The 57,671-nt window shown below is 45.4% G+C and carries 50 protein-coding genes and 1 tRNA gene (2 of these 51 running past the window's edge); 12 read left to right on the forward strand and 39 right to left on the reverse strand.

The genetic code is table 11. The features are described 5' to 3' along the window. The 9 genes from ACXAH6_RS05950 to ACXAH6_RS05990 form a co-directional block, all read right to left on the reverse strand. A protein-coding gene (locus tag ACXAH6_RS05950) for a 6-hydroxymethylpterin diphosphokinase MptE-like protein (RefSeq protein WP_474875725.1) crosses the window boundary here: on the reverse strand, positions 1–2,740 show its 5' portion. The gene continues 701 nt to the left of window position 1, outside the view; 2,740 of the gene's 3,441 nt are visible here — the first part of the coding sequence; its start codon is at positions 2,738–2,740; its stop codon lies off the left edge, out of view. Positions 2,741–2,742: 2 nt separating this feature from the next. Beyond that, positions 2,743–3,063 (reverse strand): hypothetical protein, encoded by a 321-nt coding sequence (locus ACXAH6_RS05955; protein ID WP_474875726.1) that lies wholly within the window; start codon positions 3,061–3,063, stop codon positions 2,743–2,745. After that, complete coding sequence (gene fliS / locus ACXAH6_RS05960; RefSeq protein WP_474875727.1) at positions 3,060–3,488, reverse strand: flagellar export chaperone FliS; 429 nt, start codon at positions 3,486–3,488, stop codon at positions 3,060–3,062. Before fliS ends, ACXAH6_RS05955 begins: the two co-directional genes overlap by 4 nt. A 25-nt stretch (positions 3,489–3,513) precedes the next feature. After that, entirely contained in the window at positions 3,514–4,968 is a 1,455-nt protein-coding gene (fliD, locus tag ACXAH6_RS05965; RefSeq protein ID WP_474875728.1) for a flagellar filament capping protein FliD, read from the reverse strand. 14 nt (positions 4,969–4,982) lie between these two features. Further along, the gene (locus ACXAH6_RS05970; RefSeq protein ID WP_474875729.1) at positions 4,983–5,429 is read right to left on the reverse strand and encodes a flagellar protein FlaG; all 447 of its coding nucleotides are present in this window, start codon (positions 5,427–5,429) and stop codon (positions 4,983–4,985) included. An 80-nt stretch (positions 5,430–5,509) separates the two neighbouring features. Beyond that, entirely contained in the window at positions 5,510–6,349 is an 840-nt protein-coding gene (locus ACXAH6_RS05975) for a flagellin N-terminal helical domain-containing protein (protein WP_474875730.1), read from the reverse strand. A 372-nt stretch (positions 6,350–6,721) separates the two neighbouring features. Beyond that, complete coding sequence (locus ACXAH6_RS05980) at positions 6,722–8,287, reverse strand: glycosyltransferase family protein (RefSeq protein ID WP_474875731.1); 1,566 nt, start codon at positions 8,285–8,287, stop codon at positions 6,722–6,724. Between the two features lie 503 nt (positions 8,288–8,790). Beyond that, positions 8,791–9,618: a flagellin N-terminal helical domain-containing protein gene (locus tag ACXAH6_RS05985; protein ID WP_474875732.1), complete on the reverse strand. Its 828-nt coding sequence runs from the start codon at positions 9,616–9,618 to the stop codon at positions 8,791–8,793. Between the two features lie 945 nt (positions 9,619–10,563). After that, positions 10,564–11,409, reverse strand: a complete 846-nt coding sequence (locus tag ACXAH6_RS05990; protein ID WP_474875733.1) for a flagellin N-terminal helical domain-containing protein — start codon at positions 11,407–11,409, stop codon at positions 10,564–10,566. Between the two features lie 231 nt (positions 11,410–11,640). Here ACXAH6_RS05990 and ACXAH6_RS05995 point away from each other — a divergent pair, with 231 nt between their 5' ends. Next, complete coding sequence (locus ACXAH6_RS05995; protein WP_474875734.1) at positions 11,641–12,597, forward strand: hypothetical protein; 957 nt, start codon at positions 11,641–11,643, stop codon at positions 12,595–12,597. Here the strand turns inward: ACXAH6_RS05995 and flgL are convergent. The 13 genes from flgL to ACXAH6_RS06060 all read right to left on the reverse strand — a co-directional run bounded on the left by flgL (position 12,594) and on the right by ACXAH6_RS06060 (position 25,222). Beyond that, positions 12,594–13,814: a flagellar hook-associated protein FlgL gene (gene flgL / locus ACXAH6_RS06000; RefSeq protein ID WP_474875735.1), complete on the reverse strand. Its 1,221-nt coding sequence runs from the start codon at positions 13,812–13,814 to the stop codon at positions 12,594–12,596. The two genes, ACXAH6_RS05995 and flgL, sit on opposite strands and share 4 nt — an antisense overlap. A gap of 6 nt (positions 13,815–13,820) precedes the next feature. Then, positions 13,821–15,941 carry a flagellar hook-associated protein FlgK gene (gene flgK, locus ACXAH6_RS06005; RefSeq protein ID WP_474875736.1) on the reverse strand — a complete coding sequence of 707 codons (2,121 nt, stop codon included), beginning with the start codon at positions 15,939–15,941 and terminating at the stop codon, positions 13,821–13,823. Further along, positions 15,938–16,879 carry a flagellar assembly peptidoglycan hydrolase FlgJ gene (gene flgJ, locus ACXAH6_RS06010; RefSeq protein ID WP_474875737.1) on the reverse strand — a complete coding sequence of 314 codons (942 nt, stop codon included), beginning with the start codon at positions 16,877–16,879 and terminating at the stop codon, positions 15,938–15,940. Before flgJ ends, flgK begins: the two co-directional genes overlap by 4 nt. After that, a complete protein-coding gene (locus ACXAH6_RS06015) occupies positions 16,879–17,988 on the reverse strand; it encodes a flagellar basal body P-ring protein FlgI (RefSeq protein WP_474875738.1) in 1,110 nt (369 codons plus the stop codon). Before ACXAH6_RS06015 ends, flgJ begins: the two co-directional genes overlap by 1 nt. A 9-nt stretch (positions 17,989–17,997) precedes the next feature. Next, on the reverse strand, positions 17,998–18,678 hold the full coding sequence (gene flgH, locus ACXAH6_RS06020; RefSeq protein ID WP_474875739.1) for a flagellar basal body L-ring protein FlgH: 681 nt from the start codon (positions 18,676–18,678) through the stop codon (positions 17,998–18,000). A gap of 11 nt (positions 18,679–18,689) precedes the next feature. Continuing rightward, a complete protein-coding gene (gene flgG / locus ACXAH6_RS06025; protein WP_474875740.1) occupies positions 18,690–19,478 on the reverse strand; it encodes a flagellar basal-body rod protein FlgG in 789 nt (262 codons plus the stop codon). Positions 19,479–19,518: 40 nt separating this feature from the next. Continuing rightward, the gene (gene flgF / locus ACXAH6_RS06030; RefSeq protein WP_474875741.1) at positions 19,519–20,265 is read right to left on the reverse strand and encodes a flagellar basal-body rod protein FlgF; all 747 of its coding nucleotides are present in this window, start codon (positions 20,263–20,265) and stop codon (positions 19,519–19,521) included. A 142-nt stretch (positions 20,266–20,407) separates the two neighbouring features. Further along, entirely contained in the window at positions 20,408–21,790 is a 1,383-nt protein-coding gene (gene flgE, locus ACXAH6_RS06035) for a flagellar hook protein FlgE (RefSeq protein WP_474875742.1), read from the reverse strand. A 14-nt stretch (positions 21,791–21,804) separates the two neighbouring features. Next, complete coding sequence (locus tag ACXAH6_RS06040; protein ID WP_474875743.1) at positions 21,805–22,500, reverse strand: flagellar hook assembly protein FlgD; 696 nt, start codon at positions 22,498–22,500, stop codon at positions 21,805–21,807. 28 nt (positions 22,501–22,528) lie between these two features. After that, a complete protein-coding gene (gene flgC / locus ACXAH6_RS06045) occupies positions 22,529–22,951 on the reverse strand; it encodes a flagellar basal body rod protein FlgC (RefSeq protein ID WP_474875744.1) in 423 nt (140 codons plus the stop codon). Beyond that, on the reverse strand, positions 22,948–23,352 hold the full coding sequence (gene flgB / locus ACXAH6_RS06050; RefSeq protein ID WP_474875745.1) for a flagellar basal body rod protein FlgB: 405 nt from the start codon (positions 23,350–23,352) through the stop codon (positions 22,948–22,950). Before flgB ends, flgC begins: the two co-directional genes overlap by 4 nt. Before the next feature lie 95 nt (positions 23,353–23,447). After that, positions 23,448–24,278 carry a CheR family methyltransferase gene (locus ACXAH6_RS06055; RefSeq protein WP_474875746.1) on the reverse strand — a complete coding sequence of 277 codons (831 nt, stop codon included), beginning with the start codon at positions 24,276–24,278 and terminating at the stop codon, positions 23,448–23,450. 17 nt (positions 24,279–24,295) lie between these two features. Then, entirely contained in the window at positions 24,296–25,222 is a 927-nt protein-coding gene (locus ACXAH6_RS06060; RefSeq protein ID WP_474875747.1) for a chemotaxis protein CheV, read from the reverse strand. 182 nt (positions 25,223–25,404) lie between these two features. Between ACXAH6_RS06060 and flgA the strand changes: the two genes are divergently transcribed. The 3 genes from flgA to flgN all read left to right on the forward strand — a co-directional run bounded on the left by flgA (position 25,405) and on the right by flgN (position 27,050). Then, the gene (gene flgA, locus ACXAH6_RS06065; RefSeq protein WP_474875748.1) at positions 25,405–26,097 is read left to right on the forward strand and encodes a flagellar basal body P-ring formation chaperone FlgA; all 693 of its coding nucleotides are present in this window, start codon (positions 25,405–25,407) and stop codon (positions 26,095–26,097) included. A 144-nt stretch (positions 26,098–26,241) separates the two neighbouring features. Next, complete coding sequence (flgM, locus tag ACXAH6_RS06070) at positions 26,242–26,589, forward strand: flagellar biosynthesis anti-sigma factor FlgM (RefSeq protein ID WP_474875749.1); 348 nt, start codon at positions 26,242–26,244, stop codon at positions 26,587–26,589. Positions 26,590–26,618: 29 nt separating this feature from the next. Then, entirely contained in the window at positions 26,619–27,050 is a 432-nt protein-coding gene (gene flgN, locus ACXAH6_RS06075) for a flagellar export chaperone FlgN (protein WP_474875817.1), read from the forward strand. A gap of 66 nt (positions 27,051–27,116) precedes the next feature. Here flgN and ACXAH6_RS06080 read toward each other — a convergent pair whose 3' ends face one another. Beyond that, positions 27,117–27,590, reverse strand: a complete 474-nt coding sequence (locus ACXAH6_RS06080) for an LPP20 family lipoprotein (RefSeq protein ID WP_474875818.1) — start codon at positions 27,588–27,590, stop codon at positions 27,117–27,119. Between the two features lie 409 nt (positions 27,591–27,999). Between ACXAH6_RS06080 and ACXAH6_RS06085 the strand changes: the two genes are divergently transcribed. After that, positions 28,000–29,109, forward strand: coding sequence for a flagellar assembly protein T N-terminal domain-containing protein (locus ACXAH6_RS06085; protein WP_474875750.1), 1,110 nt, complete (start codon positions 28,000–28,002; stop codon positions 29,107–29,109). Between the two features lie 40 nt (positions 29,110–29,149). Then, positions 29,150–29,224 (forward strand) — tRNA-Arg (locus ACXAH6_RS06090). A 45-nt stretch (positions 29,225–29,269) separates the two neighbouring features. Here ACXAH6_RS06090 and ACXAH6_RS06095 read toward each other — a convergent pair. The 7 genes from ACXAH6_RS06095 to ACXAH6_RS06125 all read right to left on the reverse strand — a co-directional run bounded on the left by ACXAH6_RS06095 (position 29,270) and on the right by ACXAH6_RS06125 (position 35,268). Then, positions 29,270–29,734, reverse strand: a complete 465-nt coding sequence (locus ACXAH6_RS06095) for a DUF6491 family protein (RefSeq protein ID WP_474875751.1) — start codon at positions 29,732–29,734, stop codon at positions 29,270–29,272. Between the two features lie 158 nt (positions 29,735–29,892). After that, positions 29,893–30,777: a heme o synthase gene (gene cyoE / locus ACXAH6_RS06100; RefSeq protein ID WP_474875819.1), complete on the reverse strand. Its 885-nt coding sequence runs from the start codon at positions 30,775–30,777 to the stop codon at positions 29,893–29,895. Positions 30,778–30,824: 47 nt separating this feature from the next. Further along, complete coding sequence (gene cyoD, locus ACXAH6_RS06105; RefSeq protein ID WP_474875752.1) at positions 30,825–31,154, reverse strand: cytochrome o ubiquinol oxidase subunit IV; 330 nt, start codon at positions 31,152–31,154, stop codon at positions 30,825–30,827. Next, complete coding sequence (gene cyoC / locus ACXAH6_RS06110) at positions 31,154–31,771, reverse strand: cytochrome o ubiquinol oxidase subunit III (protein ID WP_474875753.1); 618 nt, start codon at positions 31,769–31,771, stop codon at positions 31,154–31,156. Before cyoC ends, cyoD begins: the two co-directional genes overlap by 1 nt. Next, entirely contained in the window at positions 31,768–33,762 is a 1,995-nt protein-coding gene (gene cyoB, locus ACXAH6_RS06115) for a cytochrome o ubiquinol oxidase subunit I (RefSeq protein ID WP_474875754.1), read from the reverse strand. Before cyoB ends, cyoC begins: the two co-directional genes overlap by 4 nt. Positions 33,763–33,764: 2 nt before the next feature. Continuing rightward, positions 33,765–34,721, reverse strand: coding sequence for a ubiquinol oxidase subunit II (gene cyoA / locus ACXAH6_RS06120; RefSeq protein WP_474875755.1), 957 nt, complete (start codon positions 34,719–34,721; stop codon positions 33,765–33,767). Positions 34,722–34,905: 184 nt separating this feature from the next. After that, complete coding sequence (locus tag ACXAH6_RS06125; protein WP_474875756.1) at positions 34,906–35,268, reverse strand: hypothetical protein; 363 nt, start codon at positions 35,266–35,268, stop codon at positions 34,906–34,908. 684 nt (positions 35,269–35,952) lie between these two features. Between ACXAH6_RS06125 and smrA the strand changes: the two genes are divergently transcribed. Continuing rightward, entirely contained in the window at positions 35,953–36,567 is a 615-nt protein-coding gene (smrA, locus tag ACXAH6_RS06130; RefSeq protein WP_474875757.1) for a DNA endonuclease SmrA, read from the forward strand. Positions 36,568–36,605: 38 nt separating this feature from the next. Here the strand turns inward: smrA and ACXAH6_RS06135 are convergent, their stop codons facing one another. Both ACXAH6_RS06135 and purL read right to left on the reverse strand, forming a co-directional pair. Further along, the gene (locus ACXAH6_RS06135) at positions 36,606–36,743 is read right to left on the reverse strand and encodes a hypothetical protein (RefSeq protein ID WP_474875758.1); all 138 of its coding nucleotides are present in this window, start codon (positions 36,741–36,743) and stop codon (positions 36,606–36,608) included. Positions 36,744–36,921: 178 nt separating this feature from the next. Beyond that, positions 36,922–40,812, reverse strand: coding sequence for a phosphoribosylformylglycinamidine synthase (gene purL, locus ACXAH6_RS06140; RefSeq protein ID WP_474875759.1), 3,891 nt, complete (start codon positions 40,810–40,812; stop codon positions 36,922–36,924). 316 nt (positions 40,813–41,128) lie between these two features. Between purL and mltF the strand changes: the two genes are divergently transcribed. Beyond that, positions 41,129–42,526, forward strand: a complete 1,398-nt coding sequence (gene mltF, locus ACXAH6_RS06145) for a membrane-bound lytic murein transglycosylase MltF (RefSeq protein WP_474875760.1) — start codon at positions 41,129–41,131, stop codon at positions 42,524–42,526. A 338-nt stretch (positions 42,527–42,864) separates the two neighbouring features. On the opposite strand, the gene tadA is transcribed toward mltF, so the two are convergent. Beyond that, complete coding sequence (gene tadA, locus ACXAH6_RS06150; protein ID WP_474875761.1) at positions 42,865–43,374, reverse strand: tRNA adenosine(34) deaminase TadA; 510 nt, start codon at positions 43,372–43,374, stop codon at positions 42,865–42,867. A gap of 233 nt (positions 43,375–43,607) precedes the next feature. On the opposite strand from tadA, the gene ACXAH6_RS06155 reads away from it, so the two are divergent. The 3 genes from ACXAH6_RS06155 (at position 43,608) to ACXAH6_RS06165 (ending at position 47,310) form a co-directional block, all read left to right on the forward strand. Beyond that, positions 43,608–43,841, forward strand: a complete 234-nt coding sequence (locus ACXAH6_RS06155; protein ID WP_474875762.1) for a hypothetical protein — start codon at positions 43,608–43,610, stop codon at positions 43,839–43,841. 279 nt (positions 43,842–44,120) lie between these two features. Beyond that, the gene (locus tag ACXAH6_RS06160) at positions 44,121–45,596 is read left to right on the forward strand and encodes a bifunctional metallophosphatase/5'-nucleotidase (protein WP_474875763.1); all 1,476 of its coding nucleotides are present in this window, start codon (positions 44,121–44,123) and stop codon (positions 45,594–45,596) included. A 7-nt stretch (positions 45,597–45,603) separates the two neighbouring features. After that, on the forward strand, positions 45,604–47,310 hold the full coding sequence (locus ACXAH6_RS06165; protein ID WP_474875764.1) for a diguanylate cyclase domain-containing protein: 1,707 nt from the start codon (positions 45,604–45,606) through the stop codon (positions 47,308–47,310). Positions 47,311–47,353: 43 nt separating this feature from the next. Here the strand turns inward: ACXAH6_RS06165 and ACXAH6_RS06170 are convergent, their stop codons facing one another. Continuing rightward, positions 47,354–49,291: a monovalent cation:proton antiporter family protein gene (locus tag ACXAH6_RS06170; RefSeq protein ID WP_474875820.1), complete on the reverse strand. Its 1,938-nt coding sequence runs from the start codon at positions 49,289–49,291 to the stop codon at positions 47,354–47,356. Positions 49,292–49,473: 182 nt separating this feature from the next. Here ACXAH6_RS06170 and ACXAH6_RS06175 point away from each other — a divergent pair, with 182 nt between their 5' ends. Then, entirely contained in the window at positions 49,474–50,382 is a 909-nt protein-coding gene (locus ACXAH6_RS06175) for a GGDEF domain-containing protein (protein ID WP_474875765.1), read from the forward strand. A 73-nt stretch (positions 50,383–50,455) separates the two neighbouring features. Here the strand turns inward: ACXAH6_RS06175 and tilS are convergent, their stop codons facing one another. From tilS to lpxB, 5 genes are all read right to left on the reverse strand, one after another. Beyond that, complete coding sequence (tilS, locus tag ACXAH6_RS06180; RefSeq protein ID WP_474875766.1) at positions 50,456–51,775, reverse strand: tRNA lysidine(34) synthetase TilS; 1,320 nt, start codon at positions 51,773–51,775, stop codon at positions 50,456–50,458. Positions 51,776–51,838: 63 nt separating this feature from the next. After that, the gene (gene accA, locus ACXAH6_RS06185; RefSeq protein ID WP_474875767.1) at positions 51,839–52,795 is read right to left on the reverse strand and encodes an acetyl-CoA carboxylase carboxyl transferase subunit alpha; all 957 of its coding nucleotides are present in this window, start codon (positions 52,793–52,795) and stop codon (positions 51,839–51,841) included. Between the two features lie 43 nt (positions 52,796–52,838). Continuing rightward, on the reverse strand, positions 52,839–56,303 hold the full coding sequence (gene dnaE / locus ACXAH6_RS06190) for a DNA polymerase III subunit alpha (RefSeq protein WP_474875768.1): 3,465 nt from the start codon (positions 56,301–56,303) through the stop codon (positions 52,839–52,841). Positions 56,304–56,310: 7 nt separating this feature from the next. Beyond that, on the reverse strand, positions 56,311–56,895 hold the full coding sequence (gene rnhB, locus ACXAH6_RS06195) for a ribonuclease HII (RefSeq protein ID WP_474875769.1): 585 nt from the start codon (positions 56,893–56,895) through the stop codon (positions 56,311–56,313). Next, a protein-coding gene (gene lpxB, locus ACXAH6_RS06200; RefSeq protein ID WP_474875770.1) for a lipid-A-disaccharide synthase crosses the window boundary here: on the reverse strand, positions 56,888–57,671 show its 3' portion. Its footprint extends 368 nt past the window's final position; 784 of the gene's 1,152 nt are visible here — the last part of the coding sequence; the start codon falls outside the window, past its right edge; the stop codon is at positions 56,888–56,890. Before lpxB ends, rnhB begins: the two co-directional genes overlap by 8 nt.

The following is a 57,671-nucleotide window of genomic DNA, read 5'->3' on the forward strand; positions in this document are numbered from 1 at the left end:
CAAAAGCGAAGGGAATTTCCAATATTTCACGCTTAATCGTGGCAAAGCTGTGCTTCCATTCATCCAATATACGGTCAAAAATTTCCGGTACATCATTATTTGCAGAAAACCCAATAGCTTTCATTAATGCGCTGTTAATAAAATTTACGGTACCGTAAAAATAGAAGAAGAGTAGACTCTGCTGCCTTTGATACGAGGCGTACAGATAATCTCGCTGCCGGTCAACAAAGCTATATGCGTCATCGACAGACTCTACTGGTTTTGAAATGAAACTCTCAAATACATTTAGCTCTTTTTCCAACACATTAAAGTTGTACCGCTTATTGAAATCAATTTGGAATTGGGTGTCATCGATTTTACGAAAACAATTCGACTTTACATGAGAAAGACTGCGTAATTTGTCCTCAGCCGTACTTTGAATTAGTACATCATCGTAATGTAGCGGCAAAGCACCATAGACCTTGGCACCATCATTCAAGTTGTAACAATCGACCTTTCTCGTCGTTAGCGATTGCTCAACGATACTTTTCGCCACTTTAAATTCATATTTGGTATTCACCAATGGGCGCAGATTTCCCGGTACTCTGATAGCGGTATTATTGTCTTCGTTGTAATCATAAGTTTGATTACCCTGCTCATCATAGTAACCAGAATCTTTGGAATGATGATTGTTCACGTCAACAAAACCAAAGTCGGTACCGACTAAATAGAACACGTTAAAACGGAGTTCCATAAACAAATTTACGGCAAAATTTGTCACGGTGGGAAAAGCAAACTCTAATTTAGCGAAATCAGAAAACCCAGGTAATTCCATTAGTGAAACAGTGGAAGATTCGCCCTCTTTGAAGGCAAGAAAAGTACTTTGGTATAAAGCCGCAGTATCAGGATGCACACCGTTACAGGAAATTAAGGGGATGGTTTTAAGATAATCAAAATTACCAATTCTGGACGCCCAATCATAGGTTGACCGATTCTGCTCGATTTCAGCATGAAAATCAGGGGTTAGGCCATTCTTATACAAAACTTGTAACGCCGTACCACATGATACAATGATGGCTTGTTCTTTTATTTCATGCAGCGTCGAGATTAGGCCATCTAAAGACGGACCGTTCCCAACAATCACAACCGGCACATTCCGATCAGTTTCAGAGAGCGACTGTAGCTTTTCCTGCAACAAGAAATGGGTATTTTTAGACATGACACTGCGTGTATGGGCAATACCAAACTTGGCGTGATCGTAATAATCACCAATCGCGATCATAACTTGGAGTTGTTCACGTAATTGAACAATAGCGTCTAAAAGGGCTTCATTGTAATAGCCTTGATAGAAATAGGTATGCGAGAGTACATAAGGGCCGATAGTATAGAATTGTGATAACAAATCGTTAAATAGATTAGTCCCATCATCACCAATATTGATATACAGCCTAGCTCCCGCCTCATCAAAACTCGATAGAATATGTTGCCAATCTAACGTGTACAACGACGCATAAAAGTAATCTTTGTTCGGCTCACAAATAAACAGCTTTTCAACTTGATAGTTTTCCGTTAACTCTTCTAACTGATAACCAACGCCAAGACCAAACATGATCATGGAACGTATTTTGTCGGGTAACTGGGTTTGCGCCTCGCTCCCCTCAGAAAGCAATTTTTCTATTCGCTCAACCAGCTGATAATGATGATAATGGCGTAATTTCTTGCCGGTGTATCCCAGTATTAACCCGTCTTTCTTCGGGTTACTTGCATAACTATTTAAACTTTCAATCGCATCTTGTTTCGGTGATTCAGAATATAAGTTAACCCGTTTATTAATATGGAATACATTCACTCGACCATCGGCGTTAGCTTTTGGCTCCCACTTTTCCGGCGTATAGTTAACAAACTCATCGTGGATTTTAGGAAAATATTGCTTAAATGCCCGAAGATTGGCTTCATATTTATCTTTAGATAACCGATCACGATGCCATTCTGCTTGCGACAAAGGACTGTGCCACAACGGCACGACATCATTTGTTTTTTCCCTGCTAACATTGCCGAAATATCGACCATGTAAACCTTGCCATCCTTGCTCTCTCACCGCAAAATCAATGGCATCGAAAACAGGCTGGTTGTAATGCTTGTACAAGAAACAGGATTCAACGGGGACATTAGCTCGCAATTCGGTGAGGTCTTCAGCAATACTTGCCCCATTGTTACCAATCTGAAAGTACAGTGCTATCGACTTATTTTGAGCCGTTTGTAAAATACTCTTCCAATCACAGGCAGCAATACTGCATCGTAAATACTGTGGTTCAGGCTCATAAATAATAATGTGTTGAAACTGACAACGCTCAACCAGTTCGGCTATGTGATACCCTAAGCCGAGGCCCAACACGACCAACACTTCACCGTTTAATGGTAAAGGCTTCTCATCCGACATTTGAGCTGCAGAAAGAGAAAAAAACGGTGTTGCTACACACGCTTCCTCAACTTGCCTCAATATTTCTCGTTGTGGATGAAACCCATACATCACGCGTCCGGCGCCGTAATCGACAATATTCAACTCACCAAAACGATTGCACAGTAGAGAAATATTTTTTCCCTCGACACTTTGTATCGTTTGTACCAGTGCAGGTATGTAGCGCTGAAATGCACTTATGTTCTGAATTTGCAGTTTGGTTAGAGATTCTGCAGCATCAACCTCTAATTGATTTTGCTTGTCTACATCTCGATGGATGTGCAAGTGGATATTTTTGAGCATTGTTATTTATACTTTTTGACCGCTTTTTGACTGCGAACGAAACGTACCATGTCGTCTTTAGTTGAAGATAGCAAAGACTGCGCCACTTCGGAAAGCTTTTGATTTACTTTGTATTCTTCTTGTGCAAATTGCTTTCGATTTTCGTCATCTAGAGTAGACAACAGTTCTTTGACGATTGATTCTCGAAGCTGAGTTAATTCATTGATACGTTCGAAATGAGAAGGTTCTGTAGAGGAAGTGTCATTCAAAAGCTGAGCGAGTGACAAATTCACTCGCTCTAATTCAGGTGTTGTAAATGCGTGTTTTAAGTCGTCTGCGTTCAAATGGCTTGCTGTTTTTGACGCTGCATTTCATACGCTTCCTGTTTTGCTGCCTCAGGAATTTGTACCCACGCGTCACGAATTGGTGTTAACAGGCTAATGATTTCATCTAATAACTGCAAGTTATTACTCACGTGGGCCTCTGTTACGCGCTCGAGCATGTAGTTGTACAATGCAAAAAGGTTTTCTGCAATCTCACCACCTGCTTCCATATCTAAGGTGTCACGCAAGTTAATGAGGATCGCTGACACACGAGACAAATACTCACTTTTCGCCGCATATTCTTTGCGTTCCATTGCGCCTTTTGCATATGCCAACCGGTCAAGTGCTCCCTGCATTAACAGCAACGTAATCTTGTGCGGATCTGCGGTTGCAATATCCTGCTTCAAATTACCTTTTTTATAGGCATTAATACCGGTTAAAGCCATACCGATTCCTCTTTACTTATCTTTATTAACCTAGCGCTGCTAGCAACGCTGTACCTGTTGATTGCAAACCGGCAACCGTTTGGTCAAGGCTCGTGTATTTTGCTCGCAAAACTTCTTCATAATTCGACATACGAAGCTCTAAGCGCTCCCAGTCATCGTATATTTCATCTCGCTCTTCTTTGGCTGCCGTTTCACGCAACGCCAACATACCACCAGAACGTGAGTACGAATTCACAAAGTCATACAATACTGTCGCTATCCCTTCATCTTCATCAGTAAAGAGAGTTGCAATATCGTCAAAATAGTCGTCGAGTGCGTCTTCTAAACGCTCTTCACCACTGCCCAGTCCAATATCAGTTGAACCAATCTCTAACTTGCCATCACTGTCGATCTCAATACCGATTTGGAAAAGTCCACCTAACGCCGATGAACTTACATTACCACCCACCAGCGTTGCCATGCCGTTCTGGATTGAGCGAATCATTGAATCGCCGGCTAAGGCGCCGTCGTCTTCGAGTTCAGATTCACCGTAACGTGTCAGCGTATTGATCTCGTCGATAACACCGTTGTAGGTTTCAACAAATTTGCGGATTTTTTCTTCTAACCCTTCTTTGTCGTAACCAATATTCAGTGTCGATGCCAGAAAGTTTCCATCTGTATCGGTCGGAGAAAGTTTTTCTGCAGTAAAAGATACGTTTTGAATGGTATTTTCGAATTCGTTGCTCGAACTTTGTACTTCAATACCGTCAATAGTTGCTACCGCGTTGGTCGCGGCCGACGCCGACAAGTAACTCGACAAGCCATCAGAACTTACCGTTGAAAGACGATCAAGATCAGCAATATCGTTGTCGTTAACAATTTTTAGGTCGTTGCCCGAGCCTGCCACTTCAGAACTGAATACCAAAATAGCACCGCCATCAGCCGTGCCGGTATCAATGATATTGGCGGTTACGCCGAAGTTGTTGTCGTCGCTATTAATTTGCTCACGCAATTGGGCTAACGTTGTACCTTCAGCGATATTAATCGTGAAGGTGTCACCGGTGCCGTCTATTTGGAAAGTAAGTGACCCAGCCCCTGAGCCAGTATTCAATACCGCATCATCCGACGACGAAAAACCGCCATCTTCAGCGGTGGCAGTCTCGATGCGACTTCCTGTTGCCAAAGATGTCACTGCAATTTCATAGCTACCGCGCAACGCACTACTCGACGCATCAGCCGTTAAAATTTCTTCATCTTCATTGGGGTTGGATACCGTGGGTTCACGGCCATTGATGTCGACGTCACTGCGCAGGTCATCGAGTGCATCTTTAAAAGATGACAATGTGGATTTGATTTGCCCTAACGCCGAAATTTCAGCTTCATTCGCCTCTTCTCGCGCGGTCAGTGCTTCTTGTTTGGGGGTGCGCTCGGCATCAAGCAATTGCGTGACGAGATCATCAAGCGCAAGCCCTGAACCAACACCTAACGATTGAATAGTCATAAATGCTTACCTCACTACACTTGGTTATTTAACAGCACTCCCACGCTACTACCTACATCTTCCTGAAGCTCTTTGATGCGCTCTGCTAAGCGCAGTACTTCATCTGATGGAATCTGGCGAATAACATCACCTGACTCGGTGTCTTTCACTGTCACCACGGAACGTCGCGTATCTTCGTCGATAGAGAACGCCAAATTGCGATTTTGTACTTGCAGGAAGCTTTGTACTTCTTCTACCGCTTGTTCAACATCGCGTTCTTGCGAACCACCATTATTTTGGTTATCGGCCATTTCTTGCTCAACTTGAGCGGAGTTTTGTACTCTTTTCTCCGTTTCAACGACAGATAAACCCGGTTGATCACCATCAGTTTTTTCAGTATTGCGTTCGGTATTTTGTGGCGCGACGGCGCTGCCAGAATTACTAGCAAAACCTTGGCCAACTTGCGTACTTAAAATTTCCACAATAACCCCCTTTTACAAGCAACAAAACGGGCCTGCATACACAGCGCCCGTTTTACTCTACTTATAAGTGATAGTATAGACTATCCTAATAATGACAATGCAGTTTGTGGGCGCTGATTAGCCTGACTTAACACTGAAACCGACGCCTGTTGTACGATCTGGTTACGTGTCAATTCAGCCGTTTCTGCGGCAAAGTCAGTATCTTGAATTCGTGAACGTGCAGCTGACAAGTTTTCTGTCATGCTAGACAAGTTACGAATAGTTGACTGGAAGCGGTTTTGAAGCGCACCCAAGTCAGCGCGAATACCACCAATTGCAGAGATAGCCGTATCCAGCGTAGACAATGCAGATGATGCTTTTGTTGCTGATTTTACTGACAAATCTGTCAAGCTAAGACCCGCTGAGCTAAAGCTATCAACGCCGTTCAATTTAGCTGAAGACAAGTTAACTGAAATTGTTTGACCCGCATTAGCACCAACTAGGAACGCAGCTGAAAACTTCGCGTCAAGTAGTTTGACACCGTTAAACTCTGTGTCAGTTGCGATACGCGTAATTTCACTTTTCAGTGCTGATACTTCTTTCTGAAGCGCTAAGCGGTCAGATGAAGAGTTAATACCATTCTGCGATTGAACAGCAAGCTGACGAATACGTTGAAGCGCCGTTGTTGTTTCGTCCAAAGCACCTTCTGCTGTTTGCGCAAGAGAGATCGCGTCGTTCGCGTTACGAACAGCTTGGTTTAGACCTTGGATTTGAGATGTTACGCGGTCAGCAATCTGCAAACCTGCGGCATCATCTGCGGCACTGTTGATGCGAAAACCTGAAGATAGGCGTTCAAAAGAAGTACTCAACCGCTCACCAACATCGAACAATTGACGCTGTGCATTCAGGGCCGAGACGTTTGTATTTACATATAAACTCATTGTATACCTCCTGGGATCACGCCAACGTTATGCTATACTGCAACGTTGATGTAACCTTCCGTACCTGATTCAGCGGGTCACTACTCCTGCTAAACCACCTCAATTTGATAACCCTGAATTAGGAGTTATCGCCAGTAATTAAATTACCCCTCAACTATAGCTATCGGCGCTAACTTGATCTTCTTTAGCTTTTTTTATTAAAAAATTTAAATAAAACGGTAAGCCGCTGATTTTAAATAATTATTTTTTTGAATTTTTTTGAAAAAGAGGGGGGTAAAGCGCTAACGCGCGAGAATAAGTCGCGCGTTAAAAGAGAAAAACCGGAGAGATCAGCGTGTATTGGGAGAAAAAAAGTTAATGCAGAATGCAAAACTAACTTTTGTAATGTGACGATACCTCACAAAGCTTGTCGTACATTCTAGCAATCTGCCCTTTTGCATCCGAGTTTTCGGTATAATAAGTACGTTGACGCCCTTGCATGGCGTTTTTCACATCCGATCGCTCTCTTATCGCCATCGCGGCGGCTTGATAGTTGGCCCAATCTTGGTACCGATACTCACTCGGTAACACAACACTGATATGACCATAGTCGTGCGAGATTACCGGCAAGCCATTGATGATCGCAGTTTGAGCACTGGTCCCGCCCCCCAAGCGCTTGGGGTTTAAATAGGCGTCACACATAGCACACACGCCAGCAATATTCTGGTGGAAGCCAATATTTTGTACTTGCCCACGTGACACCACTTCCTCAGAAAAATGATTAGATAATTCTAGTTTTTCACTGCCGGCAAAAATTATCTTGCTGGTTGAGTCTTTCAGTAACGCCTCGCAAGTCGCAACAAAATCATCACACAATTCATATTCAAGGCGAGTACCGACAACCAGATATACAAAGTCATCCTGTTGAATGCCAAATGTAGCGCGTTCTTCCTGTTTTTCGGCAATGCCCTCAGGTGTCACCAGCATACTTTCTGACATAAAATTACTATGTCCATACTGTTCGGCCATTGCTTGAGTGCGCGCACTCATTAGGTCTGCGGGAACAAAATAAGCATCACAATGTTGATACGGCACAACGCTGCCTGTTGTGGCAAACAGAGAAGGCCTAGACCCATATAGTGCGTCCATCACTAATAAATTTTCACCATGAGATATGATTGCATCGATATCAAATTGGTTGAGACAATCCGCTATTTGCGCCACCTTTTGAGTATTCATTTCGCCCGCGGCAAAACTCATGATGTTAACCTTTGTATCAAAACCCATGTACTTCACGGCCAGTTTTTGAAACTGTTGAAAATCGGGATTGACCTGAAACTCACTGCTCGACGCTAAGCCTAACTGATTGATACCTTTAGCATTCATGCCATTCGTATTGAAAACAAAGCTCTCGCATTGGTGAAACTCTTGTAAATGAAGAGCAATATTAAACGCCTCTCTGGTTGGTGAGTGATGCATACCCAGCAATTGTGGGCTTAAAATAGCAATGCGTTTAATCTTGGACACTTTTCGCTTTTTCACTAACCCGCGGTGTTGAAGAAAGGCCTGGAGTGACGAAGACACTGCGGTAAATTGGGTTCGCAAATAATCAGCGATAACAGGGCTATTGGCTTTATTGGTAAATGTTCTCTGCGAAATATTCCAAAAAAACTCGTTAAATATTGTCGTGCGCGTGATATTTCCCTGCGCTTTGCATGCACATTCCAAAAAGCGTAAGTCAAAAAAACAGTCATATAAGAAGAAATGAAGCGCCACACCATTGTCACTCGGCAAAGGATGCGCCAATAAATCGTCAGCGAGTTGCCGCTTAACAGGCAAATCCATGCCGTGAATTTCTTGTTGAATCGCTTTCAATAGCGGGCGGTCTTTCTCATTAATAGCCCCTACACTAAATATTGCATCTAGCGCCGCTTTTATTTGCCCCGTCATTGTCGCCACATTTCTCTCCCTAACATACTGAGCAAGCGCCCTAGTTGTAGATACAAAGCAATACACACTTCACTTTGCACTGTCATTACCGGTTGTATTTATTGATCGTATTAATTAGATAACTGGCAATGCCTATGCCAAGTAACTTAGCTGTTATAAAATAGAGTGAGAATACGAAATATTAAGCGTCAAAAAAAACTTGGCACGGAGTTGGCATATAGAATTATGCAGTTGTCGGCATGGCTTGGAAAAACAATAAAAAAGGCCGAGCCAATAAATGACCCGGCCAACTTGCTCACGTTAGGAGATTGAGCAAATTCGGTTTCTGTCGACTGGCAGGATAGTAGATAAATACTGGCCTCTCAACCAAACTTCTACACTCTCAGTCCTGTTAGTCGGCGTTTTCTTCAATAGGTGGCCCTTAGGGCCGCCTTCCTTGGCTTGGGGTTGGCCTCTCAATTCCTACCCTCTATTTTAATTCTTTAAGGCCAACTCAGCGTAACCGCTTAGTCTTATTGTAGCAGACTCAATGCGGCCTGAGGACGCTGGTTCGCTTGTGAAAGTATTGTTGTACTCGCTTGCTGGATAATCTGCGTACGAGTTAATTCAGCCGTTTCTTTAGCAAAATCAGTATCTTTAATCCGTGATTTCGCTGCTGATACGTTTTCTGAAATATTGCTCAAGTTACGAATGGTAGATTGGAAACGGTTTTGAATAGCACCCAAATCTGCGCGTTTCGCACCGATAACAGAAATAGCCGTATCGAGTACACCCAGTGCTGCTGATGCGCCACCAGTCGTTTCTACTGACAATGCATTACCATTTGTTAATCCTGAGAAACCATAGCCACCAGAGCGAGAAATATTAACCTGAATGGTTTGTCCCGCATTCGCGCCAACCAAGAAGTTAGACGCATAGTCACCTTTCAAAATGTCTACACCCGCGAACTGTGTAGTAGCTGCAATACGAGAAATCTCTGTTTTTAATGCCGATACTTCTTTTTGCAGTGCCAAACGGTCTGAAGAAGAGTTGATACCATTCTGAGACTGAATTGCTAGTTGACGAATACGTTGTAGTGCTGTTGTTGTTTCAGCCAGTGCGCCCTCAGCAGTTTGAGCGAGAGAAATACCATCATTGGCGTTACGAACAGCTTGGTCTAAACCCATGACCTGAGTAGTCATACGGTCTGTGATTTGCAAACCTGCGGCATCGTCTGCAGCAGAGTTAATGCGGAAACCCGATGACAAACGCTCAAAGGCGGTATCTAGGGTGTTGCTAGAGTTGAATAATTGACGTTGTGCATTTAACGCCGAAACGTTGGTATTAACATATAGACTCATGGGTCTCTCCTAACTATTTAAACAAATGCGCTGTTTTTATTAATATTTTGCGCTGGTTACTTTTCAAAATTACGCATTGGCACAGGTTATGCTAGATATTAAACGTCAGTGTTAATTTACTGACGCTTTATCAGGCCTAGCCTGTAAAGCCGCTTGAGCCTCACTAGCCCGAGCGTCTTGCTGACGGACAGGTATGAAGTTTCAGACCTCATACCTCTCACTACCTCCTGGCTTCATTCCTGTCAGTCGGCAGCCTCAAATCCATCAACAAAATCCCTTCAATCCTTTGAAGTTCGCTTCCATCACGTAGTCTCTCAACTTAAAACTGTTTGCTTGCCGCTTATCACCACAAGCGCATATTCGGTTACCGTACTCAGTACGCTGAGACTTTTGATTACGTCATAAATCTTTAGGTAGAGACCATTTCATATAGTAAGTACTTACACACATTTTGAGCGCAAGAATCCACGTTCGTATTTTTCAATACGACATCATTCTCTCAAAGTGCGGAAGTAGACATCCAATTTGCGGTCGCAACTTGCATGTCAGAGGCACGTCATTGCCGCTGAGTGTTAACTCTGGCAACCACCTCTCAATGTGAATACAGTCATGAATTTCTCCTAACGATTTTTTATTAAAGACGTTGTCGTCTCTTATTATTGCCACGCTTATTATTGTTATTTGTTACGTTGGCTTTATGCAGTGTTTGATTATTTTTATTGGTTTGCACTGCCTTTGTAATAGTTATCGTGCAGGCAGGAGAAATCCTTTAGCATTTTTTTACTAAATTTATAAATTTATTTATAAACAATAGGTTACGAAAATGCCGGGTGAAACACCCGGCTAACTTTCGCTCTATGTTAGGAGAGTTTGAGCGGACTCCAATACATCGGGATAGACGAAGTGGTCACTACCTCCTGGCTTCATTCACCCGGACTTTGGATCTTATCCTAGTAGCTGTAGTGCAGCCTGAGGACGCTGATTAGCCTGAGACAATACTGTAGTACTTGCCTGCTGGATAATCTGGTTACGAGTCAGGTTCGCTGTTTCTGTAGCAAAATCGGTATCTTTGATACGAGATTTCGCAGCAGACACATTCTCAGCGATACTGCTCAAGTTACGAATAGTAGATTGGAAACGGTTTGATAATGCACCAAGGTCAGCACGCGCGCCACCAATGGCAGAGATCGCTGTGTCAACTTTAGAAAGCAAGCTAGACGCCTTAGCAGCAGTCGCTACTGACGCATCGTTATCTAGGCCCAAGCCTTTAGCGCTAAAGCCGTCTAAGCCGTTCAAGCGTTTGTTTGCAGACATATTCACAGAGATAGTCTGGCCCGCATTCGCACCGACTAGGAATACCGCAGAAAAACCACCTGTTAGAATGTCTACACCGTTAAACTGAGAATCAGTAGAAATACGTGTAATCTCAGTTTTAAGGGCTGACACTTCTTTTTGTAGCGCTAAGCGGTCAGAAGACGAGTTAATACCGTTTTGTGACTGGATAGCTAGCTGACGAATACGCTGCAACGCAGTAGTTGTCTCGTCTAGCGAGCCTTCAATGGTTTGAGTCAAAGAAATCGCATCATTAGCGTTTCTTACAGCTTGGTTCAAACCTTGGATTTGTGAAGTCATACGATCAGTGATCTGCAAACCGGCCGCATCGTCTGATGCACGGTTAATGCGGAAACCTGAAGATAAACGTTCAAAAGATGTGCTCAACGCATTGCCAGAATCAAAAAGCTGGCGTTGTGCATTTAATGAAGATACATTGGTATTGACGTACAAAGACATATTGTCTCTCCTACACTCTCAGTCCAGTTTTCACTGGCTGCCGATTTACCTACCGGCGATTACTAATAGTAGTCATCAACACCTGAGGGGTAATTGATGAACTGGCTCTCTCAGATTCTTTATCGACATTTCAAAAATTCCCTTTAATAAAATTTCAAAAAACTTTTTCTAACCGCGATCGGTAGGCATAATCGAGTCCTCCACCAGCAGAGCAAATCCAGGCCTTAATGTATGATCAAGCTCGATCTTTTATCATTAACCCGCGTAACACGATGCACACAGCACAGCGCATTTACCGACCTCATTCAATGGGAAAATAACACTTTGCTATGCGCGTTTCGCGAAGCTGAAAGCCATGTCAGCCCCGCAGGTAAAGTAATATTGCTACAACTTTCATTAGATGGCAGTGAATTGGCAAGAGTCGAACTGGCTTTGAATGGCTATGATCTGCGTGATCCCAAGTTGATGATCACGCCAGATAACGCGCTTTGTGTCACCGCGTATGCGAAATCCTACATTGACGGGGAAACCAACAGAATGTGTAGTTGGATTGGCGACCTTCACGCACTTCCGCCGCAGCCTAATCGCTTTGGTCAAGACTATTGGTGGTTATGGCACCCTGTATGGCATGGCGATCAAGCATTTGGTTTTGCTTATCGTCGAAGCGAAAATCGTCTTGCATTTTGGGGCTCAAATTTGCGAGATAAAATTAACGTCTATCAAAAAGACGCCCTTTCTCTGGAGACTCACGGCTTAGGCTATCCTAATGAGAGCGCAATATGGTTCGTCAACAATCAATGCTTTGCCATTGTTCGACGAGATGCTGACACTGGCTCTTCCCAGTTCGGTCATGCGTCTCCCCCCTATAAAAAATGGCAGTGGCAAGACATAAAAGAATACATTGGCGGGCCAGCCACTTGCCCACTTTCACATATCACAGAAGACTTTAATCAGTTGATATTGGTTGCTGGCAGAGCCAACGTCAATGATGAATACAACACCCATGTCTGGGCGTTTGATCTTGAAAAGACTAAGTTAATACCTTTACTTACCCTACCTAGCGAGGGGGATAATGGCTACCCAGGTATGGTATTGATGGATGATACGCTCTACTTGTCGTATTACTCTTCTCATCAAGAAGAGCAAACTGACGTATATTTGGCGAAAATAGCTGTGTGCGTAAATTAGCCGATATAATCGAATAAAGATAAGTTAGCCAACTTAGGAAACGTCGTCAGCGCGGCCGATAAGGCGGTTTCCTGTTTAGCAAATTCTGCTGACGCCTCTGCATAATCCACATCTTCAATCGATGAGCGAGCATCTTTAGCGGCAATTTCTAAATCGAGATTGGTTTCGTAAACCGATTCAGCAACATTAAGTCTGGCACCAATCGACGAGACTTCTTTTGATACACTGGCCATACTGTTATCAATACCAACCAGCGCGTCATTCAGTGTTTCTCTTAATTCTTCTTCGGTTAAATCGTCATTGCTAAGCGCGACAAAAGCACTGTGCAGCGTTTGGGCTAAGTTGTCTTTTTCCGTTGCATCAAATTGAAACTGCATCGTGTCGCCGACACTTCCCTCTACATCAAATTCGATCCCGCGATAGGTAAATGGAGTACCGCTGGTAAAATCGACGGTGGCCAAGACATTGGTGACCCCAGGCGAAATAATATCTGAAATCTGCATTTGTCCTGAGGGTAGAATCTCTAGCTCATAGGTACTCGATGTATTACCGTCATCATGAAAACGGTCAAAAGAACTTTGATCAGACACATAAGCATCATTCACCGTCATGCCGGTTGAGCCGGTTACAGTGAAGTTTTTACGCGCTTCAACATTTTCAAATACATCTAACCCAGATGCATTACTGCGCACCGACACACTGTCAGACAGTTTCACATTGCGCGTGCCGTTGTCGCCCTGAAAAGACACCTGATCACCTGTTGCGCCTTGATTAAACACAAATGGTTCGAGTTCTGACTGATAGCCGGCGAACATATAGTCGCCATTGGAGGTTTTGCTATTCATCAGATCAAGTACTTCATCACGGATCTGAGCAATTTCTTCTGCCAACGCTTGGCGATCAGCATCACTGTTAATACCAGAGCCAGCTTGCAATACTAAAACGCGAGCGCGATTAGCCGAATTCGTCACATTCGACAATACCGCTTCTTGCTGCTCTAAAGAGCCGGTCACTAAGTCGTTGTTGCGTTGATATTGAGTGATTTTATCCAACTCTTCAGTTAACCGAATAACTTCTGCAGCCCCAACGGGATCATCCGAAGGGCGATTCAGTTTCTTGCCCGACGACAATTGCTCTTGCACATTGGCCAACCCACTTTGGTTCTCCATGATGCCGCGGATATTTTGATCGTATAACTGATTCGTTGAAATTCTCATCTCTTACTACCTAGCTGCCGCCAATATAGTATCAAACAGTTCCTGAGCGGCAGATAATATCCGCGCTGAAGCAGCATAAGACTGTTGGAAGCGTACCAAATTTGCCGCTTCCTCATCTAAACTCACGCCTGAAACTGAATCAAACCATGTTTCTGATTGCTCTTGCATAGCTTGTGCCGCTTGTAACGCAATATCAGAATCATTGGTATCTTCCCCCACTCGGCTTACCATTGACGAATAAGCTTCATGAAAGGTACGCAATTGGGTACTGGAATTGTCACTAAGTTGAACTGTACCTGCGTCTTGAAGATCAGCCATAGCAACAGCGTTGGTGTTGTCGCTAACACCATTCGTATTATAAACCAAATTAAACGTGTCACCGGCAGCGGGAATACCTTCTAAACTGACATCATAACCAGGGTAATCCGTTGCCGTTGGCGCTGAAAAGTTAGCCGGCCAGCTTGGGTCCTGTTTCGCTTGTGCTATGAGGTTATTCAGGCTGGTTGCACCAGTTACTGACGCAATAGTGTTACCTGCTGCATCCTGTAATTCATAATCATTCGCTGAGGTAAACACCACCATTGCTGGCGCGCCAGTCGCAGGGCTATTTGGCGAATTAGTGTTATCGTGAATTCCTTGTGCGCCGTCAAAAGCAGAGCCATCTGCCCCGGTTGAAACCGTGGTATTACTCACACTTGTACCTGACACGTAGGCACTGCCATCATTACTCAACTCAGCTTCAGCCCGCACCGGAGAGGCAAAAGCGAGATCCTCAGCGCGATTCGTCGCCATAGTTATATCAGACGCAATCGACTTTAACGGCTGAAACAAGAAAGCATCGCCGACAGCATAAGCCACACTGGTATCAATATCGATATCTATACCGATATCGGTAGAGGTAAAGCCAGCACCGGGGGAATAAGCCATTGTTGTGGTTAAATCATTGCCATCAGGATCTTTGCGTATAGTGCCGTCTGAATTAACTTGAGAAACAGTCAAAGAAGTTGGCTGACCAGCGCCATTAATTGTAGCAACGGTAACCCGAATATCTGCGTCTGATAGCACGTCTCCATCACCGGCAGTGATTCGGCCCGTGACACCACCTGTTGCCGTATTGTCATTGTAATTCGCGGCTTCAAATTCGGGTAGGGTAAATATGTCACCTCCGATCTGGAAGTCGAGGTCCATACCTAAGCTGTTTTGTTCATTAACGGCATCGGCAAACGACACCGCTAACTGGCCAATGTCTCGTTGCGTTGGCCCTAATACATCATCTCGGAAACTGAACAAGCCACCTAACGCCCCCCCGACCCGCGCTTCATCAACGAAAATCTCTGTATCTTGTTTATTGCCATTAAAATTGGTTTTTAACGTCAATTGACGGTCGCTGGCGTCGGCTTCTCCAGTCATCGCCATTACATTGAATGAGCCATCGTCTAACACGAGTGCTTCACCGGTACTCAAACTCACCGTGACAGTGCCGGTTCCCGTGCTGCTTTCTCGAATATCAATTGCCATAAACTCAGCCAATTCGTTAATGGCCTTGTCACGTTCATTCAACAGTGTCGTGGGCTCTTCACCTTGCTGAGCAACCAAGATCGATTGATTCAATGTGCCAATGCTTTTGATCAGTTCATTGGCTTTATTCACCATCGAGTCAAATTCGCGATTGGTTTGTTCTTCTAAACTCTCTAAGTAGGTAGACATGGTATTCATTCGACGAAGAATGCCTTGCCCTTCACTTAAAACCAAATTCCTCGAGGCTAAATCGGTTGGATCATCAGCGGCGGTTTGTAGCGACGCAAAAAAGTCGCTTAACCCGGTTGATAGCGAGTTGGCTTCACTTGCCAGTAAATTGTCGATAGCTTGAGATTTTTCATAGTAGGTTTCCCACTCCCCCACTTGTGTAATATCTCGGCGCATTTGATTTTGCGCAAAGGTATTAATCACCCGCTCTGTAGTGGCTTCTCCTACGCCTCCTAACAGGCCGTTTGCGAGCGTAGTACGCTCGCGCACATAACCTTCGGTATTGACATTAGCGATGTTGTTACTGGTGGTCTGTAGTAGCTTATTACTCGCGTTGACACCAGAAGATGCAATAGTAAAAAGATCGACCGTTCTCATCATGGTAAATACCTACGCAGCATGTCGCCGTCTAATACAGATAACACCTTGTTCGCATATTGAGGGTCGGTTGCATAACCAGCGTCTTGCAATTCTCTGAAATACGCTTCGGTGTTCTGGCTGTTTTCGACCGCCTTTCCGTATCGCGGTTGTTCTTGAATAAACTTCACGTAGTCGTCTACTGCTTCGCCTATTGAGTCATATTTTCTAAACGCCGCTTTTTGTTTAGACGCCACGCTCCCATCAAACTCAATGGTATCAACTACAGCTTGCTGCCCTTCCCATGAGCTGTTGGCTTTTACACCAAAAAGGTTGTGACTGCTTTGTCCTTTACCATCATGAATCACATGCTTACCCCACCCCGTCTCCAACGCGGCTTGGGCGATAATCGCTTCTGGCTGTACCCCAAGTTTTTCGGCCGCTCGTTGAGCATGAGGATAAAGTGTTTTTACAAATGTTTCGGGAGAGTCAAAGGCAACGTCTTTGTAGGCAGAAGGCAAAACCGGTGTCGTGTTCAACACAGCCTGTTGAGATTGCTGCACAGCTTGACGTTCTGACATAGACAAATTCGCGTTATTGCGAAGCACCGATGCAGGTGTAAAGCTATCGTCGGTGCCAGGACCAAGCTGCTGCATAATAATATCAGCGAGACCCAAACCACCATTTGAAGATAAATCGGTCGCGAGTTGCTGGTCGTGCATATCGCGATAAAACTGCATTTGCTGCGAGTTAAATGGGCTATTTTCATCCGCGAGGGCGTCTTGCGCTTTGCGCATCGACTTCAACATCATTTGAACAAAAATCCCTTCAAATTGCTGAGCGGCTTCCTTTAATACCTCGGGATCACCTGAGGCCATTGCCTCACGCATCGAATTAATACTGCCCAAATCGTGTACGTTTCGGGCCATTTCCAATTGCGTTGCCGTCGATTCAGGAGTCATTAGATCACCACCAACTCGCCTTGCAACGCGCCTGCTTGGCGAAGCGCTTCAAGAATAGCCATCAAATCACCGGGGGCCGCGCCGACTTCATTTACCGCACGCACGAGCTGATCAAGCGTAACGCCGGGTTCAAATTTAAACATCCGACTATCTGCTAAATTCACATCAATGATAGATTGACTTGTCACAGCTGTATCGCCACCAGCCAATGCATTCGGCTGAGATACCTGCTGATTTTCGGAAATGGTTACCGTCAAACCGCCATGGGTAATGGCCGCCGGTAATAAACGCACATCTTTACCGATAACAATGGTCCCGGTACGGCTGTTCACAACAACACGCGCAGGCGCTTCTGCTGGTGTGAACTCAAAATTCTCTAGGGTCGCTAAAAATCCAACGCGCTGACCCGCATCACGTGGCGCAGACACCCTTACCGAAGCGGCATCAATCGGTGTCGCAATGACATAGCCTTTCTCTGGTTGAGCGCCTAGCTTGGAATTAATGACATCTGCCAAGGCTTTTGAGGTAGAAAAGTCAGGGTAATGAAGATTAAGCGTTAAGCTGTCACCATTTGCAAAACCGCTTGCCACTGCACGCTCAACCAATGCGCCATTAGCGATGCGCCCAACCGTTGGGGTATTGGCGATAATTCGCGAGCCGTCAGCACCTTGAGCGCCAAAACCGCTTACCACCAAACTGCCTTGAGCAACGGCATAAACGTTGCCATCAACACCTTTAAGAAAAGTTTGTAATAGCGTACCGCCTTGAAGGCTGCTCGCTTCACCAATTGATGACACGGTCACATCAATGGACTGCCCTGGCTTAACAAATGGCGGTAAATCAGCATGTACTGCTACCGCTGCAACGTTCTTAATTTTAGGTTTGGTGTTAGGGTCTAAACTAATGCCAAAATTGCTTAGCATGGTTCTAAAACTCTGCTCGGTGAACGGGCTTTGCTCACCCGTACCGGGTAAGCCCACAACTAAGCCATAACCGATCAACTGGTTACTACGTACCCCTTGAATAGACGCAACGTCTTTGATGCGTTGCGCTTGAGAAAGCGGACTAAGCGCTAATAAAACCAGTAAGGTAAATCTGAACAACTTCATCATGACTCCTTAGAACGGCCATATCTCTGACGAGAAAAAGCGATTCAACCACCCCTTTTCTTGCGCACGAGCAAAAGTGCCGGTGCCGCTGTATTGAATGCGTGCATTCGCAATTTTGGTAGATTCAATCTCATTCTCAGGGCTAATATCTTGAGGGCGAATAATACCCGTTAGGCGGATATACTCATCGCCATTGTTCAACGTAAGCCACTTCTCACCACGGATCACTAAGTTCTGGTTGGGAAGTACATTCACTACCGTCACAGAAATATTGCCTGACAAACTATTGCTTTGGTTAGACTGGGCATCACCGGTAAATGCGTTGCTTGAAGAAACCCCTAGCTGTACCGACTGGTTATTCACAGTCAGGTTATTTCCTCCCAAGCCCACAATAGGTTGCATATCTAATGCCGTGTCTTTCGACGTTGAAGTACCAGCAGATTTTGACGCATTGGTATTTTCGCTCAAATTCACCGTGATCAAATCGCCTACGCGGCGCGCTGTCACATCTGAATACAAACTATTTGCCATAAAGGGGCGAAATAACCCGCCGTCCTCAACGATCTTTTCACGAGGCATGTCGGGAATGACAGGCGCGAATAAAGGGTCGTCGGCTTGAGCACGCTCTGGTGGCGTACTCATACAACCCGATAAAATAGCTGTCGCGATGAAAAGGCTAAATACACGCATCACATTACTCACTAAAGTTGTTGAATAACTTGTCCAAGCATTTGGTCAACTGCAGAAATGACTTTTGAGTTCATTTCGTACAAGCGTTGACTCTCTATCAAGTTAACCAATTCTTCCGTTACGTTAACGTTTGAAGTTTCTAGTGCACCTTGCACAATTGAGCCTAAACCTTCTAACCCAGGTACGCCCTGTAGAGGGTCACCGCTCACCGCACTTTCCACATACAAATTCTGACCAATAGGTTGTAAGCCTGCAGGGTTAATAAAGTTAGAAATGTTCAGCTGCCCTACCACCTGTGCATCTGCTTGACCTGCAATTGTAACTGACACTTCGCCATCTTGTGACACGGTCACTTGTTGGGCATCATTGGGAATGGTGATTTCAGGTTGCAGCAAAAAGCCCGCACCCGGCGTTACTATTTGGCCCTGATCGTTAAGGGTAAACTGACCATTTCGCGTGTATGCGATGGTGCCATCTGGCCGCAAAATTTCAAAAAAGCCGTCACCCTGAATCATCATATCTAGTGCGTTATCAGTGGTGAGCATGTTCCCTTGGGTATGCGCTTTTTGCGTAGCGACGACCTTAGAGCCTGCACCTAACATCAAACCAGACGGTAACTCAGTATCAGCCGAAGAACGGCCACCGGGTTGGTTGATATTTTGATACAGCAAATCTTCGAAGATGGCCCGATCTTTCTTAAAGCCAACTGTCGATGCGTTGGCTAGGTTGTTCGATACCACAGACACATCGGTTTGTGCCGCATCTAAACCTGTTTTACTGATCCACAATGCTGGATGCATGGTTACCTCCTCTGTCAGCCTTACGCTGACCACTTTTAAATTAGATAATACGCAACAAGGTATTGGCGCGAGTATCAAGCTCTTCAGCCTGCTTCATCATTTTGACTTGCAGTTCATAGTGCCGTTGTAAATTCATCATATTGACCATTTCATCTACCGCGTTCACATTCGAGCCTTCCAACATGCCGGTTGCCACTCGCACGGTTTCATCTTCAGCAGCATTGGTGCCGTCATTCATGCGAAATAAACCGTCGCGTCCCCGTGCCATATCTGCATATTCAGGCTTAACTAGTTTAATCCGGCCGATTTCTTCCAAAATGGTTTCTGGTGCACCTTGTGGGCGAACCGACACTGTACCGTCAGCCGCGATGTTTAAATTTTCGAGTGGTAGAGGCAGATACAAAGGACCACCGCCATCGCCGATCACCGGATTGCCATGAGAGTCTTCTAGTACCCCATCGGCACTGATTTGAAAGCTGCCATTGCGGGAATAGGCTTCACCGCCTTGTGCGTCCTGAACGGCAAACCAGCCATCGCCTTGAATCGCAACGTCAAGATCTCGTCCTGTTTGGATCATAGCCCCACCTTCATAGTTGTTGGTTGGGCTCTCTGTCATCGCAAATACGCGAGTCGGCAAGCCTTCGCCGTATGCCGGCATGGCGCGTGCCTGTTCAAGCTGAGCTTTAAAGCCTGTGGTTTGTGCGTTGGCTAAATTGTTAGCTCGCAACGCAGTGCCCAATAGGTCTTGCTTGGCGCCACTTGTCGCGATGTAGAGTAATTTGTCCATGACGATCTTTTGACGATAAATGAATACTTAACGTTCAAGACTGCAAGGGTAATGCCAAGATAGACAGAGAGAGGAAAGTAAACCTTGTTTATAAATAAAACAAAGGCCGCAGAAGCGGCCTCTAATTGGGGAATGGCACTATTTATCGGATATTCAAAATAGTCTGATTGAGCTGGTTGTTCACTTCCAATGCTCGCGAGTTCGCCTGGAAGTTACGTTGAGCGATAATCATGTCGATCAACTCGGTGGTCAAGTTAACGTTGGCTTGTTCAAGTGCCGACGAGTTGATTTCGCCAAAAGTACCGGTCGTTGCCTCACCCGCTAGTGCTTCGCCTGACAAAATACTCTCTTTCCAGCGAGTATTGCTTTCCTGAGTCAAACCTTGTTCATTAGAGAATCGCGCCAATGCCACACGAACGATAGGCTCAGATGTACCGTTAGAAAAGGTCGCTCTTACCAAACCGTCTGCACCAATTTCAATTCCCGTTAATCGACCTACAGGCAAACCATCTTGCTCCAAGGAAGTCACTTCGAAGTCAGCTGCATATTGCGTTGGCTCTGTTGTTGCCGCTTCAGTGGTATTTAAATTGAAGTCAATCGCGATCTGCTGAGTCGAATCAGAGCCGTTTGTCAAAATACCCGCACCCAATTCTTCGGTAGTCAATTTCGAGTCGGTCTGTGCAGCGCCATCTGGAGATTCGATACCAACGAAATCACCCGATGCATCAAAAATCAGTTTTGACGCGGTAACATCGTTCCCTGTATTTGCACCCGCGGTATAAATACCCGTGTCGCCTGGAGTGGTAGGGTTACCAGTGGAATCCGTTTGATCAACCAATTGGTCGTCCACGGCAGTCATCACGTACCATTCGTTATCTACTGCATCATCTTTAACAAAGTAATACGTCATGATATGGCTATCGCCCAACGAGTCATAAATGGTGACCGACGTTGCTGCGTTATAGGTTGACGCGTCATCAGGGTCGAAGTCAGCCACATCCAGAGCAGTATCATTCGCAGGTAAGTTCATGCGAAGGTCAACTTCGGACGTAGCTTGAGGCTCACCCGAAGAGTCAGGAATTCGCACTGGTTCAGTGGTACTTAACGCTACCGATGAACTCGTACCATCAGGGTTTACCGGGAAGCCCATTAGGTGAGCACCTGTACTGTCGACAACATAGTTGTCAGAGTCCAGTTTAAATTGGCCGGAACGCGTATAAGAAAAATCACGAGAGCTCAATTCAGGTACCGTAGCAAAGAAGCCGTTACCAGTAATCGCTAAATCAAGCGCTGTGTTAGTAAACTGCAAGCTACCTTGAGTAAACTGCTGAGCAACGGTTTGTGTTAATACCCCGTCACCTACTTTTGTCGCCCCACCGGCTAACAAAGATGCAGCATATACATCACCAAATTCTGCCCGAGACTCTTTAAAGCCTACGGTATTGACGTTTGCAATGTTGTTAGCGGTAACGTCGAGATCTTTTTGTGCGGCGGATACACCACTGAGCGCAATATTAAAAGACATATTAAATTCTCCTGTTATCCACCAATTTGAATGACATCGGTGAGATTAATGTTGGCATCACCATCTAGGTTCAAAATAATGCCATCTGAACTATTACTATTTGCCAAACTTACACTACCCACATGGCGGTAAATGGCAGTCGGAACGGCAACCCCTTCGCCGTTTGCTTGGGCAGAGGCAGAAATCACATAGTCTCCAGCCGGCATAGGATTGCCGCTACTGTCGTTTCCGTCCCAACTAAATTCGATATTGCCAGCGCCTTGTGTGCCAGCATCAATCACTTTAACAACCGCTCCCGTACCATCACTGATGGTAATTTGCATATTTTCGACGGTTTGGTCATTGACGATCACGCCCTTCACGCCATCGCCTTCGGCGGCCATATGACCAACGTTGCTTTCAACCAGTACGTCTCGGCCAATTAAACTCGAGGCTTGCAGAGCTTGATTAGACGTCATTGAGCTAGCAAAGCTTTCAAATTGGGCATTCAGATCTGAAATCCCTTCAGCCATACTGAACTGAGTCATCTGCGCGACCATTTGGTCGTTGTCTACCGGCTTAGTGGGGTCTTGGTTTGATAACTGTTCAGTTAGCAAAGAGAAAAAATCTTCCTGCGATAATTTCTGCTCAGACCCATCTGCGACGGCAACGGTCTCTTCTTGCCAGTACAAGTCGTTATTGAGTCCGGTATTGGTATTGATGGTACTCACGATAAAATCCTCAACTTGTTATACTTGCTTACTGGCCTTGACCAAGGGTCAATACACGTCGGAAAATCCGTTTAGTTGTGTCGGCCACCTGAACATTAGTCTCGTAAGCTTTTGAAGCCGACATCATATCTGCCATTTCTTCGACGATATTCACGTTAGGCTTGTAGATATAGCCGTTTTCATCGGCCATCGGGTTATTCGGGGCATATTCAATTTGCAGTGGGGCCTGGCTTTCAACAATACCTTTAACTTGCACGCCCACGGCGCCAGATTGTTGACTAGCAGCATCTTGCAGCGCAGTGGAGAACACTGCATGACGAGCACGGTAGGTTTCGCCGTAACTACTGCTCACACTGTTCGCGTTTGCAATGTTACTCGCGGTAGTATTCAAGCGAACACTTTCCGCTTCCATACCCGTACTAGAAATTGCCATGACATTAAATAAACTCATGCGCCCTGACCTCCGCTAATTGCTTTTTTCATGCCTTTAATTTTGCCATTTAAAAACTCAACACCAGCTTGATAACGCATGCCATTTTCAAGGAAGGCATTTCGCTCTGCTTGTACTTCAACCGTGTTACCGTCACCAGTATCTGGTTGGGTTGGCATACGAAACCCTATATCAGCACTGCTTTTTATACCGCCGCCAATGTGTTTTTCATTCGTTCGAGTGAGGTTTGCGCCTTCAGTAACGCGTGCTTTTTGCATCGCTTTCTGAAAGTCTATGGCTCGCGCCTTATATCCAGGTGTGTTGGCGTTAGCTAAATTGCCAGAAATCACTTCCATGGTTTGAGTGCGGATCTGCAATGCTTTGTGGTGAAAACCCGTCAGCTTGTCGAGATTAATAGCCATATTGAAACTCCTCGTTTGATAACCGAAGAATGCAATACTGATGCCATTTGTTTTAACAGGGTGGGAATATTTGAAATGTAGCGGCAATCATGCCGCTACTTCTTTTGATAATAAAGGCCTGGGCTACATTTAACCATATTGAATAAATCAGCGGCACTACTCACTGATTCTGATGCACCAAGGAACAAAATGCCGTCAGGCTGCAATTGCCCGGCAATTTGTTGCAGGATCTTCTGCTTGATCTCAGGCGCGAAGTAAATGAGAACATTGCGACAGAACACAATGTCGAAGCGGCCTAGGCTGGCGTAGCTATGCAGAAGGTTTAGACTGCGAAAAGACACCATACTTTTCACCTCAGGCTTGAGTATTTTAAGCCCGTTGCTGTGAGGCGTGAAGTATTTATCCTGACGTTCTTTTGACAGTCCACGAGAAAGTGAAATTTCATCGTAGACGCCTTCTGCGCACTTCGACAACATGTTACTGGATAAATCGGTGGCGATTATCTCAGCGCCAAACCGCAATGCTGACGGGTTAGCTCGCTGATATTCAAGCACACTCATTGCTATGGAGTAAGGCTCTTGACCAGAAGAGCAAGCGGCACTCCATATCCTTACCTTTTGCCGTGCGGTGGCAAACTTTGGTAATAAGTCTTTAACCAATAGCTCAAACGGATAACCATCGCGAAACCACAGGGTTTCGTTTGTTGTCATCGCGTCGATAACTTGTTGCAATAATTGCCTGTTACCACCAGAAATTGCGGAGTGAATAAGCGCATCTATGCCATCAAAATCATATTGATACAATAATGCGCCGAGTCGGCTACGCACCAAATACTGTTTGTTGTCGCCCAGTACTATTCCACATTGTTGTTCCAGATATTGACCAAACTTTCGATAGGCATCTGGAGACACTTCTTTGTTTTTCAACGACTATCACTCCGTTGCTATTCAGTCGGCTTTAGCCATTTTTGTACAGCGGTTGCCAGTTCGTCTGGGTGGAACTTGGCAATAAAGTCATCAGCACCTACCTTCTTAACCATCGCTTGGTTAAACACACCACTCAAAGAGGTATGCAGAACAACATGAAGTTTTTGTAACTCAGGGGTATTCTTAATCTCTGCCGTTAACGTGTAGCCGTCCATTTCAGGCATCTCGATATCAGAGACCAATACACCGACTTTATCCGTGACATCGCCAGTCTCTTCGGCTATTTGCTTCAGGCGGTTCAACGCCTCAAGACCGTTTTTAGCCATTTCAATTTCAAGACCTATCGTAGTTAATGCTTTCTTAACCTGATTACGTGCCACGGCAGAATCGTCAGCGATAAAGATAATTTTACCTTCACTGCCTTCCGTACTCAGAGTAGAGGCAACTTCGTCACTTACATCGGTATTCAATGGTGAAATTTCGTTGAGGATTTTCTCTACATCCAGAATTTCAACTAACTCATTTTCAACTTCGGTAACAGCGGTAAGGTAGCTAGCACGCCCGGTTCCCTGAGGGGGAGGCATGATGGTATCCCAGTTGGTGTTGATAATGCGCTCTACAGCGCCAACCAAAAAGCCTTGTACCGAGCGATTGTACTCGGCTATAACAATGAACGCCGTCGACAGGTCTTCAATACGGCGACCGCCGGTGGCCATGCTCAAGTCAATAACGGATATGGTTTGGCCGCGAATATGAGCCACACCTCTTACTAACGGGTTCAATCTCGGCATTGCGGTCAGTGGCGGGCACTGTAACACTTCCCGAACTTTAAACACGTTGATCCCGAAACGTTGACGGCCATTAAGCCTAAAAAGCAACAACTCAAGTCGGTTTTGGCCAACAAGTTGGGTTCGCTGGTTAACCGAATCAAGAATTCCAGACATATTTCACCTCTATTCAATATTCCGGGCATGAACATTGCGTTACCAATACTATTCAACTGAACTGTCAATAATCCGACAGTCTGGCGGCGCGAAAAAAGCCTGCCCAATCAAGATACTTTTAATCATAGTCAAAATGATAACAAGTGAACATGAAAAAATTTAATCTCTTAAAAAGAAATACTATGAAAGCGTTTTATTGGCTTGTCGTTTTTAACATGATTCACAGTGTCAGTTTCGCTCAAGCTGATGCTTCGGATCCCCGTGAGCCTATCTATCAAGGCGTCCATGACTATCTTCAACAGGAAGTACAAGGCGTTCATGACGATGTAAATATTGTAGTCGATGTTAATCAGATTGATAGTCGAATTGTTATTCCCGAATGTACGGGTGGATATAGCTTCCACAGTGCACCGGAATCTCTGGCTTCGTCGTATTTAACCGTGCGAGTAAGTTGTAATAGTAACGATTGGTTTTTGTTTGCGTCTGCTAAAGTCACAAAAACACAAACTATCGTAGTGACCAGCTCGACAATTAGTCCCGATACGGTTTTGAGCGCCCAAAACCTGTCGCTGGCAGAAGTTGACGTTAACCGCTTACGCCACACTCCGTACACTACCATTGAGTCGTTAGTCGGCGCGAGATTAAAATATCGCGTTCGGCCTGGCCAGCCCGTACAAGCAAATATGTTGTGCTTTGTTTGTAAAGGCGACAGAATCACAATTAGCGCTGTGGCTGGGACTATGCGTGTGAAAACTTCCGGCATAGCAGAACAAGACGGTGTCATTGGCGATACCATTAAGGTGACCAATACTAACTCTCAAAAAGGCATTATTGCGCAAGTAGCAAGTACAGAGGAAGTTATCGTAAATTTATGATAAACTTAGTGTTACGCTTTGGGGGTTAACACAACACCCTTGGCTGTCGTGATAGCAGATAAAAAATGTGCAATTACGACTAAAGTTATGCGCAGATTTGCCGATATAATGATCGAGGTAAATTAAAGGTAGTGGAATCCAATCATGGCAATTAATAATGTGAATAACGGTGTGCCAAAACCACCGTTAGATAACACAAAGCTGAATAACCAGCAGAACCAAAATCAAACTGTGAATCAACAGGGTGATGCGGCGAAGCAAGCAGCAGCTACGGCGAGCGTTCCTCGCAGTGACTCTGTGTCATTAACTCAGTCTGCGCAGCAACTTAATCAAGTACAAAAGAAAAGTGCTGATGCTCCTGTTAATCAAGAAAAAGTCGATAAACTTAAAAAAGCCATTCAGTCTGGCGAATATAAGGTCGACGCTCAGTCTCTAGCGAAGAAAATTGCTCGTCTGGAGTCTGAAATTTTTGGAGCGAAGTCCGGCGCTTAACCTAAGGTAAGGCGCAGATAATGGCAATTATGCAAGTATTGACTAAGGATATTTCAGATCAAATAGCACTTCTAGAGAAGTTAAAGGTTCAGCTCGAACAAGAGTTGCACCTTATTAGCTCTCGCGACGCTGAAGCGTTAATGAAGTTACTCGATGAAAAGAAAGACACCCTTAGCGAGATTGAGCGACTCGACGATGTAATTGCTCGAAGTTATAAAAAGGCGACTGAGGGCGGCGAAGCACTACCTCAAGAGACTCAGGATAAAATTGAATTGGCAAAAGTGTTATTGGAGCAATGCCAATTCAGAACTGAGATTAATCAAAAAGCCGTTGAACAGGGCCAATTGAAACTTCAGCACCTTCGCAACCTTTTGGTTGAGTTGAGAGCAAAAGAATCGCTCACTTATGATAAGTCAGGTAAAACGCGAGGCGGGTTACTTGGCAAAGGTATCAGCGCTTAATAACGCGTGGCAGAATAATAAAAACGGCGTCATTGAAGTGACGCCGTTTTTTCAATTGAGATACCGTTAATAGTACTGCACGTTCTTCACTCGCTTAGGGCGAGTACTGGTCAAGTAAATATCGTAAACCTTTTGCATATCCAGTTCTAGCTCAGTAGCGTATGTGTCCTCGCCAACAGGATAAGACTTTATCACTCTAGCACCGCGGATCACCCCTTCTACTGACGATTGCAACTGCGCGTTGTCCATCACCAGATTAGCCAACGACTGGTTACCATTAAGTCGCTGCCCATAAACTTGCTCTGCGAGTTCTCGATACGCGTCCAACTTTGACGCTCGCATAGCCATTAATGTTTTGGCTGTATCATTGTCACCTTTTTGTGCTTCAATCGGGGCGTAGCCGACTGCACGGAGTACAGGGTAAGTTTCTGGCTCAACGGTTTCCCATTCAACGTGTTTATCAAACAAGCTCGTACACCCCGACAGAAATAACACTGTCAAGACTACGACACCCATTGCCATGCGTTGGCGAATATTCATCATTTAAGGCTAACCTCTTACCCGTTAATAGTGCTCTATTTGAATCTAGTATGGCACACAAGCGCGACCTATATAGGTATCTATTTAACTAACGGTGCGTTTTGGCATATACCCGTCATCAAATATACTTAGAACCATCTTTTTTGTATTGGCATAGTACCGTCAGCAAGAAACGCGCCAGCAACACACCACCCTTACGCTTCTTTTACACTTGCATGTATTTGTGGAACAAAAAATGCAGTTCCCACACCATGCTCAACGATATTGTCAGACTGCTGACACTCAGTGAATTCATCAACATTAGGTAGAGATTGTAATGGTGTGGTTTAAGGCTAGTTCACAAGTTGCTAAACGCTCAAAGTTGTTGTCTAGCACTGTTGTAAAAACGGTGTGCTGTTGCCTTTCCCTTATGATCAGTTGGCAGAGTCATGCCGCCTGGTTTGAAACTCAAGGGCAAGCTGAAATCCGCAACGGCAATAAGATGCAAGCCAAGCAACAAGCCACCGAAGCAGCCATTAAGCAAGCCCTCATTTTCGCCGGTGCCTCCATACGCAGTGTGCAGTCTTTAACAAATGGCTTGTTAGATAAAGACGGCTTGGAAATTACGAGTTCAGGTGAGGTAAACCAGCTAGAGCTAATTGCAGAACGGTGGCATGACGACTACGTTACCGTAAGTATTCGCGCCGATATTTTTCCGAAAACCCAGCAGTGTTCTCAAGCGGGTAACCTGCGTACCCTCGCTACCACTTACTTCCCTATCGAACACTTTGTACAAGCCAAAGAAGGCAGTTTAGAGGCTATAGGTGAAGCTAGTGTTCAGCACTTACGCCAATTATTTCAGCAACACGCGCAATACAGCGCGATTAGTGCCATCGCCCCTTATGCTGCGCAATGGCAAAGTTACACGGTGCAAAATCAGGCGCCGGCGCTTGCGACTCAATATCAAACTCAATACGTACTAACGGGTATTATCAATGACTTAAGTATTCATCGCCCAGAAAGTGCCTCATTGGCGTTTTGGAAAGACGACATGCCCATGCGTACGTTTAGTTTAAGCATTAGCCTTATTGATGGCGCAAATGGCGCTCGGGTATTTGATAAAACTTACGATATTGAAGCGCCTTGGGATTACGACCGCTTTGTTAAGCTGGACCCATTTAGCCGACAATTTTGGCGAACTGATTACGGACAAGCCGTCAGTAAAGAACTGGCTACGCTCGTGGATGAAGTAGACAACACGCTCGCCTGTCAGCCCGTGACGGGCCGTGTACTTGCGGTCAGCAATAACCAGCTAAATGTGTCTTTAGGGCGTATGCATGGAATTTCTCCTGGAGATACGCTGTCACTCTACCAAGTAGAAGAATTCTTCGATAACTTAGACCGAAAACACATGCAATACCGATTGTTTCCAGTGAAAGTTAAAGTTGTTGAGGCATTTGTAGATAACGCCACCGTTGAAAGTGTCGACGGCAGTTACTTGGCGAATATTCAAGCAAATGATTTTGTTGCTAAGCGATAGGGCTTTTCCTTTCCGATGAAGTACTTATAATGGATTCTTCGTCCCTATAGTTTAATGGATAAAACAAGGCCCTCCTAAGGCTTAGATCTAGGTTCGACTCCTGGTGGGGACGCCAGATACAAAAAGGGACGATTAGCCCCTTCCGTTATCAGACAATGCTTTAATCCGCTGCTTCTGCTTCTTCAGCTTCATTCACGGCCTTCTGTTCTACCGCATTAAACTCTTTGAGTAGAGTTTGGTGTTGTTCTCGACTGATTGGATAGATAGTTTTGATATTGCATCTAAAATCAGCGTATTGAGGCGAGAATAAATAATCGGTACCCGCTGATAACTGATTCGACCTGAATTGACGGATACCCACTAAAAAAGAGTAATCCAGAGAGTCGCAACGAGATTGGAGCTGCACGAGATATTGCCGCATTGGGCTTGAGCGAATCACAACATAATAATCAGAAAGTACCGACCAGCTGTCTAATCGAAATGCGTTGACTGACCTTTTACTTTCTAGTTCATTAGTTTCGATAAAGTCACCAATAACCGCAGCCCGAGCTTGTTCAGTCGGCCCTTTTGACGCACACCCACTGAGTAACACAACGCAGGCTAGACACCCCAATAATAATTTCATATAAAATCCCTCTAAATGAATAAGCCAATGAAAACTAATTCATCTTATCTGAACTGAGGCTGAATAAACAATTTAAAAGAGATGAAAATCAGAAGAGTAAGAAAATAATGCGCGTAGAGTACAAATGAAAAACCCGCCAAGAGTGGCGGGTTTTCGTTTTAGTTTGCGAAGGCAAATAATGCGGGAGTACTGTGATAATCAAACGCCATCGTAATACTCAGCACGGTAATATTCAGAATCGAAAATCCAAACACTTGTCGCGCCCAGCCTGTTACATCAATGTCTTTGCGGTAACCTTTTAATGCCATCATTAGCCACCAAAAGCTGGTTGTACAGGCCACTGCCATAAAAGCCAGGCCGGTGTAACCGCCAAGAGGTAACAATAATGTCACCAACGCATAAACGCCGATGTACAGTACGATATGACGTTTCGCTTTCTCAATACCCTCTGCAACAGGAAGAACAGGAATATTCGCTGCGGCGTAATCGTCGTAGCGGAAAATCGCGATAGCATAAGAGTGCGGCATCTGCCACAAACTAAACATCACAAGTAAAATTGCTGCGGCACCATCAAAATGGCCGGTCACAGCGCAGTAACCCACAACAGGGGGAACCGCACCCGATAAACTGCCCACTAAGGTTCCATATACTGAGTTACGCTTCATATACAGGCTGTAAACGCCTACATAAACCACGTAGCCCAATGCAGCAAAGCTCACCGCTACGGCATTAGTGTACGTCGCTAGCAATGCAAAGCCTACTACGCCGAGTAAGATGCCGTGAGCAAGTGCAGCTTTTAGCGACATTTCACCAGTTACCGTGACACGATTTCGCGTCCGTTGCATTCTGGCGTCAATATCCCTATCGATGCAGTTATTCACAGCACAGCCTGATGCCACAACCAAGGACAACCCCACGATTGTTGCGGCCATAAGAAACCAATCTATCTCACCACGAGAGGCCATTAAAAAGCCACCCGCAACAGAAATAAGGTTTCCCATAATAATGCCGGGCTTGGTGACTTGTAAGTAGCGACGAAACACCACGTCTATTACTCCTAAATTTGCCTAAAACAATGTACTAGCTTGCGCTAGTACATCATCATTGCGTTGGATTCGTAAATAATCCATACCGATAGACCTACCACCAGTACGATAATGACCGCACTGAAGATAAATGAAAGCGTGCTTGCTTTGCCGTCTTCGGTTACAAAGTTCAAGTGCAAGAAGTACTTCAAGTGCACCCAAATTTGCGCTACTGCCATAATGGTAATGGTCCAGAAAGTCGTTGGCTTAGAGAAGCCCCCTTCCATAACCATCCAAAATGGGATCGCAGTTAAGATTACTGATAATACGAAACCAATAACGTAAGATTTTACGTCGCCGTGATCGGCATGGTTGTCTGTATGACTATGACTCATTACATGGCTCCCATCAGGTAAACAACGGTGAATACACAGATCCAAACGATGTCTAGGAAGTGCCAGAACAAGCTCAAGCAGCTAAGACGCGTTACAGTGCGATCACCCAAACCACGCTTGCTAACTTCGATGATCATTACTGTCATCCAAATCAAACCCGCTGTAACGTGACAGCCGTGCAAGCCTACCAATGAGAAGAACGCTGTTAAAAACGCACTCTCTTGTGGACCATTGCCATGAACAATCAAGTGATGGAATTCGTAGATTTCCATACCGATAAACACTGCACCAAAAGCGAAGGTCACGAGCAACCAAGCTAGTGTCGCGCCTTTTTTCTTAGCGTGAGCGCTAATCATGGCAAAGCCAAAGGTAATACTACTAAGTAGTAGCGCAGCAGTTTCTACCGCTACGAAGTCAAGTTCGAAGATATCTTTACCCGATACTCCGCCCGCAGTGTTCATAAACAACACTGCGTAAGTTGCAAAGAATGATGCGAACAACAAGCAGTCCGTCATCAAGTACAGCCAGAAACCGAATACGGTATTTCCGCCTGTATCGTGATGCTCATCGTGACCGTGGTCATGAGCCGCATCTAAGTTCGATGTAATGGTACTCATGCTGAAACCTCTTCTTTCACACCTGCTTCTTTCAGGTGAGCACGTTCAATCTCGATAATTTCATCAGGCTGTACGTAGTAATCTACGTCGTTGTTGTAGCAGCGGAACAAGAACGTCACGATGCCGCCAACAAGGCCAACGATTGCCAACCACCAAATGTGCCAGATCATAGCAAAACAGAACGCAGTGAATCCTGCACTCATGAAAATACCAGCTGAGGTATTCTTAGGCATGTGAATAGGCGCATAGCTTTCTTCAAGCTTGTATGCTTCGCCTTTTTCTTTCATGTCAGTCCATGCATCGATGTCGTGAACATGTGGGATTTTCGCGAAGTTATAGAACTGAGGTGGAGACGCAGTAGACCACTCAAGTGTATGACCGTTCCACGGATCACCTGTCGTGTCTTTAAGCGCTTCACGATTCTTGAAGCTAACGTATAGTTGAACCAACTGGAACACGATACCGAATAGGATGATAAATGCACCCACAGTAGCGATGTATAACCAGATGTTCCAATCAGGGTTGTTCGTATGGTTAAGACGACGAGTCATACCCATGAAGCCCAACACATAAAGTGGCATAAAGGCTACGAAGAAACCAACGATCCAGCACCAAGCAGAGCGCTTGCCCCATTTTTCGTCAAGCTTGAAGCCCATCGCTTTCGGGAACCAGAAAGCAAAACCTGCTAGGTAACCGAACACCGCACCACCAATGATGGTGTTGTGGAAGTGAGCAATCAAGAACAAGCTGTTGTGCAAGACGAAGTCAGCACCAGGGATAGCAAGTAGAACACCTGTCATACCACCAATAGAGAAGGTAACCATGAAGCCAAGTGTCCAGATTACCGGTACACCAATGCGTAGGCGACCACGGTACATAGTGAACAACCAGTTAAACAGTTTAACCCCTGTTGGTACCGCAATGATCATAGTCATCACACCAAAGAAGGCGTTCACGTTTGCGCTTGAGCCCATTGTGAAGAAGTGGTGTAGCCAAACGATGAAACCTAGAATTGAGATCGCACCACTTGCATAAACCATCGACTTGTAACCGAACAAACGCTTACCAGTAAAGGTAGAAATGATTTCTGAGAAAATACCAAATGCAGGCAAAATCAGAATGTATACCTCAGGGTGACCCCATGCCCAGAATAGGTTGATATACATCATGGCGTTACCGCCAGCGTCATTGGTAAAGAAATGGAAATCTAGGTAACGGTCTAACGTCAACATTGCCAATACTGCAGTGAGGATTGGGAATGAAGCAGCAATTAGGATGTTTGCCCAAGTACAAGTCCAAGTAAAGATAGGCATATCCATTAACTTCATACCTGGTGCACGCATCTTAAATACAGTAACCAAGAAGTTAACGGCAGTCAGCAAGGTACCCAAACCGGATATCTGCAGCGCCCATATATAGTAGTCGACCCCGACCCCCGGACTGTATTCCAACCCTGAAAGTGGTGGATACGCTACCCAACCTGTTTTTGCAAATTCACCCAGACCTAGCGAGATGTTGATTAGGATTGCACCACCTGCAGTCAACCAGAAACTTAGGTTGTTCAGGAATGGGAATGCCACATCGCGCGCACCAATCTGCAATGGCAAGATGATGTTCATCAAACCAATCATAAATGGCATCGCCATAAAGATGATCATGATGACACCGTGAGCCGTGAAGATTTGGTCATAGTGTTCTGGAGGCAGATAACCTTCTGCACCATTGGTAGCAGCGGCTAACTGAGTACGCATCATGATAGCGTCAGCAAAACCACGCAGAAGCATGATCATCGCAAGTACGATATACATAACACCTAGGCGTTTATGGTCAACAGATGTGATCCAGTTGTTCCAAAGCGGCGCCCAGCCTTTGTGTTTGGTGATTAGACTCGCAACAATGAGTCCAAGCACTGCAACCACACCCAATGTAACCATGACGATAGGCTCATGGTAGGGTACGGCTTCAATTGATAATTTACCTAAAAATGACATGATTACTCCTCACCGCCACTTTCATGATGACCGCCTGTATTTGCGTTATGGTGACGCATTACTTCAGTCTTTTCATGACCCACAGCATTATTGGGCTTTCCGTAGAAATCCATTGAGCCGTGATCTTGCATAAACTTCATCACAACAGAATGGAAAAGCCCTTCTGACACTGTGCCAAAGTATTCTACTGGGTGATATTCAGTAGGCTCAGCTAACTTAGCGTAGCGCTCCTGAGTAAGTGCATCGTTAGACGATTTTACTTTTGCAACCCAAGCATCAAAGTCCGCTTGTGTTTCAGTCGCGATAGTGTCGAACTGCATACCGGTGAAACCAGCACCACTGTAGTTTGAAGAGAAGCCATCGAATGTACCCGCGTGGTCAGCAATCAAATGAAGCTGTGTTTCCATGCCTGCCATTGAGTAGATTTGGCTACCCAATTGAGGAATGAAAAACGAGTTCATTGTGCCTTCGGAGGTGATCTTGAATTTCACTGGCACGTCTTTAGGAATGACTAATTCATTCACTGACGCAATGCCTTGCTCTGGATAAATGAAGAGCCATTTCCAGTTTAGTGAAACTACCTCAACCGTCATGTGTTCCCCGCGGCCTTCAATAGGCTTGTAAGGGTCCAACGCGTGGGTAGAACGCCAAGTGATCACACCCAAAACCACGATAATGATGATGGGAATTACCCATACCACTGTCTCGATTTTGGTCGAGTGAGCCCATTTAGGCGCATAGATTTCATGGTCACGACCTTCTCTGTATTTCCAAGCGAAATACAAGGTCATACCGATTACAGGTAGGACAACAAGTAGCATTAGAATAGTCGCGACAATGATTAGCCACTTCTCTTCCATGCCCACTTGTCCTTTCGGATCAAGCACGCCACCCGCACAGCCAGCTAAGCTAAGCATTGCGAACAACAGAGCCAATTTACTAAGGTTACGAATTAACAAAGGTATCTTCCTATAACCCAATGGTTTACAACCCAATCGCACTAGATGTAGTACGACACTCATTTACTAGCCGAAGCCAGTATAAAACATGCAATATAAAGATGAGTCTTGAACGTCGGCGTGGCGTAACGCAGATGCTCTCAAACAACTCGCTTAAAAAAGCCAGGTGTCTAGCGACTCACCTTTACGCGCATTCTGGGGGAGCTCGACTTCCGTGAACAGTTAACGGAATTGAGCGCGCAAATACTTCTAATACTTGCCGTTTGAATTTTTGGATTTTAACCCCACGATATTGGGTAGGGGTTAAGAACATTAACACCCAAGGCGCCAATGTGTAGAAAACGAAGAGGGTTGCCATAGCAATACCAAAACCGGCAAAAGCAACGCTTTCCATAAGTAGCGAGTCTAAAATAGAACTCTCCCACTCTGTGGCATTGATTAAAACGGTTGATAGTAGAACACAAGCAATGATAAAGCGGACAAACGACGCCATCACCGAACGGTTGTCGGCGATAGTGGCCTCTTGAGTGTGAGGCGAATTAGTCATTATTGATGGGCCTATCAGTAGGCGCATCCAACCCGTTAGCATGAGCGTCGATTCTCTAATATTCGATTCGTCAAATAATAACAAACGCTATTATTTTTAAAATTTCGGCGCAAAATGATACCAAAATTCAAAGTACAAACAAAGTTAACTTTACGTACATTAGGCGCTAATCGCTCATTTTTTGTGTGGATATTTAAAATAAAGTTAGCCACGCTATAAAAATCAAACAGTTATAGGTTGACAACGAACGAGACCTTACAATAAACCTACTAATTAAAGGGCTATTTTTCCATCAATGACCGTGTTTAATAACACTGTAACGAAGTTTATCCACCCAAACATGGTTTATATACATTTTATTAACATGGGCTTTTTTGGACACTTCTCGCTGACCAAAAAACATACGAATCAATGAGTTAAAAACTGCATTATTAGGCGATGCGTAAACAACGGGTGAAAATAAACGCAATTGAATAGCCAAACGGGTAAAAACCATTGCTTATTCGCCCTCAATTGCGCAAATTGAGGTTTACAGTACTGCTCCATTTATTTGCGAAAAATCGAATAGAAAGCGAAACACCAAAACAGGCACAACGCGAAGTTACCATCAGTAAAACGTGATCAACACATGCCCAATAGGTGTATAACTAAGCTAGACCATCGATGAATACATGGCTCCGAACAATGAAACAAGACAATAATAACGCAGCTAATGCTGCTGAAAAGCAACATGACGACATGTTGGACTTTTTAAGTGAAATGGGTGACGTAAAGCCGCTTCAACAAAACGATAGAGTGTATCATCACAACGCTGCACTCTCTGTTGCCGAAAAACAAGCGCGGTTTTCTCTACATCAGACCCACAATGTTCAACACATTCCACTCAGTATGGAAGGCGTGACGCCCGTACAACCAGAAGACTATCTGGAATACAAAAAGGCCGGTATTCAAGATGGCGTGTATAAGAACTTGCGACTGGGGAAATACCAAATAGATACACGGCTAAACATCAGCGGACTTTCACTGGCACAAACCCGAGAGCAAGTCTACGTCACCCTGCAAAACGCACATAATCAAGGTGCGCGTTGCGTATTAATTCAACACGGCTTGGGTAGAGAAAGTAAACCCTTCCCTGCGCTCAAGAAAAGCTATGTCAGCCACTGGCTACAAGAAATTGATGAAGTGATTGCGTTTCATACAGCACAACCGCAGCACGGCGGTTTAGGGGCAACCTATGTATTGTTGAAGAAACACCCGGAGCAAAAGCAAATCAATCGCGAACGCCAACGGCGCCGCTGATTGATTTAACTTTGAATTTTTTTGCGCAAAGATGCGTGTTATTTTTGTTGAATCACTGACTGTGATTCTTGGACATCTGCTGACTTGGCGGAAGTACTAAATACGGCTGTTACAAACATAAATACAACAGCTAATGCGACCCCGCTCAAACCAAAGCCTTTAGATGAACGATTCATACTCGTCTCTTATTATCTTGTGCCAGTAATTACTACTAACCAGCCATTACCCTAACCACACAAGTCCTTGTCTCTACTACGCATTCCTAGCGTGATTACCACTGTATAACGCTTAAACGGCATTGACAAGGTGTCTGGACAATTTTTTGACACCTTGCTGCCATTTTTTTGATCCCTTTTAATTCACAAACGTACGCGCGTTTCTGAAAATACGCATCCAAGGGCTATCTTCTTGCCACTCATCAGCACGCCAAGAGTTAGCAACCGCACGGAAAACACGCTCTGGGTGAGGCATCATGATAGTACAACGACCGTCTGTAGTAGTAAGACCTGTAATGCCTTCAGGTGAACCATTCGGGTTTGCTGGATATTGTTGCGTCACTTGGCCGTAGTTATCAACATAACGCAAGGCAACTTGAGATTGCACAGCATCAACACCACCAGCCTGAGCAAACTCAGCACGCCCCTCGCCATGTGACACAGCAATAGGCATACGCGATCCCGCCATACCCTGAAGCAATACAGAGTTAGACTCAGCCACTTCGACCATTGCAACACGGGCTTCAAAACGCTCCGATTGGTTAGTCACAAAGTGCGGCCACGCATCGCTTCCAGGAATGAGCGCTTTGAGATTAGACAACATCTGACAACCATTACACACACCCAAACTAAAGGTTGAGTTGCGGTTAAAGAAAGCTTCAAACTCATCGCGTGCACGGCTGTTAAACAAAATCGATTTTGCCCAACCTTCGCCAGCTCCTAATACGTCACCGTAAGAGAACCCACCACAAGCAGCTAAACCACTGAATTGCTCAAGAGACACGCGACCAGCGAGAATATCGCTCATGTGCACATCAATGGCTTTGAATCCAGCGCGAGTAAATGCTGCAGCCATTTCTAAATGAGAGTTCACGCCCTGCTCTCGCAAAATAGCCACTTGAGGTTGAACGCCAGTTGCGATCATTGGCGCCGCGACATCTTCGTTAATGTCATACGTCAAAGCGGCGTGTAAACCTGGATCTGCAATGTCTTGTTTAGCGGCAAATTCTTGGTCAGCACAAGCCGGGTTGTCGCGCATGGCCTGCATTTTGTGCGTAGTTTCTGCCCACATGGTACGGTAAGCCACACGAGTATCACTCAATACTGCAACATTGTTGCGTGTAAACTCTACGCTATCGTGGGTATTCAACGTACCGATATCATGGGTCAAATCAGCGAGACCGGCGTCAGCTAAAATAGCATTAACCTTTTCGAGGTCTTCTGATTTCACTTGAATCACAGCACCAAGTTCTTCGTTGAACAATACTGCAAGGTCATCATTATTGAGGGTATCAAGTGATACAGACACACCCGTTTTACCCGCAAACGCCATTTCGGCTACCGTAGTAAACAAGCCACCATCCGAGCGATCGTGATACGCAAGCACATAACCTGCTTCAACTAAACGCTGTACACCATTGAAGAAGTTAGCCAGTAATTCAGGGCTATCGACGTCAGCAGGCTTATCACCTAACTGCTGATAGACCTGAGCCAAACAACTTGCACCTAGTCGATTTTGGCCCGCACCCAGATCAATAAGCAACAAACGTGTGTCGCCTTTATCTGTGCGCAATTGTGGAGTGACTGTTTTACGAATATCGGTCACTGCACCAAATGCTGAAATCACTAGAGACAACGGTGATGTTACCGCCTTATCTTCGCCACTGTCTTCCTGCCATGCCGTTTTCATCGACATGGAGTCTTTGCCCACAGGGATAGTCAAACCAAGTGCAGGGCAAAGCTCTTCACCGACCGCTTTTACCGCTTCGTATAAACCGGCGTCTTCACCCGGATGACCCGCTGCCGCCATCCAGTTTGCAGACAATTTAATACGCTTCAAATCACCAATGTGTGCTGCAGCGATATTGGTGAGTGCTTCACCAACAGCTAAACGCGCAGAAGCGCCATAGTTAAGCAGTGCAACCGGTGTGCGTTCACCCATCGACATAGCTTCACCATGATACGTATCAAATGCCGAAGCCGTCACTGCTACGTCAGCTACCGGTACCTGCCAAGGACCAACCATTTGATCTCGGCTCACCAAGCCCGTTACAGAGCGGTCGCCAATCGTGATCAAAAAGGTTTTTTCTGCAATTGTCGGTAAACGCAACAAGCGCTGAGCCGCATCAGCTAATGTGATGTCGGTACGATCGATGGCATCACCCGTTACGCTTTCAGATTTCACATCACGATGCATTTTAGGTGGCTTGCCTAACAGTACATCAAGCGGCATATCAATTGGCTGATTGTCGAATTTACTGTCACTCAATAACAAATGAGGTTCTTCAGTCGCTTCACCGATGACCGCAAATGGCGCGCGCTCACGCTGACAAATCGCCTCAAACACAGCTAATTTTTCAGGTGATACAGAAAGCACATAACGCTCTTGAGATTCGTTACACCATAGCTCTAACGGCGTCATGCCCGGCTCATCAGAGAGTACATCGCGCAATTGGAAGCGACCACCACGGCCACCGTCATTCACTAATTCAGGCATTGCGTTGGACAAACCACCAGCGCCAACATCATGAATAAATTGAATCGGGTTTTCGTCACCAAGCTGCCAACACGCATCGATCACTTCTTGGCAGCGACGTTCCATCTCTGGGTTATCGCGCTGTACCGAAGCAAAATCTAGGTCTTCGCTAGACTGCCCTGATGCCATAGACGATGCTGCACCGCCACCGAGGCCGATATTCATCGCTGGACCACCAAGCACGATAAGCTTGGCACCAACAGTAATCTCACCCTTTTCTACGTGCGAGTTGCGAATGTTACCCAAGCCACCAGCTAGCATGATGGGTTTGTGATAACCACGTACTTCTTTGCCATTAAAGCTTGTAACTTCTTGTTCGTAAGTACGGAAATAACCCAGTAGTGCCGGACGGCCAAACTCGTTGTTAAATGCAGCGCCACCCAATGGGCCATCAATCATGATATCTAGTGCACTCACAATGCGCTGTGGTTTACCGTATGCCACTTCCCAGGGTTGTTCTAATCCAGGGATGTGTAAGTTACTCACGGTGAAACCCACCAAACCCGCCTTTGGCTTGGAGCCTCGACCTGTTGCGCCTTCGTCGCGAATCTCACCACCTGAACCGGTAGCTGCGCCAGGGAAAGGAGAAATGGCTGTAGGGTGGTTGTGGGTTTCAACCTTCATCAAAATCGCGATATCTTCATGATGATAAGCGTATTGATGAGTGTCGGGATCAGGGAAGAAACGGCCAGCTTCCCACCCTTCCATTACAGCTGCGTTGTCTTTATAAGCAGAAAAAACATAATCAGGGCAAAGTTCAAAGGTGTTTTTAATCATCTTGAACAATGACTTTGGCTGAACTTCGCCGTCGATGGTCCAGTCTGCGTTAAAAATTTTGTGACGACAATGCTCAGAGTTTGCTTGAGCAAACATATAAAGCTCAACATCGTTCGGGTTACGGCCAAGCTTTACAAAGTTCTCATGTAAATAATCGATTTCATCTTCAGCGAGGGCCAAACCTAGCGTTTGGTTTGCACTCGCTAAGGCGTCACGCCCTTGCCCCAACACGTCTACCGAATCAAAGCTTTTTGCTTCGGCTTGTTCAAACAACGCCGATGCCGCCTCAAGGTCGCTAAAGACTTGCTCGGTCATGCGGTCGTGTAATACCGCAGAAATCCCTTGACGTTGGCTGTCAGATAACTCGCCATCCACATCAATGTAATAAGCACAACCGCGCTCAATACGTTCAATGCTCGACAAGCCACAGTTATGTGCAATATCTGTCGCTTTACTAGACCAAGGCGAAATAGTCCCTGCGCGAGGTGTCACTAAAAACAAGGCACCTTGAGGTGTTTGCTCTTGTTGCTTGGGGCCATACGTAAGTAGTTTATCTAAAACTTGAGATGCTTCTTCACTCAAAGCTTGAGATACATTAACAAGGTGAACGAATTCGCTGTAAACAGCATTGATTGAGATGCCCGCTTGAGCAAATTGTTGCGTGAGTTTGTCTTGACGAAATGCAGACAGAGCCGGTGCGCCGCGAAGGACCAACATAATAAGTACCCGATAGTTGATGCAGGTGCCAACAGGTAAGCTGAAGACAGCCTGGTGTTGAGTCGTATTCGGACGCGGATTATAGAGGAAAAGGCCACGCTTGGTAACTAGAAGTTGTCAGATATTCACCAACTTATTTGAAAAACTGGCACGACCAATTGCCACTTTCACCGATTCCAACGGTTTTGTCGTACAAAGTGAAAATTTTCAGTACTTATAAACATGTCGAATTTGTCACCAATTATCAAACAGCTATTGTTATATAATAGAAAATGGTCACAATAGGTTTTGCGTCTCAATCAATTAGAACATAAGCGTGGAACGAATTTTCTGTATTATCGGGTTGTTTGTACTTTTTGGCTGCACTGAGCCACAACGCCCCGATGACATCGCTAAAATTACACAGCAAAAAATAGTCAAGCTCGGCACCATTTATGGCCCGACTACATATTACATTGGTACTGATGGCCCTAAAGGGTTGGAATACGAATTGGCTAAAGGCTTTGCTGACTACCTTGGTGTCGAATTACAGGTGTTCCCGTTTTATTCATACCAAGAATTATTGCCGCAGCTTGCCAATGGTCAAATGGACATTGTCGCTACAGGCCAAGTTACCACGACAGAATTAACCCAACAATTTATCAGCGGCCCAGCGTATGAACAGGTTGATTTACAGCTGATTTATCACAAGCGTAGCCCTAGACCTAGAGATTTAAACAACCTAGATGGCTTGCTGATGGTAGTCGCTCACAGTAGCCATGACTCTGTATTAAACCAATTGAAAGCACAGAATAACGCGCTGCAGTGGCGTACGACTGACGAAAGTGATCAACAAGAATTATTAGAAATGGTGGCATCAGGTGAGCTCACTTACACCATAGCCGACAGTAATATCGTGGATATGTTGAGACGCCGTTACCCAGATTTGTCTATCGCTTTTAATATAGCGGCAGTGCAGCCGGTATCTTGGTTATTAACCAATAACGGCGACGACTCTATCCGAGCCGCACTATTAGAATATTTTGGCACCTTACAACAGTCGGGCAAATTGGCCATGCTCGAAGAAAAGTACTACGGCCACGTTCGCAGCTTCGACTATGTCGACACATTAGCGTTTATGGACGCCGTAGAAACCGTACTCCCGACATACCGCCCTGTTTTTGAACAGCACGCCAACAATGTAGACTGGCGACTACTTGCCGCGATGAGCTATCAAGAGAGTCACTGGAAACCCCATGCGGTGTCGAAAACAGGGGTCGTTGGTATGATGATGCTCACCGTAGAAACCGCATCAGATATGAATGTCACCAACCGAGAAGACCCACAGCAAAGTATTCGTGGTGGCGCCACCTACTTTGCGAGTTTGCTCAGTCGAATTCCTGCGCGAATCCCTTCACCAGACCGAGTATGGATGGCGCTGGCGGCGTATAATATTGGTCTGGGTCACTTAGAAGATGCACGAGTGTTAACCCAGCGTCAAGGCGGTAGCCCAGATGTTTGGCTTGACGTAAAACAACGCCTTCCACAACTGAAACAAAAGAAATACTACCGCTTAACCCGCTATGGTTTCGCTCGCGGCGACGAAGCGCTTCACTACGTAGAAAATATTCGACGCTATTACGACACCTTAATTTGGCTTGATGAGCAAGCACAACCTAGCACTGAAAAACCGGTTACTCAGCCCAACACAACAACTCAAACACGCCCGCAGTAATCGATAAAGAGAAATTTCTGTAAGTCATCTTGAAACTTGTCACAAAGCCTTCATATTCTGTTGATACTTTGCCTAGCGAGTAACAAATACATCCGAAGTTAGCTGTTATTCGTAACGACATTGTGACCAACAAAAGCAGTGCAATCCTGTTCGCTTTATCGCTCGAATGCTGTATAAGGCTGGAGGTATAACAATGAAAAGAAACAAAACCCTATTAACAAGAGGTATAACAATGAGAAACAGTAACCGTCGTCGCAGCATGCTGCGTCGCTCACATCAAAAAGTACTCAACCGACGTCGTAATTTCATGAACTTCGACGTTGTTTTGCCAAGCCCTACTACAACTTCCCGCTAGCTTGTAGGGCTTTTAACGCTTTTTTCTCCTTCCGCCTTCGCTGGAAAAACGCAGAAATCTTTTCCCCACACTCTTTTGCCAACACCCCCCCGGTAATCTCAATTTGATGATTCAATTGCGGATGTTGTAAAAGCTGCATGACTGAACCAGCGGCACCCGTTTTTTCATCAAATGCGCCAAACACAACACGTGTAATACGACTATGAACAAGTGCGCCAGCACACATTGGGCAGGGCTCCAGCGTAACGTAAAGTGTGGCATCAACAACGCGATAGTTTTGCCGATGTAACGCTGCGGCTTTGATTGCGCGCATTTCAGCGTGGGCACTTGGGTCATGGTCAGTTATTGGCGTATTCCACCCCTCCCCAATCACTTCGTCATGAGAGACAATGACAGCCCCAACAGGTACTTCATTGATCGCCTCGGCATTATCAGCTAATGCTAATGCGTGACGCATCCAATACGCATCGTTATGGTCAGACTCATTACTCATTGGTCAAATTCACTAACTCGAAAATAAAGGACAACAACTGTAAAAATCTATCCTATTGTTTTTTATTAAAAATAACAGATGGCAAACTATTTGCTGTATCAATGAAAATGGTTGGTTTGAATCTCATTAATTTCACCCGCTCACGGCAATGCGAGCGCGCTATTATAAATGAATGAGCAATCCGTTACATTATTGATTATAGTTATTGAAACAGTGAAGAAGAGGGATTCGTTATGAACTTAACTGCAATTGCAATTATCGCTATTATTTCTGGAATGATTGTTTCTATTGTCAAAGTGGCAACTAAACATCAACAACACAAAACCAAATTCAAAAATGATCCAGCGTTGGAACAGGAACTAGCGGCGTTGCGCGAGCGTGTTGAAGTGTTAGAAAGTATTGTCACCGACAGTAAATACGACCTTAATCGTCAATTCGACGAACTGAAAAAAGATCGGGTAGCATAATTGACTACCAATCACGGGGCGCCACTGTCGGCCCGTGATAAACGCGGCACGCACCCTGCAGGCCAATGCAGAGTATCAATAAAGTCGATGTAAACAACCTTGTTACATCGAATAAAAAAGAACAATTCTTCGCCTTTTTCGTTGCAACACAACCTCGTCATCAGTAATCTGTAGTAAAAATAACCAAATATTCCCTGCATATTAAAGGCCTTACTCTTAACAATGCTTTTCACACCCAGTTATTCGGCTCAGGCTCGTCACTTTAAGAGAGCTACCCGTATGGTTTTGGCGTTGCTCTTGTTGTTACATCAACCCGTTTATGCCGAACAAACGATCCATATTTTGTTTAATGCAGAAATGACACACATCAACAGCGAGCAAACCGGTAGTTTTGCTCAAATGGGCACGGTTGTTGACACGTTCAGAAAACAAGATGCCCCCACCTTTTTCTTATTTGGCGGCGACAGTTTGGGGCCGAGTGCTTTGTCTGCTATGGATAGAGGCGCGCACATCATTGACATCATGAATAGCGTAGAGCCTGATGTTTACGGGGTTGCAATGCGCGAGTTTAGTTATTTTGAAGACGAGTTAACCTTGCGTTCTTACGAAGCGGCATTTCCTATGGTTGCGGGTAATATACTCGATCCGTTACAAGACAAAAATTTAGACGGGATTGAAGATTACGCCATCATTAAAAAGTCGGGGTTCACGTTAGGTGTAATCTCCATTCTAGACCCCGCAAGTGTTCAAAAATATGCGTTTAAACGGATTAAAATTTTAGATGCCATTCCGGCAGTTGAAACACTGTCGCAAACTCTAAAGCAACTCAACGTCGACTTTATCGTTTTACTGTATTCTTCCAATATGGCACAGGTTGACCGGTTACTCGATGCTGGCGTTATCGATCTGGCATTCCAAAAAGACGCCCATTTCGAAATGAAAACCGATGCATTCAAGCCGCAGCACCCGAGAAACATATTGGTCACCGGGCTTGCTTCCATGGTACACGTTGCCTTAAAAAAGCCTAATGCAAGCTCTGCCGTTACACATAAAATCGAATTTATAAATCTACTAGCGCAACAACCCGACAGTGAAATTCAAGCGTTGGAAAACGACTATGAATCACGTATGGATTTTCTGTTAGACATTCCCTTAGGCACTTCTGATCAAACATTAGATCTAACCAGAAGCGCGGTACGCACCAAAGAAAATGCGTTCGGTAATTTTATTGCCGACGCCTTGCGAGAATACACCGATGCGGAAATTGGCTTGGTCAATGGCGGTACCATTCGCAGTGACAGGGTATACATGAAAAATAGTGTGATCTCACACAGAGACATCGTGAACATTTTGCCTTATCGAAATAGCGTAGTGTTGATTAATGTAAGCGGTAAAAACATCTTAGCAACACTCGAACACAGTTTGAGCGCCATCGAAAACGCCAACGGCCGCTTTATTCATGTTTCAGGCATGCGGGTTCGTTATGACTCCCATGCACCTGCCGGTGAGCGGCTGTTGTCGGTCTCGGTTAATGGCGAACCATTAGACCCAAACAAAACCTATGCTGTTGCAACGCTTAATTATGTGGCGAATGGTGGTGACGGCTACAGCATGCTGAAAGACAGCCCCACCAAACCCTACGCGCGCCCCAAAAACCAATTACTGACAGATGTAATATCAGACACGATTCAATCTACTCAAACCATTTCCCCACAAATTGATGGTCGACTTATGGATGTAGCAGGGAAACAATAGCGTGATAATGGAAGACCAAACTGACGCTGTCAGTTTTAAAATAAAAAAAGCCGCCCATTCGGTACGCCACCTCACGGTTGGTCGCCAATTAGGGGTTATTCTCTTCGCGGTAGTCACGCTGCTGGTAGTGATAGGCTTTTTGCTATTCCAGCGTTTAACGCTTTCGCAAAATATTTTAAGCAACATCGCCGACGAATCTGTTCCTGGCATGCTGCAGTACAGTGATACCGTGTTACAAGCCAACCAGTTATTCAACGCACTAGAACAACTCACTAAGGCCAATAGCCCTGCTATCCGACGTATTGCCGAAGAAACCGTACAAAAACAACTCGCCGAAACCGAGAAAATGACCGCATCTTTGGATATGAGCGACAATTTGATCAAACAACTGAACGTGATCAGTAGTGACATGACGGAACTCAGTCAGCTCATTAAGACAAAACTCAATTATCAAAGTCATATTTTGTCACAAAAGCAACAAATGCAGGTGATCCGTAAAACCATGCAACACCGATTTGTCGAGTATGCGACGCAACACTCGAACGCCTCCGAAGCGGTGATGGTGTGGGCCATTGAATTTTCTTCTATTCTGTCAGATACCTTTAGTATCACTAACAGTAACCGTTTAACAGAAATCAGAGAGTCAGAACGCGTTACCCAACAAAAGTTAGTCGACCTAAAAACAACCATTCCGTCACTCCCTGCTGCGCTAAGAGCGGATGCTAGCACACTGGCCGATTCGTTATCGCAGTTGCTTTACGGCAATAGCGGCCTTTATCACGAACTCACAGCCTATTTAAAAATAGCGGGGAAAAGCAGAGGGAGAGAGCACTTCATCAGTAATATGATCAACGACTATGCGCGTACCACCAGCAAGCTCTCGTATTACAAAAACCAACAAGGTTTACAACAAATCGCGCAGTTATCTCAAGATATGGAAAGCCAAGAAAAATGGTTCAAAATCTCGGCTATCGTATCGGCGTTTACACTGCTTTTGTCTTATTACCTGATCCACTCGCGCGTGGTGAAACGTCTACGTAAACTAACAGCAACCCTGCACAAGAGTTTGCCCAAAGAAAAATGGTATCAAAACCCTACGCAGGGCGATGAAATTGACGAACTAGAGCACGCGCTTTATTTATTCTCCCATACCATTAACCAACAAAATAAAAAGCTTCACACACTGTCACTCACCGACGGGCTCACTAAAATTGCGAATCGCAGAGCTTTTGACATTCGCATTCAACAAGAACTAAGCCTCGCCCAGCGTCATCGCTGGCAATTGTCTGCAATGCTCATTGACGTTGATTACTTCAAGTATTACAACGACCATTACGGCCACGCGGCGGGTGATAAAACCTTGCAAAAAACGGCTGAAATTATCCAAAGCGCCATTCGACGCACACAAGACTTTGTCGGACGCTATGGCGGTGAAGAGTTTGTGGTTATTTTACCCGACACAGACCAACTCGGTGCTGAGCAAATTGCTCAAAACATGTTAAAAGCCATAGAAACCGCCAATATCGAACACAAAGGCAGTAAAGTAAAAGAAATAGTCACTTTCAGTATCGGGATTGCGACTTACCAGCTTGACAGCGAGCTAGATGCCGACCATATCATGCGACGGGTAGACGCCGCCTTGTACTACTCAAAACAAAACGGCCGCTTTAAATACACCCATTACGACGACATTAAAAACCTCTATGACATGTAAGCACTGCGAAAATGAAGTTCGACAACAAGCTGCGGCGATTGCGCTAATCTCCCTCTAAAAAGTAGCGCTCTGCTCTTTCTACCCGCCGAGGTTTACCTGCTACCACCAATACGTCTCCCGCTTGGAAGATCAACGCTTGGTCTGGATCAGCAAACTCTTGCCCATGTCGGCGCAAGCCTTTTAATCTCACCCGCAAGCGAGAAAAGTCAATGTCAGCAATTTGCTTACCAAGTACAAAAGAAGAGCCTCCCAATACCACAGCATGGATAAACTCTAACTTGTCCTGGGTTCCGTAAGTGATTTCGGTAGTCTCTCCAGGGTAAAATCCATGAAGGTGATCATAACGGCCTTTCCGCTCAGCCCTTACCCGCTTTAAAATACGAGACATAGGCACACCGGCATAGTGAAGCACTTGCGAGATCAACATCAAATTACCTTCCTGAAGCTCTGGCACCACTTGATTCGCTCCCGCTTTGTAGAGGTCGTCTAAATGGTAATCCTTTCGTGTTCTCACCATCACCTCAAGCTCAGGAGCGATTTGCTTTGCGGCGTGGATCACTTGAGTAACCCGATCAGGCTGATCAAAGGTAATTAATACTAACTTTGCCCTATTGATACCCGCGCTTTCTAGTATGTCTTTTTGCGCGGCATCACCAAACATCACTTGCTCACCGGCATTTCGGCTTTCAAATACCCTAACAGGGTCAACGTCGATAACCACATGAGCGATACACTCCATTTTGAGCAAGCGCGCAACCGACTGACCAACGCGACCAAACCCGCAAATAATCACATGGCTATCTAAACCATCCGTATTGAGAGGCTCTGTACTTTCTGCGTGTTGTTGTTCTGGAGAGGTATAAACGCGTTGTGCAATAGTAAGGCTATGCTTTACAAGCCATGGCGTCACGGCCATGCTGATAATCCCCATCGAGACAATAATCGACGATTGAAAAGGCGTAATGACTTCGTAACTCTTAGCTAGTGACGCAATAACAAAACTAAATTCACCAATCTGACACAGCTTTATACCTGCCGACCATGCATCCAGTGGTTTGGCATTGAACACGTATGCTGCAGCGACCACAAATAAGACTTTCACTATCATCACGCCCACAATACCAAGCGCAATATAGTGGCCATGTGACAATAGCACGCCTATGTCTAGCTGCATGCCAACCGTCACAAAGAAGAGGCCCATAAGAATATCTCTAAATGGGCGGATATCAGCTTCTAATTGATACTTATACTGGCTCTCTCCCAACATCATTCCGGCTAAAAACGCCCCTAACGCCATCGACAAACCAAACGCATAAGTTAACCCAGCGGCCAACAAAGCCACTAAAATGGTGGTAAGCACAAACAGCTCATCTGTGCGGGTACGGGCTACCTCACGAAAAACCCAAGGCAATACCCACTTGCCAGCCGACATGAGTATCAGCACAACCGCTATACCTTTGAGTAACGCCAAACCAAGAGCCATTGCTAAACTGGTTTCTGCGGCACCTGACAACAAAGGAATGGCAATCAAAAAAGGCACAACAGCTAAGTCTTGAAATAACAATACGCTAATAGCAAGTTGCGTACGTACATTATTGAGAATGCCCAACTCGGTGACTTGTTTGATAACAATGGCCGTCGAGCTTAGTGCCAACATTCCGCCGACGACAACGGCTGAAGAAGCGTCTACATGAAATAAAAAGGCGATGCCGCTGAATGCCGCGGTGGTAAGTAGCATTTGGCCGAGGCCAATACCAAAGACCATATTGCGCATAGCCAGTAATTTGGGGAGCGAAAACTCTAAGCCTAATGAGAACAACAAAAAGACAATGCCGATTTCTGCCAACAGATGCATATCTTCAGGGTGAGCGAATAGCGCTATGACCTCTGGCCCTGCCAAAACACCAGCAAACAAGTAGGCAAGAATGGGCGGCAAGCTGAATCGTTTAAACAAAGCCACACTGAATACGGCCAACAGCATTAACAGTACGATTTGAACAAAACCACTCGTCTCCAGCAAATCACACTCCTTTACAAAAATTGGGCATAGGTTTTGCAGAACCTCTTTTAACAGCGCCGATCTGCTGATTTTTTGACGACTTTATGTCTACAAAACCAGCGAATGGCTGCACATTGCAACACTGACGATGTAAGGGGCCTATTTTGGATTTCTCTTCAACTATTTACGATAGCACAGCTTCAGACAACTTTTTTAGTTCTACTCATTCAAACACAGGTTTATCAGTAGAACAAACCAACAGTGTGTTGAACCAACTGCTGTCGACAATTGAATTATCAACATTAGGCTCGGTGTTCTTTAGCCAGTTGTCTAACTATTTGCCTGTGGCAGCCATTGATCTGAGCGACTTTGGCGCGCATTTGCGATATGGAAGATTGCCCAATAAACGCGCCACTGAAACAATAGCGCTGGCGCTCCCCAGCGTAAAAGCGGGTCTGTATAATGAAGATGCGGCGATAAAATACGTGTTTTCAGCGTCCCCTACCGTTGCCCAGCGACGCGTGCTAGCCACGTTACATCAGTTGTTCACACAACCTTTAATTCACGCGCTGGAATTTAAACGGTTGAAGTTATTAGCTACAAAAGATGTGCTAACGGGGGTTAATAACCGCAATGCATTTAATGACCGTTGCAGTCGACTGTTGAATCTCGCTGAACGTAAAAATGGCACCTTTGGCTTACTTGTCATCGATTTAGACAACTTCAAACAAGTGAATGATGCCTTTGGTCACCAAGAAGGCGATAACGTATTAATCGATGTGGCGAATTTGTTACAAGCGACTTTGCGATGCAATGAAGAAATTTATCGTTTTGGTGGCGATGAGTTCTGCTGTCTTTTAGAAGATATCGACAAACAGAGTTTAACGGTAGTTGCCGAGCGTCTTCGCAGTAATGTAGAAGCCAGTGAATACCTCGCTCAGCATGAAGTCTCATGCAGTATCGGCGGAGCAATCTATCAGCAGGGCGACGATATGGCCGCGCTATTCAAACGCGCCGATTCAGCTCTGTATCATGCAAAATCACAAGGTAAAAACGCCTTTCAAGCCGCATAATCAACGATGGCAAAGGATTGCCGCTTAACGCCACTCACCTCGCCATTCCTTGCCCTACTGCCATTACACTTCTTTACAGCAGCGTTATTTCATACCCTTCATTCTCACGATAATGACTGAGTAATACGATTTCAGTGCTCAATAAAATCGCCACAGGTTTGCTATTCACTATGAGCAATGGCACAGACGAACGCAACCAGGGGGGAATTCGCCATTCTTTAAACCAAGCACTCAGGCGTTTACTGTGTGGTTTGGTCATGGGTTTCACAACGTGAAAATACTCGCCGTATGTTACGCTCAAGATCTCAACATCGTGATTCACCACGCTTACGTATTGCCCATTCAGCGGTAATTGCAAAACCTGACCTTTTTCAACCTCTTGAGATGTTTGCACCAAAGCCGAATCTTCAGTGCAAAGCCAGAGCATATCATCGTAACGACGGACCCAATGACTGCCTACCTTAATTTGCGGCTGCTTGTCTTCTGACGCATGACACGCACCAATCACCTGCTCTAAACGCTTTTCTGATGGCGCCGCAATACTGTGAGTGTCAAACCAGTATCTTACTAACGCTTTTTGCCATTCATACGAAAATGTCAGTAATGCACTCACCATCAGCTTCTCGTTTTTAGATACCTGTGGCCAAAAGCTCTCACACGCGTCATCAATGAGGCGTTGGGATTCAGCGCAATGTTTGGCAGAGCGAGCAACCGTCGACGCCATTGCCGGCCATCGCGTGGTTAGTAATGGCAATATCGACTGACGCAAAAAATTACGGTCAAATTGCTCGTCTAGATTTGAGGCGTCTTCAACCCAGCTCAATTTGTGATATTGTGCGTAGGCTTCAATATGCGACCGACTCACTGATAATAACGGTCTGAACAACTGCCCTTGTTGTTTTTGTTGTATCACACTCATGCCAGACAGTCCTTTAAGCCCAGCGCCTCGTTTGAGTTGTAGCAACACGGTTTCGAGTTGATCATCTTGGTGATGGGCCGTCACAACAACCGCCGATAAAGCCGCAGCTTGAGTAAATAACGCCGCATAACGCTCTCGTCTTGCTTCGGCTTCCCAACTCGTTCGACGAGTTTCAGAAATAGTGAGTTGTTGAGTGAAGAAGGGCACGTCGTATTGAATACACACTGACTCACAAAAACGCGCCCAATCATCGGCATGCTCGCTTACGCCGTGGTGAATATACATTGCAGAGAGCGTGATACTTGATTGCTGAGACAAAGTCGATAGCGCGTGTAACAACACCATAGAATCAATACCGCCGCTTAAGCCAAGCAGCAATGAGGGAGTATGCCCTTTACTGGTAGCAAGACGATCGCGATATTGCGCTACCGCCGACTCAACAGCACTATCTATATCTAAACAAGGTGAAGACAAATACCTATCCTATCAACGAAAAATGGGGCGATATCGCCCCATTTTTACTTAATTTGTGTTTGATTAACAGTAACCAAACGACATCAAGCGCGCATAACGCTCTTCCATCAGTTTATCGACCGGAAGAGATTGCAACTGACTTAGTTGCTGCTTTAACGTTGCCTTCAAGTTTGCTGCCATTTGCGTATGATCGCGATGAGCACCACCTTGTGGTTCTTCAACAATTGCGTTAATCAATCCTAGCTCTTTGATCTGCTGTGCGCTTACACCCATAGCTTCAGCGGCTAATGGCGCTTTTTCAGCGCTCTTCCACAGAATAGATGCGCAACCCTCGGGAGAAATTACAGAGTACGTGCTGTATTGCAACATGTTTACGCGGTCGCCCACGCCAATTGCCAATGCACCACCAGAACCGCCTTCACCAATTACCGTACAAATAATTGGCACTTTCAATTCAGCCATTTCCATCAAGTTACGCGCAATCGCTTCACTTTGACCACGTTCTTCCGCGCCCACACCAGGGTAGGCTCCTGGCGTGTCAATTAGGGTAATAATCGGCAAGTTGAAGCGCTCTGCCATTTTCATCAATCGCAACGCTTTGCGGTAGCCCTCAGGCTTAGGCATACCAAAATTGCGCTTAATTTTCTCGTGGGTATCACGGCCTTTCTGATGACCAATCAACATAACAGGTTGATCATCTATTTTTGCGAGGCCACCCACAATGGCTTTGTCGTCAGCGTAAGCGCGATCACCAGCCAATTCATCAAAGTCATTAAATAACTTGCTGACGTAATCCAATGTGTAAGGACGCATTGGATGACGGGCCAACTGAGAAATTTGCCACGCGCCTAAATCGGAAAAAATCTTTTTTGTCAGCTCAACGCTTTTTTCACGTAAACGCGTGATCTCTTCTTCAATACCAACGTCAAACTCTCCACCTTGATTCACCAATCTTAGCTCTTCTATTTTTGCTTCTAGTTCAGCGATCGGTTGTTCAAAGTCCAAAAACTGTATACTCATTCTGTGTCCTATCTTTACTGCCGCGGTTGATAGCTACTGTCTTTTAGTGATAGCTCAGAGACACGCTTTGTTCACCTAAGCACTGTTTCAATTCATGTAACAGTTGATCTTCTGGCGTGACATACCATTGCGCACTACACGCTAATGATACCGACACGTCAGGATGTAACAAGTTCAAATGCACTGGGCAACTGCCACCCGCATAATTCTGAAGAATGCTCTGCAATGAGGTTAATTTATCTGCTTTACACCACTCAGTGTCAAGTTGTAATGATACCGCTCTTGCATTGCGTTCACGCGCTTGTACGATATCCATTGCGTCTCGTGCGGTGATTGTATTGCCCCCAGAGAAATCATCAAAGCGGACCTCTCCTTTTATGAGCAATATACGGTCACTTTCTAGCATAGATTCGAACTGTTCGTACATATCAGGGAAGAATCGTACGTCCATTCGCGCACTTTTATCATCCAGCGTCACAATCGCCCAGCGACGACCTTTCTTATTGGTCATCACACGCACACCCAATACCAGGCCAACAGCAGTCGCCATTTGGTCTTTTCCTGTTGGCTTTAAGTCAACTAATCGGCCATCACTGTAGTGTTTTATTTCGTCGGCGTACTGGTTTATTGGGTGACCTGTTAGGTATAAACCTAGCGTCTCTTTTTCGCCATCGAGCCAAACTTTTTCAGGCCATTGCGGTACATCGGCAAAGGCTTGTGCGACCTCTTCGGGTTCAGTAGTCAACAAGCCAAACATATCAGACTGCCCGAAAGACTCTGCTTTGGCATGTTGTCCAGCGGCTGCTATGGCTTCAGGTAATGACGCCATAAGTGCTGCACGGTGCGGGCCTAAGTTGTCCATTGCACCCGATAACACCAGCTTTTCTAATACCCGCTTGTTAACGCGTTTAATATCAACTTTGGCACAAAAATCAAATAAGTCGCTGAACTCGCCATTAGCTTCACGAGCCTCGATAATGGCATCAATAGGGCCTTCACCTACCCCTTTAATTGCACCTATACCGTAAACAATGCGCCCTTGTTCATCCACTGTGAACTTATAGCGGCCTTTGTTTAAGTCTGGCGGTAAAATCTCAAGCCCCATACGACCAACTTCGTCAACCAAGGTCACGATCTTATCGGTGTTGTCCATATCCGCAGACATAACCGCAGCCATAAACTCAGCAGGATAATGTACTTTTAACCACAAGGTTTGGTAAGACACCAACGCATAAGCAGCGGAGTGAGATTTGTTAAATCCATAACCGGCGAACTTTTCCACCAAGTCGAAGATTTTCATCGCGAGGTTGGGGTCGATATTGTTGTTCTTTGCGCCGTCTTCAAAGGTCGAACGCTGCTTCGCCATTTCTTCCGGTTTTTTCTTACCCATTGCGCGACGTAATAAGTCGGCGCCACCGAGCGAATACCCCGACATTTCTTGCGCGATCTGCATGACCTGCTCTTGGTACAAGATAATGCCGTAGGTTGGCTCTAGAATTTCTTTCAAACACTCGTGTTGGTATTCGGCATCCGGATAAGAGATTTCCTCTCGGCCGTGCTTACGATCGATAAAGTTATCTACCATGCCCGATTGCAGCGGGCCGGGGCGGAATAGCGCTACCAAAGCGATAATATCTTCGAAACAGTCTGGCTTCAGGCGTTTGATAAGCTCTTTCATACCACGCGATTCCAACTGGAATACGGCGGTAGTTTCAGCGTTTTGTAAAGTGCGGAAGCTCTTAGGGTCTGCTAATGGAATGGCACTGATGTCAATATCTTTGCCTTGTCCTTCTTTCACCATGTCCAGCGCCCACTGGATAATGGTTAGGGTACGCAGTCCTAAAAAGTCGAACTTCACCAGACCAGCAGTTTCAACATCGTTTTTATCAAACTGGGTAACCGGGTTTTTACCTTCGTCATCGCAATACAAAGGCGCGAAGTCAGTGATGGTGGTGGGCGCGATGACCACGCCTCCTGCGTGTTTACCGGCATTTCGCGTCACCCCTTCAAGGATGCGCGCCATATCGATAAGGTCTTTAACTTCTTCATCAGCGTCGTAAAGCTCTGGTAAACGCGGCTCTTCTTTAAACGCCTTTGATAATGACATACCAGGGTCAGACGGGATCAATTTTGAAATGCGATCAACAAAACCATAAGGGTGACCTAATACGCGGCCTACGTCACGCACTACCGCCTTGGCTGCCATGGTTCCAAAAGTGATGATCTGTGACACCGCATCGCGATTATAGAGTTCTGCAACGTGGTCAATCACCTCGTCTCGACGATCCATACAAAAGTCGACGTCGAAATCTGGCATCGATACCCGTTCAGGGTTAAGGAATCGTTCGAATAGCAAATCAAATTCGAGCGGGTCGAGATCGGTAATTTTTAATGCATAAGCGACCAGTGAACCTGCACCAGAACCACGACCAGGCCCAACGGGAATACCGTTGTCTTTACTCCACTGAATAAACTCCATTACGATCAAGAAGTAACCGGGGAAACCCATTTGGTTGATTACTTGCAACTCGATTTTTAATCGGTCGTCATATTCAGGGCGCTTTTCTGCGCGCTCGGCCTCGTCTGGGAAGAGAAATTCCAAACGCTCTTCCAAGCCTTCTTCAGACACTTTAACTAGGAAGTCTTCAGTGGAAAGATCACCTGTGGGGAACTGAGGCAAGAAGTACTCGCCCAATCTCACGGTCACGTTACAGCGTTTGGCTATCTCTACCGTGTTTTCTATTGCTTCAGGTACATCGCTAAAAAGCTCGACCATTTCCTCAGCACTGCGAAGATACTGTTGTTCGCTGTACATTTTTGGACGTCGAGGGTCTTCAAGGGTGTAACCATCGTGGATACTCACGCGAATTTCATGCGCTTCAAAGCCTTCAGGCTCCATAAAGCACACTTCGTTAGTAGCGACCACGGGTAATTCTACTTGGTCCGCCAGAGCAACTGCGAGATGATTATAGTCTTCTTCGCCCGCACGACCTGTACGCGTCAACTCTAAGAAGAAACGGTCCGGAAAATGAGATTGATAAAAATCGAGCGCGCCATCCAGTAACCCCTGGTTATTCTTCGCCAGTAGTAAACCGATATCACCGCGAAAGCCTCCGGATAACACAATCACCCCTTCCGCGTGTTCCGCTAACCACTCCTTATCAATCACAGCACGCTGATGCACATGGCCACGTAAATAGGCTTTCGAGATAAGCAGGGTAACGTTTTTGTACCCTTCATTATTCATTGCTAACAGCGTTAGGCGAAACGGAGCTTCGGTAAATTCTTCGCTCTGCACCCAAAAGTCGGCACCTATAATGGGTTTAATCCCACGGTTGTGAGCTTCAGAGTAGAATTTCACCAACCCACACATATTCATTTGGTCTGTAATGGCGACCGCGGGCATATTCTCAGCCTGAACTTTATCCAGTATAGGTTTGACCTTATTCAGGCCATCCATCATGGAAAAATCGCTATGCACGCGCAGATGAATAAATGGAGTGGTCATAGTGTTGCTATTTCTCTGTTTTTATTTGATTTAGTACAGCTTGCACGGGTTTGAAGCTCTGACGATAACAGGGTAACACGCCCAACCTATTAATCACTTCAAAATGTGCTTTTGTAGGATACCCTTTGTGGGCGGCAAAGCCATACTCTGGGTGTAATTTATCCAGTGCGACCATGTCGGCATCTCGTGCTACCTTCGCAATAATCGAGGCGGCAGAAATTTCGGCGTGTTTGCTATCGCCTTTAACCACCGCTTCCGCTTCGTATTGCCATTGCGGGACGCGATTACCATCTACACGCACAAACTGGGGCGTAATCATCAAACCATCCACCGCGCGCGTCATTGCTAACATGGTGGCGTGTAATATGTTCAGCCTGTCAATTTCTTCCGGCGTTGCTCGCCCAATTGACCACGCTAACGCCTTCTGCTTAATTTCTGCGTCGAGCAAGTTGCGCTTTTTTTCCGACAGTTTTTTAGAGTCAGTCAGGCCTTCAATAGGATTGGCAGGGTCTAGGATCACAGCGGCAGTGACCACATCGCCGACGAGTGGGCCGCGGCCTACTTCGTCGACGCCAGCAATATAATTAGTCATTGATTATTCTTAGTACGGCTTCTGCAGAGGTTTTATCTGCGTCCAGTTTAAGAGATTGATGGATGTCAGTAAATCGCGATATCAACGCAGTATTATCCTGAGAAAAATAAGGTAATAGATACTGACTTAGCGTTTCTGGATTGACCTCTTCTTGAAGTAATTCAGGAATGAGTCGCTCGTTAGCGAGCAAATTGGGTAAAGTGAAATAAGGCGCCTTATACAAACGCTTCATCATTTGGAATGTTAACCAAGTCATTTGATATGCAGCGACCATTGGGCGCTTACACAACATGGCTTCTAACGTTGCGGTTCCAGAAGCTAATAAAATCACATCGCTGGCAATCATGGCGTCGCGCGAGGCTTGTTTTACAATAATACAGCGAGGATTATTCAGCCACTGGGGTGCGTGTTCTTGCAAATAGTCGGTTATCTGAACCCATCGAGCATCGTTCGCTGCGGGTATGACAAACTGACAAGTAGGTAAATGCTCGTTCATTTTGTCCATGGTGGCGACAAAGATGGGGAGCAAGGTGTGTATTTCTCCGCGACGACTGCCAGGTAAAACCGCTAAGCAAGGGCTGTCAATATCTATGCCCAGTGCTTGGCGCGCTTTTGCTTGGTCTGGTTCTAATGGCACTGTATCTGCCATCGTATGGCCAACAAACTGGTAAGGCACTTGATACTTGTCATAAACAAGGTGTTCGAAGGGAAAAAGACCTAACACTAAGTTTGTGGCTGCGGCAATTTTATGAATGCGTTTTTCACGCCATGCCCAT

This window comes from Alteromonas sp. ABE4_545, assembly GCF_056161325.1.

What these genes read in the sequence shown, in the direction of transcription:
- fliS (WP_474875727.1), bottom strand. Translation starts at nt 3,488, where the DNA reads ATGGCTTTAACCGGTATTAATGCCTATAAAAAAGGTAATTTGAAGCAG.
- fliD (WP_474875728.1), bottom strand. Translation starts at nt 4,968, where the DNA reads ATGACTATTCAATCGTTAGGTGTTGGTTCAGGGCTTGCGCTTGATGAT.
- ACXAH6_RS05975 (WP_474875730.1), bottom strand. Translation starts at nt 6,349, where the DNA reads ATGAGTTTATATGTAAATACAAACGTCTCGGCCCTGAATGCACAGCGT.
- ACXAH6_RS05985 (WP_474875732.1), bottom strand. Translation starts at nt 9,618, where the DNA reads ATGAGTCTATATGTTAATACCAACGTTTCGGCGTTAAATGCACAACGT.
- ACXAH6_RS05990 (WP_474875733.1), bottom strand. Translation starts at nt 11,409, where the DNA reads ATGTCTTTGTACGTCAATACCAATGTATCTTCATTAAATGCACAACGC.
- ACXAH6_RS05995 (WP_474875734.1), top strand. Translation starts at nt 11,641, where the DNA reads ATGATCAAGCTCGATCTTTTATCATTAACCCGCGTAACACGATGCACA.
- flgL (WP_474875735.1), bottom strand. Translation starts at nt 13,814, where the DNA reads ATGAGAATTTCAACGAATCAGTTATACGATCAAAATATCCGCGGCATC.
- flgK (WP_474875736.1), bottom strand. Translation starts at nt 15,941, where the DNA reads ATGATGAGAACGGTCGATCTTTTTACTATTGCATCTTCTGGTGTCAAC.
- flgJ (WP_474875737.1), bottom strand. Translation starts at nt 16,879, where the DNA reads ATGACTCCTGAATCGACGGCAACGCAATTGGAAATGGCCCGAAACGTA.
- ACXAH6_RS06015 (WP_474875738.1), bottom strand. Translation starts at nt 17,988, where the DNA reads ATGAAGTTGTTCAGATTTACCTTACTGGTTTTATTAGCGCTTAGTCCG.
- flgH (WP_474875739.1), bottom strand. Translation starts at nt 18,678, where the DNA reads ATGCGTGTATTTAGCCTTTTCATCGCGACAGCTATTTTATCGGGTTGT.
- flgG (WP_474875740.1), bottom strand. Translation starts at nt 19,478, where the DNA reads ATGCATCCAGCATTGTGGATCAGTAAAACAGGTTTAGATGCGGCACAA.
- flgF (WP_474875741.1), bottom strand. Translation starts at nt 20,265, where the DNA reads ATGGACAAATTACTCTACATCGCGACAAGTGGCGCCAAGCAAGACCTA.
- flgE (WP_474875742.1), bottom strand. Translation starts at nt 21,790, where the DNA reads ATGTCTTTTAATATTGCGCTCAGTGGTGTATCCGCCGCACAAAAAGAT.
- flgC (WP_474875744.1), bottom strand. Translation starts at nt 22,951, where the DNA reads ATGAGTTTATTTAATGTCATGGCAATTTCTAGTACGGGTATGGAAGCG.
- flgB (WP_474875745.1), bottom strand. Translation starts at nt 23,352, where the DNA reads ATGGCTATTAATCTCGACAAGCTGACGGGTTTTCACCACAAAGCATTG.
- ACXAH6_RS06060 (WP_474875747.1), bottom strand. Translation starts at nt 25,222, where the DNA reads ATGTCTGGAATTCTTGATTCGGTTAACCAGCGAACCCAACTTGTTGGC.
- flgA (WP_474875748.1), top strand. Translation starts at nt 25,405, where the DNA reads ATGAAAGCGTTTTATTGGCTTGTCGTTTTTAACATGATTCACAGTGTC.
- flgM (WP_474875749.1), top strand. Translation starts at nt 26,242, where the DNA reads ATGGCAATTAATAATGTGAATAACGGTGTGCCAAAACCACCGTTAGAT.
- flgN (WP_474875817.1), top strand. Translation starts at nt 26,619, where the DNA reads ATGCAAGTATTGACTAAGGATATTTCAGATCAAATAGCACTTCTAGAG.
- ACXAH6_RS06080 (WP_474875818.1), bottom strand. Translation starts at nt 27,590, where the DNA reads ATGAATATTCGCCAACGCATGGCAATGGGTGTCGTAGTCTTGACAGTG.
- ACXAH6_RS06085 (WP_474875750.1), top strand. Translation starts at nt 28,000, where the DNA reads ATGATCAGTTGGCAGAGTCATGCCGCCTGGTTTGAAACTCAAGGGCAA.
- ACXAH6_RS06095 (WP_474875751.1), bottom strand. Translation starts at nt 29,734, where the DNA reads ATGAAATTATTATTGGGGTGTCTAGCCTGCGTTGTGTTACTCAGTGGG.
- cyoD (WP_474875752.1), bottom strand. Translation starts at nt 31,154, where the DNA reads ATGAGTCATAGTCATACAGACAACCATGCCGATCACGGCGACGTAAAA.
- cyoC (WP_474875753.1), bottom strand. Translation starts at nt 31,771, where the DNA reads ATGAGTACCATTACATCGAACTTAGATGCGGCTCATGACCACGGTCAC.
- cyoB (WP_474875754.1), bottom strand. Translation starts at nt 33,762, where the DNA reads ATGTCATTTTTAGGTAAATTATCAATTGAAGCCGTACCCTACCATGAG.
- ACXAH6_RS06125 (WP_474875756.1), bottom strand. Translation starts at nt 35,268, where the DNA reads ATGACTAATTCGCCTCACACTCAAGAGGCCACTATCGCCGACAACCGT.
- smrA (WP_474875757.1), top strand. Translation starts at nt 35,953, where the DNA reads ATGAAACAAGACAATAATAACGCAGCTAATGCTGCTGAAAAGCAACAT.
- ACXAH6_RS06135 (WP_474875758.1), bottom strand. Translation starts at nt 36,743, where the DNA reads ATGAATCGTTCATCTAAAGGCTTTGGTTTGAGCGGGGTCGCATTAGCT.
- purL (WP_474875759.1), bottom strand. Translation starts at nt 40,812, where the DNA reads ATGTTGGTCCTTCGCGGCGCACCGGCTCTGTCTGCATTTCGTCAAGAC.
- tadA (WP_474875761.1), bottom strand. Translation starts at nt 43,374, where the DNA reads ATGAGTAATGAGTCTGACCATAACGATGCGTATTGGATGCGTCACGCA.
- ACXAH6_RS06155 (WP_474875762.1), top strand. Translation starts at nt 43,608, where the DNA reads ATGAACTTAACTGCAATTGCAATTATCGCTATTATTTCTGGAATGATT.
- ACXAH6_RS06160 (WP_474875763.1), top strand. Translation starts at nt 44,121, where the DNA reads ATGGTTTTGGCGTTGCTCTTGTTGTTACATCAACCCGTTTATGCCGAA.
- ACXAH6_RS06165 (WP_474875764.1), top strand. Translation starts at nt 45,604, where the DNA reads ATGGAAGACCAAACTGACGCTGTCAGTTTTAAAATAAAAAAAGCCGCC.
- ACXAH6_RS06170 (WP_474875820.1), bottom strand. Translation starts at nt 49,291, where the DNA reads ATGCTGTTGGCCGTATTCAGTGTGGCTTTGTTTAAACGATTCAGCTTG.
- accA (WP_474875767.1), bottom strand. Translation starts at nt 52,795, where the DNA reads ATGAGTATACAGTTTTTGGACTTTGAACAACCGATCGCTGAACTAGAA.
- dnaE (WP_474875768.1), bottom strand. Translation starts at nt 56,303, where the DNA reads ATGACCACTCCATTTATTCATCTGCGCGTGCATAGCGATTTTTCCATG.
- rnhB (WP_474875769.1), bottom strand. Translation starts at nt 56,895, where the DNA reads ATGACTAATTATATTGCTGGCGTCGACGAAGTAGGCCGCGGCCCACTC.